This is a genomic window from Pseudarthrobacter sp. GA104 (genome assembly GCF_009741265.1).
Classification (GTDB): Bacteria; Actinomycetota; Actinomycetes; order Actinomycetales; family Micrococcaceae; genus Arthrobacter.
The window spans coordinates 4,527,422-4,584,039 of sequence record NZ_WOWL01000001.1; the positions used below are offsets into that span (position 1 = coordinate 4,527,422).

56 protein-coding genes and 1 tRNA gene (2 of these 57 running past the window's edge) are annotated in these 56,618 nt (G+C 65.9%); 27 read left to right on the forward strand and 30 right to left on the reverse strand.

Annotated elements, in window-relative coordinates; all coding sequences use genetic code 11:
• Positions 1-190, forward strand: the 3' portion of a protein-coding gene (locus GK109_RS20775; RefSeq protein WP_157242318.1) for an aldo/keto reductase. The gene continues 746 nt to the left of window position 1, outside the view; the window shows 190 of its 936 coding nt (coding positions 747-936); its start codon lies beyond the left edge, outside the window; the stop codon is at positions 188-190.
• A gap of 10 nt (positions 191-200) precedes the next feature.
• Here the strand turns inward: GK109_RS20775 and GK109_RS20780 are convergent, their stop codons facing one another.
• Positions 201-467, reverse strand: a complete 267-nt coding sequence (locus GK109_RS20780) for a hypothetical protein (RefSeq protein ID WP_157242319.1) — start codon at positions 465-467, stop codon at positions 201-203.
• Between the two features lie 40 nt (positions 468-507).
• Between GK109_RS20780 and GK109_RS20785 the strand changes: the two genes are divergently transcribed.
• Complete coding sequence (locus tag GK109_RS20785; protein ID WP_157242320.1) at positions 508-741, forward strand: DUF5703 family protein; 234 nt, start codon at positions 508-510, stop codon at positions 739-741.
• Position 742: 1 nt separating this feature from the next.
• Here GK109_RS20785 and GK109_RS20790 read toward each other — a convergent pair whose 3' ends face one another.
• Together GK109_RS20790 and GK109_RS20795 are read right to left on the reverse strand one after the other, a co-directional pair.
• On the reverse strand, positions 743-1,903 hold the full coding sequence (locus tag GK109_RS20790) for an acyl-CoA dehydrogenase family protein (RefSeq protein WP_157242321.1): 1,161 nt from the start codon (positions 1,901-1,903) through the stop codon (positions 743-745).
• Between the two features lie 11 nt (positions 1,904-1,914).
• Complete coding sequence (locus GK109_RS20795) at positions 1,915-3,219, reverse strand: M20/M25/M40 family metallo-hydrolase (protein WP_157242322.1); 1,305 nt, start codon at positions 3,217-3,219, stop codon at positions 1,915-1,917.
• A gap of 169 nt (positions 3,220-3,388) precedes the next feature.
• Between GK109_RS20795 and GK109_RS20800 the strand changes: the two genes are divergently transcribed.
• Positions 3,389-3,471 (forward strand) — tRNA-Leu (locus GK109_RS20800).
• A gap of 101 nt (positions 3,472-3,572) precedes the next feature.
• Positions 3,573-3,893, forward strand: coding sequence for a hypothetical protein (locus tag GK109_RS20805; RefSeq protein WP_157242323.1), 321 nt, complete (start codon positions 3,573-3,575; stop codon positions 3,891-3,893).
• A gap of 73 nt (positions 3,894-3,966) precedes the next feature.
• Here the strand turns inward: GK109_RS20805 and GK109_RS20810 are convergent, their stop codons facing one another.
• The gene (locus GK109_RS20810; protein ID WP_323057159.1) at positions 3,967-4,491 is read right to left on the reverse strand and encodes an HNH endonuclease family protein; all 525 of its coding nucleotides are present in this window, start codon (positions 4,489-4,491) and stop codon (positions 3,967-3,969) included.
• Between the two features lie 358 nt (positions 4,492-4,849).
• Here GK109_RS20810 and GK109_RS20815 point away from each other — a divergent pair, with 358 nt between their 5' ends.
• Positions 4,850-5,506, forward strand: a complete 657-nt coding sequence (locus tag GK109_RS20815) for an SGNH/GDSL hydrolase family protein (protein WP_157243200.1) — start codon at positions 4,850-4,852, stop codon at positions 5,504-5,506.
• 338 nt (positions 5,507-5,844) lie between these two features.
• On the opposite strand, the gene GK109_RS20820 is transcribed toward GK109_RS20815, so the two are convergent.
• Complete coding sequence (locus tag GK109_RS20820; protein WP_157242325.1) at positions 5,845-6,816, reverse strand: glycosyltransferase family 9 protein; 972 nt, start codon at positions 6,814-6,816, stop codon at positions 5,845-5,847.
• Positions 6,813-7,958, reverse strand: a complete 1,146-nt coding sequence (locus GK109_RS20825) for a glycosyltransferase family 9 protein (RefSeq protein ID WP_370460732.1) — start codon at positions 7,956-7,958, stop codon at positions 6,813-6,815. The genes GK109_RS20820 and GK109_RS20825 overlap by 4 nt, the downstream gene beginning before the upstream one ends.
• Before the next feature lie 207 nt (positions 7,959-8,165).
• Between GK109_RS20825 and GK109_RS20830 the strand changes: the two genes are divergently transcribed.
• The 5 genes from GK109_RS20830 (at position 8,166) to GK109_RS20850 (ending at position 12,824) form a co-directional block, all read left to right on the forward strand.
• Complete coding sequence (locus GK109_RS20830) at positions 8,166-8,468, forward strand: DUF4193 domain-containing protein (protein WP_066275770.1); 303 nt, start codon at positions 8,166-8,168, stop codon at positions 8,466-8,468.
• Positions 8,469-8,627: 159 nt separating this feature from the next.
• The gene (locus GK109_RS20835; RefSeq protein WP_157242326.1) at positions 8,628-9,380 is read left to right on the forward strand and encodes a M50 family metallopeptidase; all 753 of its coding nucleotides are present in this window, start codon (positions 8,628-8,630) and stop codon (positions 9,378-9,380) included.
• Complete coding sequence (locus tag GK109_RS20840) at positions 9,377-10,489, forward strand: glutathione S-transferase family protein (protein ID WP_157242327.1); 1,113 nt, start codon at positions 9,377-9,379, stop codon at positions 10,487-10,489. Before GK109_RS20835 ends, GK109_RS20840 begins: the two co-directional genes overlap by 4 nt.
• A 25-nt stretch (positions 10,490-10,514) precedes the next feature.
• Positions 10,515-11,624 carry a serine hydrolase domain-containing protein gene (locus tag GK109_RS20845; RefSeq protein ID WP_157242328.1) on the forward strand — a complete coding sequence of 370 codons (1,110 nt, stop codon included), beginning with the start codon at positions 10,515-10,517 and terminating at the stop codon, positions 11,622-11,624.
• Positions 11,625-11,771: 147 nt separating this feature from the next.
• On the forward strand, positions 11,772-12,824 hold the full coding sequence (locus GK109_RS20850; protein WP_323057211.1) for an FUSC family protein: 1,053 nt from the start codon (positions 11,772-11,774) through the stop codon (positions 12,822-12,824).
• Here the strand turns inward: GK109_RS20850 and GK109_RS20855 are convergent.
• The 3 genes from GK109_RS20855 to GK109_RS20865 are packed head-to-tail and all read right to left on the reverse strand — an operon-like array spanning position 12,821 to position 16,440.
• Entirely contained in the window at positions 12,821-13,732 is a 912-nt protein-coding gene (locus GK109_RS20855) for a MaoC/PaaZ C-terminal domain-containing protein (protein WP_157242329.1), read from the reverse strand. The two genes, GK109_RS20850 and GK109_RS20855, sit on opposite strands and share 4 nt — an antisense overlap.
• Positions 13,729-15,069, reverse strand: a complete 1,341-nt coding sequence (locus GK109_RS20860; protein ID WP_370460733.1) for a 3-oxoacyl-ACP reductase — start codon at positions 15,067-15,069, stop codon at positions 13,729-13,731. The genes GK109_RS20855 and GK109_RS20860 overlap by 4 nt, the downstream gene beginning before the upstream one ends.
• A gap of 9 nt (positions 15,070-15,078) precedes the next feature.
• Positions 15,079-16,440 (reverse strand): acetyl-CoA C-acetyltransferase, encoded by a 1,362-nt coding sequence (locus GK109_RS20865; protein WP_157242330.1) that lies wholly within the window; start codon positions 16,438-16,440, stop codon positions 15,079-15,081.
• Between the two features lie 60 nt (positions 16,441-16,500).
• Between GK109_RS20865 and GK109_RS20870 the strand changes: the two genes are divergently transcribed.
• Both GK109_RS20870 and GK109_RS20875 read left to right on the forward strand, forming a co-directional pair.
• Entirely contained in the window at positions 16,501-17,187 is a 687-nt protein-coding gene (locus tag GK109_RS20870; protein WP_370460734.1) for a TetR/AcrR family transcriptional regulator, read from the forward strand.
• A 54-nt stretch (positions 17,188-17,241) separates the two neighbouring features.
• Complete coding sequence (locus tag GK109_RS20875) at positions 17,242-19,359, forward strand: acyl-CoA dehydrogenase (RefSeq protein ID WP_157242331.1); 2,118 nt, start codon at positions 17,242-17,244, stop codon at positions 19,357-19,359.
• Between the two features lie 78 nt (positions 19,360-19,437).
• On the opposite strand, the gene glgA is transcribed toward GK109_RS20875, so the two are convergent.
• The gene (gene glgA, locus GK109_RS20880) at positions 19,438-20,643 is read right to left on the reverse strand and encodes a glycogen synthase (RefSeq protein ID WP_370460735.1); all 1,206 of its coding nucleotides are present in this window, start codon (positions 20,641-20,643) and stop codon (positions 19,438-19,440) included.
• A 102-nt stretch (positions 20,644-20,745) separates the two neighbouring features.
• Between glgA and glgC the strand changes: the two genes are divergently transcribed.
• From glgC to GK109_RS20895, 3 genes are all read left to right on the forward strand, one after another.
• Positions 20,746-22,155: a glucose-1-phosphate adenylyltransferase gene (glgC, locus tag GK109_RS20885; protein WP_157242333.1), complete on the forward strand. Its 1,410-nt coding sequence runs from the start codon at positions 20,746-20,748 to the stop codon at positions 22,153-22,155.
• 72 nt (positions 22,156-22,227) lie between these two features.
• Complete coding sequence (locus GK109_RS20890) at positions 22,228-23,679, forward strand: SDR family NAD(P)-dependent oxidoreductase (RefSeq protein WP_370460736.1); 1,452 nt, start codon at positions 22,228-22,230, stop codon at positions 23,677-23,679.
• A 15-nt stretch (positions 23,680-23,694) separates the two neighbouring features.
• Positions 23,695-24,162, forward strand: a complete 468-nt coding sequence (locus tag GK109_RS20895) for a pyridoxamine 5'-phosphate oxidase family protein (RefSeq protein WP_157242334.1) — start codon at positions 23,695-23,697, stop codon at positions 24,160-24,162.
• Between the two features lie 15 nt (positions 24,163-24,177).
• On the opposite strand, the gene GK109_RS20900 is transcribed toward GK109_RS20895, so the two are convergent.
• Genes GK109_RS20900 through GK109_RS20910 form a run of 3 tightly spaced genes read right to left on the reverse strand, consistent with a single transcriptional unit; the run spans position 24,178 to position 27,569 of the window.
• Positions 24,178-25,029, reverse strand: coding sequence for a transglutaminase family protein (locus GK109_RS20900; protein WP_157242335.1), 852 nt, complete (start codon positions 25,027-25,029; stop codon positions 24,178-24,180).
• Entirely contained in the window at positions 25,026-25,952 is a 927-nt protein-coding gene (locus tag GK109_RS20905; RefSeq protein WP_013600945.1) for an alpha-E domain-containing protein, read from the reverse strand. The genes GK109_RS20900 and GK109_RS20905 overlap by 4 nt, the downstream gene beginning before the upstream one ends.
• A 60-nt stretch (positions 25,953-26,012) precedes the next feature.
• Positions 26,013-27,569, reverse strand: coding sequence for a circularly permuted type 2 ATP-grasp protein (locus GK109_RS20910; RefSeq protein ID WP_157242336.1), 1,557 nt, complete (start codon positions 27,567-27,569; stop codon positions 26,013-26,015).
• Between the two features lie 113 nt (positions 27,570-27,682).
• Between GK109_RS20910 and GK109_RS20915 the strand changes: the two genes are divergently transcribed.
• Positions 27,683-28,738, forward strand: coding sequence for a YeiH family protein (locus GK109_RS20915; protein WP_370460737.1), 1,056 nt, complete (start codon positions 27,683-27,685; stop codon positions 28,736-28,738).
• 33 nt (positions 28,739-28,771) lie between these two features.
• Positions 28,772-31,411 (forward strand): aminopeptidase N, encoded by a 2,640-nt coding sequence (pepN, locus tag GK109_RS20920; RefSeq protein ID WP_370460738.1) that lies wholly within the window; start codon positions 28,772-28,774, stop codon positions 31,409-31,411.
• A gap of 102 nt (positions 31,412-31,513) precedes the next feature.
• Here pepN and GK109_RS20925 read toward each other — a convergent pair whose 3' ends face one another.
• The 6 genes from GK109_RS20925 to map form a co-directional block, all read right to left on the reverse strand.
• Positions 31,514-32,605, reverse strand: coding sequence for a biotin/lipoate A/B protein ligase family protein (locus tag GK109_RS20925; RefSeq protein WP_157242337.1), 1,092 nt, complete (start codon positions 32,603-32,605; stop codon positions 31,514-31,516).
• A 110-nt stretch (positions 32,606-32,715) separates the two neighbouring features.
• Positions 32,716-32,973 (reverse strand): type B 50S ribosomal protein L31, encoded by a 258-nt coding sequence (locus GK109_RS20930; RefSeq protein WP_066275740.1) that lies wholly within the window; start codon positions 32,971-32,973, stop codon positions 32,716-32,718.
• A gap of 99 nt (positions 32,974-33,072) precedes the next feature.
• The gene (locus GK109_RS20935; RefSeq protein WP_370460739.1) at positions 33,073-33,924 is read right to left on the reverse strand and encodes a TrmH family RNA methyltransferase; all 852 of its coding nucleotides are present in this window, start codon (positions 33,922-33,924) and stop codon (positions 33,073-33,075) included.
• Between the two features lie 7 nt (positions 33,925-33,931).
• A complete protein-coding gene (locus tag GK109_RS20940; protein WP_157242338.1) occupies positions 33,932-34,717 on the reverse strand; it encodes a sulfite exporter TauE/SafE family protein in 786 nt (261 codons plus the stop codon).
• 17 nt (positions 34,718-34,734) lie between these two features.
• Positions 34,735-35,520, reverse strand: coding sequence for an ABC transporter ATP-binding protein (locus GK109_RS20945; protein WP_157242339.1), 786 nt, complete (start codon positions 35,518-35,520; stop codon positions 34,735-34,737).
• A gap of 90 nt (positions 35,521-35,610) precedes the next feature.
• Positions 35,611-36,381: a type I methionyl aminopeptidase gene (gene map, locus GK109_RS20950; protein WP_157242340.1), complete on the reverse strand. Its 771-nt coding sequence runs from the start codon at positions 36,379-36,381 to the stop codon at positions 35,611-35,613.
• 102 nt (positions 36,382-36,483) lie between these two features.
• Here map and serB point away from each other — a divergent pair, with 102 nt between their 5' ends.
• Positions 36,484-37,377: a phosphoserine phosphatase SerB gene (gene serB / locus GK109_RS20955; protein WP_157242341.1), complete on the forward strand. Its 894-nt coding sequence runs from the start codon at positions 36,484-36,486 to the stop codon at positions 37,375-37,377.
• A gap of 70 nt (positions 37,378-37,447) precedes the next feature.
• Here the strand turns inward: serB and GK109_RS20960 are convergent, their stop codons facing one another.
• Together GK109_RS20960 and GK109_RS20965 are read right to left on the reverse strand one after the other, a co-directional pair.
• Positions 37,448-38,212: an SDR family oxidoreductase gene (locus GK109_RS20960; protein WP_157242342.1), complete on the reverse strand. Its 765-nt coding sequence runs from the start codon at positions 38,210-38,212 to the stop codon at positions 37,448-37,450.
• A 126-nt stretch (positions 38,213-38,338) separates the two neighbouring features.
• A complete protein-coding gene (locus GK109_RS20965) occupies positions 38,339-39,064 on the reverse strand; it encodes a beta-ketoacyl-ACP reductase (RefSeq protein WP_157242343.1) in 726 nt (241 codons plus the stop codon).
• A 153-nt stretch (positions 39,065-39,217) separates the two neighbouring features.
• Here GK109_RS20965 and GK109_RS20970 point away from each other — a divergent pair, with 153 nt between their 5' ends.
• The 4 genes from GK109_RS20970 to GK109_RS20985 are packed head-to-tail and all read left to right on the forward strand — an operon-like array spanning position 39,218 to position 41,274.
• Positions 39,218-39,652 (forward strand): DUF3099 domain-containing protein, encoded by a 435-nt coding sequence (locus GK109_RS20970; protein WP_370460740.1) that lies wholly within the window; start codon positions 39,218-39,220, stop codon positions 39,650-39,652.
• The gene (locus GK109_RS20975; protein WP_157242344.1) at positions 39,649-39,918 is read left to right on the forward strand and encodes a hypothetical protein; all 270 of its coding nucleotides are present in this window, start codon (positions 39,649-39,651) and stop codon (positions 39,916-39,918) included. Before GK109_RS20970 ends, GK109_RS20975 begins: the two co-directional genes overlap by 4 nt.
• The gene (locus GK109_RS20980; protein ID WP_157242345.1) at positions 39,919-40,794 is read left to right on the forward strand and encodes an SURF1 family protein; all 876 of its coding nucleotides are present in this window, start codon (positions 39,919-39,921) and stop codon (positions 40,792-40,794) included.
• A gap of 3 nt (positions 40,795-40,797) precedes the next feature.
• Complete coding sequence (locus GK109_RS20985) at positions 40,798-41,274, forward strand: YbaK/EbsC family protein (protein ID WP_157242346.1); 477 nt, start codon at positions 40,798-40,800, stop codon at positions 41,272-41,274.
• Positions 41,275-41,401: 127 nt separating this feature from the next.
• On the opposite strand, the gene GK109_RS20995 is transcribed toward GK109_RS20985, so the two are convergent.
• The gene (locus GK109_RS20995; RefSeq protein WP_321216198.1) at positions 41,402-43,000 is read right to left on the reverse strand and encodes an ABC-F family ATP-binding cassette domain-containing protein; all 1,599 of its coding nucleotides are present in this window, start codon (positions 42,998-43,000) and stop codon (positions 41,402-41,404) included.
• Positions 43,001-43,237: 237 nt separating this feature from the next.
• Positions 43,238-44,350 carry a DNRLRE domain-containing protein gene (locus tag GK109_RS21000; RefSeq protein WP_157242347.1) on the reverse strand — a complete coding sequence of 371 codons (1,113 nt, stop codon included), beginning with the start codon at positions 44,348-44,350 and terminating at the stop codon, positions 43,238-43,240.
• Between the two features lie 476 nt (positions 44,351-44,826).
• On the opposite strand from GK109_RS21000, the gene GK109_RS21005 reads away from it, so the two are divergent.
• From GK109_RS21005 to GK109_RS21020, 4 genes are all read left to right on the forward strand, one after another.
• Positions 44,827-47,604 carry a phytase gene (locus GK109_RS21005; RefSeq protein ID WP_197432523.1) on the forward strand — a complete coding sequence of 926 codons (2,778 nt, stop codon included), beginning with the start codon at positions 44,827-44,829 and terminating at the stop codon, positions 47,602-47,604.
• Positions 47,605-47,805: 201 nt separating this feature from the next.
• Entirely contained in the window at positions 47,806-48,450 is a 645-nt protein-coding gene (locus GK109_RS21010; RefSeq protein ID WP_157242349.1) for a biotin transporter BioY, read from the forward strand.
• An 11-nt stretch (positions 48,451-48,461) separates the two neighbouring features.
• Entirely contained in the window at positions 48,462-49,193 is a 732-nt protein-coding gene (locus GK109_RS21015) for an energy-coupling factor ABC transporter ATP-binding protein (RefSeq protein ID WP_157242350.1), read from the forward strand.
• Positions 49,190-49,813 (forward strand): energy-coupling factor transporter transmembrane protein EcfT, encoded by a 624-nt coding sequence (locus GK109_RS21020; protein WP_157242351.1) that lies wholly within the window; start codon positions 49,190-49,192, stop codon positions 49,811-49,813. The genes GK109_RS21015 and GK109_RS21020 overlap by 4 nt, the downstream gene beginning before the upstream one ends.
• Before the next feature lie 14 nt (positions 49,814-49,827).
• Here GK109_RS21020 and GK109_RS21025 read toward each other — a convergent pair whose 3' ends face one another.
• Positions 49,828-51,006, reverse strand: a complete 1,179-nt coding sequence (locus GK109_RS21025; RefSeq protein ID WP_157242352.1) for a thiolase family protein — start codon at positions 51,004-51,006, stop codon at positions 49,828-49,830.
• On the reverse strand, positions 50,996-52,402 hold the full coding sequence (locus GK109_RS21030; RefSeq protein ID WP_157242353.1) for a class I adenylate-forming enzyme family protein: 1,407 nt from the start codon (positions 52,400-52,402) through the stop codon (positions 50,996-50,998). Before GK109_RS21030 ends, GK109_RS21025 begins: the two co-directional genes overlap by 11 nt.
• 59 nt (positions 52,403-52,461) lie before the next feature.
• Between GK109_RS21030 and GK109_RS21035 the strand changes: the two genes are divergently transcribed.
• Entirely contained in the window at positions 52,462-53,340 is an 879-nt protein-coding gene (locus GK109_RS21035) for a neutral zinc metallopeptidase (protein WP_157242354.1), read from the forward strand.
• A gap of 159 nt (positions 53,341-53,499) precedes the next feature.
• On the opposite strand, the gene GK109_RS21040 is transcribed toward GK109_RS21035, so the two are convergent.
• From GK109_RS21040 to sufB, 5 genes are all read right to left on the reverse strand, one after another.
• Positions 53,500-53,832, reverse strand: a complete 333-nt coding sequence (locus GK109_RS21040; protein WP_157242355.1) for a metal-sulfur cluster assembly factor — start codon at positions 53,830-53,832, stop codon at positions 53,500-53,502.
• Positions 53,833-53,847: 15 nt separating this feature from the next.
• Complete coding sequence (sufC, locus tag GK109_RS21045; protein ID WP_104997919.1) at positions 53,848-54,642, reverse strand: Fe-S cluster assembly ATPase SufC; 795 nt, start codon at positions 54,640-54,642, stop codon at positions 53,848-53,850.
• Positions 54,643-54,721: 79 nt separating this feature from the next.
• Complete coding sequence (locus tag GK109_RS21050) at positions 54,722-55,081, reverse strand: non-heme iron oxygenase ferredoxin subunit (RefSeq protein ID WP_157242356.1); 360 nt, start codon at positions 55,079-55,081, stop codon at positions 54,722-54,724.
• 23 nt (positions 55,082-55,104) lie between these two features.
• Entirely contained in the window at positions 55,105-56,388 is a 1,284-nt protein-coding gene (gene sufD, locus GK109_RS21055; protein ID WP_157242357.1) for a Fe-S cluster assembly protein SufD, read from the reverse strand.
• A gap of 2 nt (positions 56,389-56,390) precedes the next feature.
• Positions 56,391-56,618, reverse strand: partial view of a Fe-S cluster assembly protein SufB gene (gene sufB, locus GK109_RS21060; RefSeq protein ID WP_104997916.1) — the end only. It continues 1,236 nt past the right edge of the window; the window shows 228 of its 1,464 coding nt (coding positions 1,237-1,464); the start codon falls outside the window, past its right edge; its stop codon occupies positions 56,391-56,393.

The following is a 56,618-nucleotide window of genomic DNA, read 5'->3' on the forward strand; positions in this document are numbered from 1 at the left end:
GGCAGCCAAAGGCCTGGGCCGGACTCCGCAGGACGTTGCCCTCAGTTGGCTTCTGTCGCAGCACGGCGTAGCAACCGCCATTGTGGGCCCGCGGACGCCGGCCCAGCTGAAGGAACTGGTGGATGCCCAGCTCTCGCCGCTGCCGCCGGAAATTGCCCGGGCCCTGGAGGATGTGTCAGCCCCGCACTAGGTCCGCGGTCCTACTCCTGGACGATTTCCAGGTCCTCGTCGTCGTCCACGTCGCTTTCCTCGTCCTCTTCGTCCTCGTCATCAAAGACCTGGAGCGGCGTGACCTCGTTGTAGGCCTCATAGAGTGCGTCTTCGTAAACTTCGAAGGCGTCTGCAACTGCAAAGAATGCCGCCTCCACGGAGGGATCACCGTCTCCGCGGCGGTTGGATGCTGCTATAAGGTGTTCTTCCAAAGCGGTGGTCAAGGACTGAAGCGCGACACGCGGATCGATGCTCATGACTTCACGTTAGCCGGAAAAGGACGAGAATGGAGGGCAAATGAAGGAACAATTTCTCACCAGTTCGGTCCAGCGGGAACGGGACTATTTGAGGCAGTACGAGTACCTCGTACTGACGGTCAGCCCTGTCGATTCCCTGCATGAGGCACGGCGCCGCCTGGTGGAACACTCCGAGTACGGCAAGTGGGAGCTGGAGCGCAGCAAGCTGTACGTGGGCGGAGGACGGCGCTTTTGGCTGCGCCGCCGGGTGCTGCAGGTTCAAAGGACCGTTTAGGTCAATCCTCCAGCGGACCCAGCCAGGCGTTGGCCACGGTGTTGTGGGCAGATTCGTCATCGGACGGATGGAACATGCCGGCAAGGACGTCCCGGTAGAGCCGCTCCAGTTCCGATCCCCGGAAATAGCTGGATCCCCCGCTGACGCGGATGGCCAGGTCCACTACGCGCCGCGCCGTTTCCGTCGCGTTCACTTTCAACCCCACCAGCTTGGGGAACCACTGCTGGCCATGATCCACCAGGGAATCAACGTCGGCTGCGACGGCCCGCAGCTGCGGGTAGAGGTTATCCATGGCCATTGCCGCCTCGGCAACCTTCCAGCGGATGTCGGGGTCCTGCGCGTAGCTGCGTCCGCCGTTCTTGAAGGAGGTGCGGCGCTTGGCGTTCTCCACGCCCAGGGCCAGGGCCCGCTCCCCCAGCCCGGTGTAGACGGCGGCGAGCAGCGTCTCGAAACAGGCAAAGATCGCGAAAACCAGGGGATCGCGGCTGGGGCCGACGGGGATCCTGCGGAAGATGCGCTCCGGCGGAACGCCGGCGCCGTCCAGGACGGTGGTGCAGGACTGGCTGGCCCGCATCCCAAGCGCGTCCCAGTCGTCGAGGATGCGGTAGCCGGGCGTTTGGCGCGTGATGAAGCCGTGGACCAGCTCCCCCTCGCCGTCCCGGCCGGAAGGGTCCTTCCCGAAGATTCCCAGCCTCGTCCACGCCGGTGAGAGGCTGGTGAAGATCTTGGTTCCCGTGAAGGAGTAGCCGCCGTCCGGCAGCGGTGCGGCCGTGGTCCGGGAGTCGAACAGGACCGAGTCGTTGCCGGCTTCCGAGTTGCCGAACGCGAAGATCTCGCCGTTGGCCGCTTCCTTGAGCACAAAGTCCAGGGATCCGTCGCCTCGGGCGCCGAGGACATGCGCGACGCCGGTCCACACCAGGTGCATGTTGACGGCCAGCGCGGTGGCCGGGGCGGCCGTTGCCAGCCTCCGCTGGCACTGCGCCGTCGCCTCAAGGCCAAGCCCTGCCCCGCCGTCGGCCCCTGGAACGAACAGCTTCAGGTAGCCGGCCGCCGCGAGGTCCTTAAGGTCCTCATGGAAGAAGGCGTTGTCCCTGTCATACCCGGCGGCGCGGCCGCGGATCTGCTCCAGCAGCTCCTCCGGCAGGATCTCTTCCGGCGTCATGGCAGCCTGGCTCAGTAATTGGTGAGGAGGGTGTTGAGCACCCTGGCGCCGAACTTGAGGGAGTCGGCAGGTACGCGCTCGTCCACGCCGTGGAACATGCCGGTGAAGTCCAAGTCATCGGGCAGCATCAGGGGCGCAAAGCCGTAGCCTGTGATGCCGAGCCGGCTCAGCGACTTGTTGTCCGTGCCGCCGGAGAGAGTGTAGGGCAGCACCTTGGCGCCCGGGTCTTCGGAGTGCAGGGCATCGATCATGGAATCCACCAGGTTCCCGGCGAAAGGGACCTCAAGGGAAACGTCCTTGTGCACGTAACTGACGTCAACGCCGGCGCCCGCGAGGTCCCGAACGATCTCCAGGACGTGGTCCTGCTGGCCCGGAAGTGTCCGGCAGTCGATCAGGGCCTCGGCGGATTCGGGGATGACGTTGTGCTTGTAGCCGCCCTTGAGCAGGGTGGGGTTTGTGGTGTTCTGCAAGGTGGCGCCCACAAAGCGGGCCACCGTGCCCAACTGGCTCAGCAGGATGTCCGGATTGTCGGCATCGAACTCTACGCCGGTGAGTTCGGTCACACCGTCCAGGAACTGCCGGGTGGTGGGGGTGAGCTCGATGGGCCACTTGTACTCGCCGATGCGCGTCACGGCTGCGGCGAGCCGCGTTACGGCGTTGTCGGTGCTGATCTGCGAGCCGTGGCCCGCCCTGCCGTGGGCCACGAGGCGGAGCCAGGAGATGCCCTTCTCCGCTGTCTGCAGCAGGTACGTGCGCTGCCCGCCGATGGTGGCCGAGAAGCCGCCCACCTCGGAGATGGCTTCCGTGGCGCCCTCGAACAGTTCCGGGCGCTTGTCCACGGCGTAGCGGGCTCCGTATGCGCCGCCCGCCTCCTCATCCGCGAAGAAGGCGAAAATGATGTCGCGTTTCGGCTTTGTGCCGGACCTGGCAAAGCTGCGCAGGACGGAGAGGATCATGGCGTCCATGTCCTTCATGTCGACGGCGCCGCGGCCCCAGATCAGCCCGTCCTTCAGTTCGGCTCCGAACGGGTCTACGGACCACTGGTCCCGCAGCGCAGGCACGACGTCCAGGTGGCCGTGCACCACCAAGGCGCTGGCGGAGGGATCCTCACCGGCCATGCGCGTCACCACATTGGCGCGGCCCGGTGCGGACTCGAAGATTTCCGCCGCAAGGCCCACTTCCTCAATCAGCCCCGCGGCGTATTCAGCCGCAGCCCGCTCGCCCGGCCCCGAACCGTCACCGTAGTTTGACGTGTCTATCCGGATGAGTTCCTGGCAGATCCGGACAACTTCATCCTCGGGCAGGACGTCAGGCATGGAAAGCTCCTCACTGGATTGGCGGGTTGGAACGGTGCTGAATCGTTGCCCCTCAGCCTACCCACTGGGGCCGATTCCATGTTTCCCGAAAGTTCGTGTTAGAGTTTTTCTCGCTGCTTCGGAGAAACGCGAAACGCTGAAAGGCGGAAACGTTCCCCGAATACCACCTGCGCGGGTGGCGGAATGGCAGACGCGCTAGCTTGAGGTGCTAGTCCTCGAAAGGGGGTGGGGGTTCAAGTCCCCCTCCGCGCACACAGGGAAAACCCCGGATTCCATCCCAGGAATCCGGGGTTTTTTGTGTCTCCAGCCAGGCCTTCACCACGAACCGCTTTTTGTCGTTCATGATTGGCGGCATGGGGAAGGGATTTTCCGGACGGGCCACGTTCTTAGCCGCGCTCATAGGAGTGGCGGGAGTCGCTGGCGGGGTCTGGTTACTCTGGGCCAACTTTTGCCTCTGGACCTGCACCATATTCCAGAGCACCGCCTTCGACTGGGGCCTGGCCCTGACGGTGCTCTCCTTTCTGCTGCTGGTGGCTTCCCAGGTTTTCGCGGTGGGTGCGATCCGCAGACGCGACGGGAAGCCGTGGGCGGTCGCGGCCCTCTGCCTGGCCGGCGCACCTGTGGCATGTGGGCTGGTGGGGGCTCCGTTGGCCTACTTCGCCCTTGGATTCTGATGGCCTATGCCGGTTGCCTTCAAGGAAGCGGCTCTGACGCCTTCTTCTGTCCGTCCCAACGCTTGGGCAGGACTCAGTGACGGCAGCCGGCCAGGATGCCGGCGAGGGCGTCGTGCTCGGCCTGGGTGACCCACAGCTGGTACTTGGCCTTGACGGCGGTTTGACGCACTACGTACTCACAGCGGAAGGCCTTGTTTGGCGGCAGCCACGAGGCAGCATCCTTGTCTCCCTTCGCACCGTTGGTGCCGCCGTCCGACGCCATCAGGTTAAGGGGGTCGTTGGCGAACTGCTTCCGCTGTTCCGTTCCAAGCTGCCGGGCCCCCTTCTGCCAGGCGTCGCTCAGCGGAACGAGGTGGTCGATCTGGACGGCGGAGCTGGTCCCGTCGCCACGGACGAAGTTTATGGTGGTTCCGGTGTACTTATCGGCCAGAACGCCTGAGGCCACCACACAGTCGTGCGTTCCGGGCTTGAACGTCTCAGCTTCAAGGTCGCGGGCGAGGATGTCGTTGCGGGTGTCGCAGCCGTTTCGGTCGACGTCGGCCCACGCCGGACCGAACTCTTCCCGGGTGTATCCCGTCCTCGGTGCGCGGCCTTTCACCGGAATCGTTTCCAGCTGCGAGAGCGCAGCAGCGGCTGCATCCCCCTCGTAAGCCGGATCGGCTCCAGGACCTCCGGGAGGTTCAGCAGCGGCTTCCGGACTTCCTGCCAGGACTTCGGCAATTTCGCTTCCTGCCCGTGCTGCCGCTTCACAGCCGGCGAGCGCGCCTGCCAGCAGGAGGCCGGTGAGGACGGCAGATGTGGTGGCGGCGGACCTGTTGATCGTTGTTTCCTTCGAATAATTGGGGTTCCCTCCACGCTACCCGGACTGTCATACGGCCCAGGGCAGGCTTGGGCATTGTGCCGGTCACACCGCCCTGCCCATGGCAGGGCAGGTGGGAACGGTGCAGTATGAGCTCATGGAGGAACGTCCGACGGCGGTCGCCGGCAATGGCCACATCGTCCTGCTGGGCGATTCCATCTTTGACAACGGCGCCTATGTCGGTGGCGGGCCTGCAGTCATCGCCCAGCTGAGGCAGGAACTTCAGGGATGGCAGTGCACGCTCCTGGCGGTCGACGGCGACGTGCTTCCCGGCGTTTCCCGGCAACTGGCTGCACTGCCGTCCGACGCAACCCATCTGGTGGTAAGTGCGGGCGGCAACGACGCCCTGGGCTATGCGCCACTGCTGCAGGAGCGTGCGCCCTCCGTCGGTGATGCGCTCGCGTTGCTTGGTAAAGCCCGGGAAAGATTTGCAGCGGACTATGAGGAAATGGTGGATCAGGTCGAAGCGGCCGGCCTGCCGTATGCGGTATGCACTATTTATGACACTCCCCCGTCAGCGCCCGGCAGGAATGTCATCGAGGCGGCACTGTGCCTCTTCAACGATGCCATCGCCAGGACCGCGTTTTCCCGCGGTGCTGCCCTTATCGACCTCCGGCTCATCTGCAGCGAGGACGCGGACTACGCAAATGCGATCGAACCGTCATCACACGGCGGACGGAAGATCGCCCGGGCCATCGCATCCTTCACGGCGGCAGCGAATCGGGAGGCCGCCTCAATCGTGATCGTGCGCTGAGAGCGGCGGCCGGCCTGCCCCGCGCCTGGGTGTCCGCCGTCAGTGCACCCGCAGCCTGCGGGGCCTGTGGCGCCTGGTCCGTTCCTCCGGCCGGGAGTCGTGCACGGCCGGGCGGTACCTGACCCACCGTTTCCCTGACCGCCTGGCTCTCCGCTCCTGACGCCGGGCCTTCCGTTCCGGGCGGTCTATCCGGGACAGGATCGCGAACGTTCCCGTCATCCAGAGGAACGCCACTGCAAGAACCAACGCAATCTCGATGTCAGCGCCCATAACCCATCTTAGGACTTTGCCGCCCCGTGGAGGAGCCCCAAACGGACCGGTTCACCTGCCCGCCAGCGCTACAGCAGACCCAGCCCGCCGACCGCGGCAAGGACATCCGGCACAGTGACTCCCAGCAGTGCAGGGTCGGGCTGGTCGGCAAAAGTGTCCCCCCGCCGCAGCTCCGCACGGGTCAGGACAACGTGCGGTCCTGGCGGTGGCCCCCAGATCTCGGGCGGGGCTGGTCCAAAAAGCACCACCGACGGCGTGCCATAAGCCGACGCGAGATGTGCAGCGCCGGTGTCAGCTGAGATCACCAGGCGCGCGGCAGCGATGGTTGCAGCGAACTCCCCCAGTCCAAGCCGCCCGGCCAGCACCGCTCCATCCGGGAGGCCCGCACGCCGGCAGACGTCAACCGCCCTGTCCCGTTCCCCGCTGCCCCCGGTGAAGACAACGTTGTGTCCTGCCGCATCCAGCGCTGCGGCAACAGCAGCGAAGCGATCAGCGGGCCAGAGCCGGCTGCCATAGGCGGCGCCGACATGAAGGACCGTCGCATCGGGAACCGGGCTGGGTACATGCGGTGTGTTCAAGCCCACGTCCAAGGGGTCGGCGTCGATCCCGTGCCATTCCAGGAGCCGTACCCACCGTTCCCGCTCGTGCAGTTCTGCACGCCAGGGCGGCCCGTCCCTGTGCCCGCTGCGGTGGCCGATGGTCTGCCGCGCCTTGAGGGCTTCGATGCGCCCTTGGCTTTCCGGGCCGCTGCCGTGCAGGTTCACTGCCACGTCAACGACGCCCGCTTCCAGGGCCAGCGGCTCGTCCAGGCCGTGGGTGGGCAGCAGCTCGTAGCCGCCGACCAGCCCCAGGGCCTCCGAGAGCCAGCCCTGGGCCGCGTACCGCAGCCGGTGTCGGGGGAACGTGCGGCGAAGGGCCTTCAGGGCAGGCACCGCAACCAGCAAGTCCCCGAGCTTCAAGGCCCGCAGGACAAGAAGCTCCGGCTTCCTGTCTACGCGGATGTCCGGGCCCGTCTCCGTGGAAACGTCCGTGCCGCTCATGCGTCCACTTTCGTCAACTCGGTGGCTGCCAGGCTGCGTACATCCTCGTGCACCTCCCGCACCGCAACACCGGCCACCGCCGAGTCATCGTGCGGGCACCGCGGCGCCGTCCAGCCAACCTGGGTGATGTCTATCCCGCAAGTGGGGCAGGCGGTCACCCAGGAGGCGTGGATGCGGTGGAGGCTCCTGCCCAGCGCTCCGGCATTTATGACGTTGCCCGCCCAGAAGATCCCCACCGTCGGAACCCCAAGCGCCTGGGCAAGGTGCCGCGGTCCGCTGTCATTCCCCACCACTACGGCGGCGCGGACCATCAGTGCCACGAGCCCGCCCATGTCAAGGTCCCCGGCGAATGAATGGACGTGGGCGGCGGCTGCCTGCTCCACAACCTGTTCGGCAAGGGCGCGTTCGCTCTCATCCCCGATGACCGCAACACGGAAGCCATCCGCGGCGCATGCTGCCGCAAGTTCAGCGAACCGGCCGGCGGGCCAGCGCCGTCGGGGATCAGTGGCGCCGGGATGCAGCACCACCCAAGGGCCGGCGCCGTCGTCGCGCATTACGGCGGCGGCGGAAGCGCCGCTGTCCGCCGGCGCCAGGCGGGCCTCCAGGTCAACGGGGAAAGCACCGGCCATGCCGGCCACCTCCAGCGCCCTGAGTGGTTCGTGCTGGTAGTAGACATAGGGAACGGTCCGCTCGAGACTGGCAGCGTCCGACGTCCGCGTGCCTACCGTGTGCCGGGCCCCCAGCCGAAGCAGGAACGGATTTGAGTACCGGCCACCGCCATGGAGCTGGACGGCCAGGTCGTACCGGCGTCCGCGCATGTCATCAAAGAACGCGTCCAGCTCCGCCGGGTCCTCCTCTCCCGGGCGGACGCCTTCAGCGTGTGGCAGCATGCACACCTCATCCACCGGGCTCTTGGTTGCGGCAAACAGCGCTTGGTGCACCGGAGTTCCCAGCAAGGTAAGGGTTGCGGCGGGGTAGGCTGCCTTGAGCGCGGCCATGGCGGGTATGGCGAAGATCACGTCGCCGAGCCCTCCGCCCCGCAACACTGCGATCCTTGACACGGACTCGAATTTCTCCAGGACAGGACCAACACCGGTACCCACCCGCGCCGAACCACCGAATTCCGCAGTGAGCTGCTCCACGTGCACCCCTTACCAGTAGTGCGGACTGCACCGTTTGCGGCGCCATCCGCTGCCATGCAGCCCCATTTCGCCGCTAACACCGCAGGCTGCCTCCTTTGAACCATTACCCAGGGGACGGTCAATATACTCCGGCTATTGGGGAATACCCGCATGATGCTGTACGTTTCATACGCGACAGGCGAACCAAAGAAAAGAGAAGCACCTAAAGTGGCAACCGATTACGATGAACTGCGCTCCGACGTCAAGGAATCGCAGGACAACTCTCTCGAGCAGCTCCAGTCAGCAAATGCTCCCGACGCACGCAGCGTTGTGCTGGAACTGGATGAGGCTGACGGGCTTGACGGCGCCGGCGTGCCCGGAGGCGAGTTCGTGGCCGAAGAGCTCGTGGTACAGGTCATCCCGCAGGCTGAAGACGAATTCACCTGCTACTCCTGCTTCCTGGTCCGTCACCGGTCCCAGATTGCGCGCCAGAAGGATGGCCACAGCTACTGCACCGAGTGCGAAGGCTAGTTAATACAGCCGACGTGGGGCTGCGGGAACGTCCGCAGTCCCGTCGATCCTGAGGCACGCCCGGCAGTCGGCGTGCCTTTCGGTTTTAAGCCTGCACCCAGCCAGCCCGGGTACCGTGGCGGCTATGGCTCACCACGACCCTGCCGGCGAGAGGCCCTGATGACGATGCCCGGAGACCCCTGGGATACATTACTGGCAGCATTCAGCCGCGCAGATCCTCCCAACGTGACACTGACGGAACTGGCACTGGCGGTGATGACAGCTGCCGCCTTGTCAGTGCCCCGCCGCTCCTGGCGGTACTTCGGCCTGCTGGCCACGGCCACGCACGAGATGGGGCACGCTGTTGCTGCGGTGCTGAGCGGCCAGCGGCTGGCCGGGATCCGGCTCCTCCTTGACCACTCAGGCACCACCACCACGTACAGCCGCAGCAGGCTCGCCACCGCCTGGTCATGTTTTTGGGGGTACCCCGTACCGGCACTGGTGGGGGCGGCGTTCGTGTGGTGCGGCTTCAACGGGTGGGGACCGGCGGCAATCGCAGGCGGCGCCGTGGCCCTGGCTGCCTCGCTGGTGTTCCTCCGGAACCTCGCCGGCGTCCTTATCACTTCGGCCGCAATTGCCATCACCCTGGCCCTGATCCTCTTTGTGCCGGCTGCCTTTGTTGGCCACGTGGCTGTCATCCTGGGCCTGGCACTGCTGGTGGCTGCCGTGCGCGACCTCATCAAGCTCGCCCATGTGCACCTGCGCCGCCGGGACCGGCTGGCCAGTTCCGACGCATACCTGCTCTGGCGTGCCACGTCCGTTCCCTCCGGCGTCTGGATCCTTCTGTTCGCGGCCCTGGTTGCCGGCTCGTGGCTGTGGGCCTGGCAGCCGATCTCCACTGTCCTGCCCGCGGAGCATAGGGTGTTCCCATGACCCAGGAAACGGACACCACGCAGCAGGCGGAAAAGGCACATGCTTTGGGAAAGAGCGCAGAACACAGCACCCGCGGCGCCTACGTCACAGGTGGAGCGGAGTTCAACCGCGACACCAACTACATTGAGGACCGCATCACGAGGGACGCAACTCCGGGTCCGAACGGCGAACCGGGCTGGCCGGTGGAAGCTGGACGCTACCGGCTGATCGCGGCGCGTGCCTGCCCCTGGGCCAACAGGACCGTCATCGTCAGGCGCCTGCTTGGCCTCGAAGACGCCATTTCACTGGGACAGCCGGGTCCCACCCACGATGCCCGTTCGTGGACCTTTGACCTCGATCCAGGCGGGACGGACCCCGTCCTCGGTATCGAACGGATCCAGGACGCCTACTTCAAGAGGTTCCCGGACTATCCCCGCGGCATCACCGTTCCCGCGATCGTGGACGTTGCCAGCGGTGCGGTGGTGACCAACAACTTTCCGCAGATCACGCTGGATTTTTCCACCGAGTGGACCGAGTTTCACCGCGCAGGGGCGCCGGACCTGTACCCGGAGCATCTTCGCGAAGAAATCGACCAGGTCAATAAACGCGTCTTCACCGAGGTCAACAACGGTGTTTACCGCTGCGGTTTCGCGGGATCCCAGCAAGCCTACGACTCCGCCTACGCCCGGCTGTGGACAGCCCTGGACTGGCTCGAAGACCGGCTCTCGGGGCAGCGCTACCTGGTGGGTGACACCATCACTGAAGCCGACGTGCGGCTGTTCACCACACTTGCCCGGTTCGATCCCGTCTATCACGGCCACTTCAAGTGCAACCGGCAAAAACTCAGCGAGATGCCAGCCCTGTGGGGCTACGCACGGGACCTGTTCCAGACTCCCGGCTTCGGCGACACCATCGATTTTGTCCAGATCAAGCAGCACTATTACATCGTCCATGAGGACATCAACCCCACGGGCATAGTCCCCGCAGGGCCGGATCTGAGGGGCTGGCTGGAGCCCCATGGCCGGGAAGCGCTGGGGGGCCGCCCCTTCGGGGACGGGACACCGCCCGGGCCTGTAAGGACAGGGGAAGAGGTCATCCCCGGGCACGGGGCGGACGCCGAAGGGCAGTAAGCGTTTTCTGGATAAGCTGGGTGCCATGCATAGACATCACGGCTTCGTAGCGTCCGGTTTCAACAACGTCCTGGAACTGTTCAATACATTCCTGCGCGAGGATCCGCAGTACAGCGCACAGCTGGCCGTCTACAGGGACGGGGTCCCGGTCGTGGAACTGTCGGGCGGGCCGGACATGGCGCCGGACACCTTGACGGGGGCGTACTCCTGTTCGAAGGGAGTGGCTGCCATGGTCATTGCGCTACTGGTTCAGGACGGTCTGCTCGACCTCGACCGGACCGTAGCGCACTACTGGCCGGAATTCGGCGTGCATGGCAAGGAGCGCCTCCTGGTCCGAGAGGCTTTGTCGCACCAGGCCGGGCTCATGGGCATCGAGGGCGGCTTCGGGCTGGACGAGTTCACCACCCCTGCCGCCGCGGCCCGGCTGGCGCGGGCTGTTCCAACCTGGCAGCCCGGCCGGCAGTTTGGCTACCACGCGCTCACCATCGGGATCATCATGGAAGAGCTGTGCCGGCGCACAGCCGGGGAAACCCTGCAGGAGATCTATGAAGGGCGAATCAGGAGCCCGTACGGTATCGACTTTTTCCTTGGGCTGCCTGAGGAACAGGAGTACCGTTACCGCGACGTCCTCTATGCGGCCGGACCGGTGGAGCCCTGGCTCGATCCGCTCAGCCTCGAGGGCCTGAACAGCAACGCCCCGGTCAGCACCATCATGGAGCTTCCCAATATCCGGCCGGTCCGGGCCTCGGGGATGTCCGCGGCAGGCGGCGTGGGAGCAGCCTCGGGCCTGGCCCGCCTCTACGCGGCAGCCACCACCGGAATCCAGGGCGGCGAACCGTTCCTCACCGCAGCCACCGTCGAGCAGATGTCGCAGGAACAGGTGTGGGGCCTTGACCGGTCCTCAGGCCTGGACAACGCGTTCGCCGTCGTGTTCATGAAGCCGCACCCGTCGCGGAACTTCGGGAGCCATCGCGCGTTCGGGCACGAGGGCGCCAACGCGGCGCTCGGGTTCGCGGATCCTGCCTACGGCCTGGGCTTCGGTTACATTCCGCGGCGGCAGGAGGACGGAAGAACGCCCGGCCGTGCCCACCGGCTGGCGGCAGAGGTGCGCCGTTCAGCGGCAGATCTGTCCTGAACCACACCCCGGGCACACTGTGCCCGCCTCCCTGACCAGCACCTTTGTAGGCAGCCGCCGGGGCGCCGTAGGGTGGTACGAATGCGCCAGTCTCAAGCACGCCCGGATGCCAGGTGGGCCAGGGGGACCCTTTTTCTCAAACAGGCGGTGTCCGGCCTGTCGTCGGCCTTTGCCGCGCAGCGGCTGCAACTGGCGGCCAAGGCGGCTTTTGCAGCCGGACTGGCCTTCGCCATCGCCCCGCATCTGCCCGGAGCTGCTGCGAACTATCCCTACTATGCCCCCCTGGGTGCGCTGGTGGCGATGTACCACAACGTTGCCGGCTCGGTACGGCAGGGCCTCGAGGCCCTTGCCGGACTCGCAGTGGGCATCGGCCTGGCGTATGTGCTGGTTACCGTCACGGATCCGTCGCCGCTCGCCGTCGCGCTGATCATGGGAATAGGCGTCCTGCTTGGGGGCCTGCCGGGAATCGGTTCGGGCAGTGACTGGATTCCGACGGCGGCGCTGCTGGTTTTGCTCGTGGGCGGCAGTAATCCGGACGACTTTTCGTTCGGTTACCTCCTGCAGATGGGCTTTGGAGTCGCCGTTGGGATCGGCGTCAACTTCCTGATCTTTCCGCCGCTGCACCTGAACGCCGCCGCGGCCAGCCTGGATGAGCTCCGCCAAGCCCTTGGCCGCCAGCTCACCGACATGGGGGCGGCCCTAAAGGAAGAATGGCCGCCCAAACACGAGGACTGGTCAAGCCGTTCAGACGAACTGGCGGCGGCGGCCCGCTCAGTCCGGCACCTGGTCAAGGAGGCTGACGCAAGCCGGCGGGCCAATCCGAGGCGCAAACTGCACCCCCGCGACGTCGATCTTGATTACCGGAACCTGCGCGAACTGGAGAGGGTGACCTTCCACATCCAGGACATCACCGACGTGCTTTCGGACGTGATCTGGGAGAGCGAGGCACCCTACAGCGTTCCCCTGCAGGACACCGGCCCGCTGGCCGATGCTTTGTCAGCCACCGGCAACCTTCTCCGCTCGTTCAGCGACGACGACACCTCCGCGCAGGACGGCCATTTCGGGGCGGCAAAGGAGGCGGTGGAAGCCTGCATGGCTGCCACCGCCGGAAGGGATGCGGAGCAGGGAATGGTCCCCGCGTCCGAATCGGTCCTGCTGAGCCTCCACCGCATCCTGCGCGCTGTCCGGACACGCGACTAGAGGGCGCTGACCGAACCGCTGAAGTGGCGGCGCCCCGACCTGGGATTCCATGCCACGAAACTGGAACGCGTCCGCGCGCCGGAGTCCCCTTCTTCGGTATTGATCTCTAGGGCAACCATGCCGGGAAGAAACACCGGGGAGTCAAAATCCACATCCCACGTGAAGGAATCGCCACGGGACGGGCCGACGTCGGCGAGCGCCCTGGCCGCCAGGTACATGCCGTGGGCTATGGACCGCCGCATCCCCAAAGCCCTGGCGGAAAGCACGCTTAGGTGTATGGGATTGAAGTCACCCGATACCGCCGCGTAAGCCCGGCCGGTGTCAACACCAAGCTGCCAGATAGCGGTGGGGTTCGGCGCCTTGAATTCCGCCCGGGCGGAGGCCGGGGACGGTTTGTCGATCCCCGGCAGGAAGACTCCCTTGGCCAGGTAGGTGGACACCCCCCGCCAGGAGGCCTCGGGTGCCCCTGACAACCGCACATCCGCCACCACATCCACCACCGTCCCCGCACGGTGACCCCGGAGATTTTCCACCCTGGCGGAGACGTCCAGGCTGTCGGTGAAGAGTACCGGGGAACGCTGTTGCACGCTGTTCCGAAGGTGGATCATGCCGAGCAGGGGCAAAGGGAAGTCGTCCCTGTTCAGCACGCTCATGGCCAGCGGAAAGGCGAGTGCGTGGATGAACCCGGCAGGCAGCACGTCGCTGGCCGTCTCGCCGATCAGGTGCTGGTACGCGGTGAGCGTGGCAACGTCCACGCTGACCCCGCGCACTTCATGGCTTTCGGCCGGCAGGACGGATCCATCCTGGCTGCCCAGCAGCCGGCGGCGTGCGGCCTGGGCAGCGGCGTTGACGTAGAGCTTGGACAGCGAGGGCATCTCCCCCAGGATGACCGGCTGGGCGGGCATCATGCCCCCACCATGTTCTGCCCGCAGACCCGGAGCACCTCGCCGTTGATGCCGGCCGCTGCATCACTGGCAAGGAAGGACACGGCTTCGGCAACATCCAATGGCAGGCCGCCCTGCTGCAGGGAGTTCAGCCGCCGGCCGATCTCGCGGAGGGCAAACGGGATCCTGGCGGTCATCTCGGTTTCTATGAACCCCGGGGCCACCGCATTGATGCTGCCGCCGAGCGCGGCCATGTGCGGAGCGGTGGCCCTGACCATTCCCATCACCCCGGCCTTGGACGCCGCATAGTTGGTTTGCCCCCGGTTGCCGGCAATGCCGCTGGTTGAAGCAACTGACACTATGCGCGGCGATTCCCGGAAGTGCTTTGAGGAAAGGAGAGCCTCGTTGATGCGGAGTTGCGCGGCTATGTTGATGCTGATGACCGAGTTCCACCGGGGCTGGTCCATGTTGGCCAGCAGTTTGTCCCGGGTGATCCCGGCGTTGTGGACCATGATGTCCAGGCGTCCGTGGCGCTGCGCGGCGTGCTCAACAATGCGTTGTCCAGCGTCCTCCCTGCTGATGTCCAGTTGGAGCGCGGTCCCCCGCACCTCGTTCGCAACCGCCGCCAGCTGGTCGCCGGCCGCGGGGACGTCCACGAGGACCAGGGTTGCGCCGTCGCGGTGCAGGGTGCGGGCGATAGCCGCTCCGATGCCGCGTGCCGCTCCGGTCACCACCGCGATCTTGCCGGCCAGCGGCTTGTCCGGGTCCCCGGCAAGTTCTCCGGACGTGCCGGACACGGTCACAAACTGCCCGTCCACGAATGCCGAACGGCCGGAGAGGAAGAATCGGAGGGCTGCCAGGGCGCTGGGGCTGGTCGGCTCGATACCGTCCCTCAGGATGATGCCGTTGCCCGTGGCGCCGCCCCGGAGTTCCTTGGCCAGCGAGCGGAGGAACCCGTCAACCCCCTGCCTGGCAGCGGCAGCTGCAGGCGAATCGGCGTCCGACGCCGGCCGGGAGACCGTGACGACGCGTCCGCCGGCGGCAAGGTCCCGCAGGGAAGCCGCTGCCGGGAGAATCGGCTTCTCGAGGTCCTCGGGGTGCGCCACTTCATCCAGCACCAGGATGATGGCACCGAGTTTTTCGCGCGGTACGGCGTGCCGCCGGACATCAAGGTCCCAGGAAAGCAGTTCCGCGGACAGGGCATCGGCACCCGCCGTGCTTCCCTGGACCAGGATGGGGCCGTTGATCAAGGGCTGCCCGGGCTCGTAGCGGCGAAGGACCGCGGGCTGGGGCAGGCCGAGCTTCTTGGCCACATTCCTGCCCGGGCCCTGGTTAACCAGTTGTGCGTACTTGTCTGTCACCGGAACCTCCTACAGTGATTCGAGAACAGCGACGACGCCCATGCCGCCGGCCGCGCAGACCGAGACCAGTCCGCGCGCGGGCCGGCCGGCGGTGCTGCCCGTGGCATGCAGCTGCTTGGCCAACGAAGCCACGATCCGGCCGCCGGTGGCGGCGAAGGGATGGCCGGCAGCCAGCGAAGACCCGTTTACGTTCAGGCGCGACCGGTCAATGCTGCCGAAGGCGCCCTGCAAGCCAAGGCGGGTACGGCCGAACTCCTCGTCCTCCCAGGCCGCCAGGGTGCCGAGGACCGTGGCTGCGAATGCCTCGTGGATTTCGAAGAAGTCAATGTCCGCCAGTGTGAGGCCCTGGCGGGCCAGCAGCCGGGGCACGGCGAACACGGGGGCCATCAGCAGGCCGTCCTTGCCATGGACAAAGTCCACGGCCGCGGCTTCCGCATCCACCACGGCAGCGAGCTTGGGCAGGTCGCGGGCGTCTGCCCAGGCCTCGGAAGCCAGCAGGACCGTGGACGCCCCGTCGGTGAGGGGCGTGGAGTTGCCGGCAGTCATGGTGGCCGCAGCACCGAGGTTCTTGCCGAAGACCGGCTTCAGGGTAGAGAGCTTTTCGAGCGAGGTGTCTGCACGGAGGTTGCCGTCCCGCACCAGTCCCCGGTAGGGCGTGACAAGGTCATCGAAGAACCCTGACTCGTAGGCGGCGGCGAGGTTCCTGTGGCTGTTGTAGGCCAGTTCGTCCTGGGACTCGCGGGAGATCTTCCACTGCGCCGTGGTCAGGGCCTGGTGCTCGCCCATCGAAAGTCCGGTCCGGGGCTCGGCAGTGCCGGGTGCCAGCGGGGCGAGATCCTTCGGCCGCAGCCGCCCGAGTACCTGCAGGCGCTGCGTAAGGGTCTTGGCCCGGTTGAGGTCCAGGATCACCTCGCGGAGGCCCTCGCTGACCACGATCGGAGCATCGGACGCCGAATCCACCCCGCCGGCGATGGCGGAATCGATCTGGCCCAGCTTGATCTTGTTGGCCAGGCCCACCACGGTCTCCAGCCCGGTGGCGCACGCCTGCTGCAGGTCATAGGCAGGGGTCTCGGCGGAGAGGGCGGAACCCAGGACCGCTTCGCGGGTGAGGTTGAAATCCCGGGAGTGCTTGAGGACGGCGCCTGCGGCCACTTCGCCGATGCGCTCGTCCTGGAGGCCGAAGCGGGCGATCAGGCCGTCAAGGGCGGCGGTCAGCATGTCCAGGTTGGAGGATTTTGCATAGGACCCGCCGGCGCGGGCAAACGGGATCCGGTTCCCGCCGACGATCACGGCCCGGCGCGTGGCAGGGGTGCCTGCCGTGCGGGTGTTTGGGTCTTCGGGTCCGGTGCTGGACTGTCCGTCAATGGACATGGGTTCTCCTCGGGTCACGTTCGGTTACCGATACCCAGCGTACCTGATACGCTGGGTATCGTGAACATCACCCACACGGACCCCCCGGATGCCTCTGTGCCAGGCAGCCCCGACGGACGTTCTTCGCGCTGGCAGAGCCACCGGGAGGAGCGCCGGAGGGAGCTGATCAAGTCGGCACGGCGGGCGGTGCACCTGCTGGGAAGTGACGCCTCCATGGAGGAGATTGCCGCTGCTGCAGGAACCTCAAAGTCCGTGTTCTACCGCTACTTTGGCGATAAGGCCGGGCTCCAGCAGGCAGTGGGTGAAGTGGTCTTAAGCCAGATGCAGCGCAGGATCAAGGAAGCCGCGCAGAGCGCCCATACCCCCCGCGAAGGGCTCCTGGCCATGGTCTCGGCCTACCTGCAAATGGCGGAGACCAGCCCCAACGTCTATACGTTTGTCACCCGGCATGGCAGCGGCGACCCGGAGGGTTCATCGGGAGCTGTCTCCGGGGCGCTGGGGCACTTCTTCGACGCCATCGCGGAGATGATCGCTACGCCCATGCGGTCCCACCTGGGGGACGGCAAGCACGCCGTGATCGGCTACTGGCCGAAGGCCGCGATTGGACTGGTACGGAATGCCGGCGAGCAATGGCTCAGCACGCCGGACTCCCCCGCCAAACCTGACCAGGAAGCAATGGCACGCCAAATCACGGCCTGGCTCTGCGTCGGCATAGCTCCCGAGCTCACCCCGGCCGCGCGGGAATGACCTAACTCCAATGCAAACCACCAAACACTGTCAGCACCAACGAAGGACATTGACATGACTGAAGTAGTGGACCGTCCCACCGGCAAGGGGAAGCGCCCGGAAGCACCGCAAAAAGCGGTCCCCGGCACCGCCGCCCGGCCCCAGCCCGCCGTCGACGTCGAAACGCTGGGCAAGCAGCTGCTCGGCAAGTGGGCGGCCGTCCGGCTCCAGGCCCGGGACCTTGCCGCACGCCCCGAGCTTCACAAGATTGAAGGCCTGACCCACACCGAGCACCGGACCAGGGTGTTCGGACAGCTGAGGTACCTTGTGGACAATGGGGCGGTGCACCGCGCCTTCCCGGCAGCCTTGGGCGGCGCCGACGACCACGGCGGAAACATCGCCGGCTTCGAGGAACTTGTGGTGGCCGATCCCTCGCTGCAGATCAAGGCCGGCGTGCAGTGGGGCCTGTTCGGCTCCGCCGTCATGCACCTTGGCACCGCCGTACACCATGCGAAATGGCTTCCCGGCATCATGAACCTGGATATCCCGGGCTGCTTCGCCATGACCGAGACGGGACACGGCTCCGACGTGGCCAGCATCGCGACCACGGCCACGTACGATCCGTCCACTGAAGAATTCGTGGTGCACACGCCGTTCCGCGCCGCCTGGAAGGACTACATCGGGAACGCGGCCAACGACGGACTGGGCGCCGTGGTGTTCGCCCAGCTTGTCACCCGCGGCGTCAACCACGGCGTACATGCCCTCTACGTGGACCTGCGGGACCCGGAAACCAAGGAGTTCCTGCCCGGCATCGGCGGCGAGGACGACGGCATCAAGGGTGGACTCAACGGAATCGACAACGGGCGGCTGCACTTCACCAACGTCCGGATCCCCCGGACGAACCTCCTGAACCGCTACGGCGACGTAGCCCCGGACGGCACATACACCTCCCCCATCGCCAGCCCGGGCCGGCGGTTCTTCACCATGCTGGGAACCCTTGTCCAGGGCCGGGTGTCGCTGGACGGCGCCGCCGTGGCTGCGTCCAGGGTGGCCCTGACGGCGGCCATCCGATACGCAACCGAGCGCCGCCAGTTCAACGCCTCCTCCCATACGGACGAAGAAGTCCTGCTTGACTACCAGCGCCACCAGCGCCGGCTGTTCACCCGGCTCGCCACTACCTACGCAGCGGGGTTCGCCCATGAGCAGCTCCTGGAGAAGTTCGACGACGTCTTTTCCGGCGCCCACGACACCGACGCCGACCGCCAGGACCTGGAAACACTCGCCGCCGCACTGAAGGCCCTGAGCACTTGGCATGCGCTGGACACCCTGCAGGAATGCCGCGAAGCCTGCGGCGGTGCCGGCTTCCTGATCGAGAACCGCTTTGCGTCGCTGCGGGCCGATCTTGACGTCTACGCCACGTTCGAGGGCGACAACACCGTGCTGCTGCAGCTGGTGGCCAAGCGCCTCCTGGCCGACTACGCCAAGGAGTTCCGGAACGTGGACTTCGGGGTACTGGCCCGCTATGTGGTGGGCCAGGCAACCGGCGCTGCAATCCACCGGACAGGACTGCGGCAGGTGGCCCAGTTCATGGCGGACACCGGCTCGGTGCAGAAAGCCGCCATCGCCCTCCGTGACGAGGAGGGCCAGCGTGCCCTCCTTACGGACAGGGTGCAGACCATGGTGGCGGAAGCGGCAACAGCCCTTAAAGGCAGCAACCGGCTTTCCCAGGAAAAGGGCGCGGCACTGTTCAACCGTCACCAGAACGAACTCATCGATGCCGCCCAGGCGCACGCCGAACTGCTGCAATGGGAGGCCTTCACCGACGCGCTTCGCGAGGTGGAGGACCCAGGCACCAGGACGGTGCTGACGTGGCTGCGTGACCTCTTCGGCCTGTCGCTGATTGAAAAGAACCTGTCCTGGTACCTCATGAACGGCCGCCTTTCCATGCAGCGGGCCAGAACGGTGGGTGAATACATCAACAGGCTGCTGGTGAAGATCCGCCCGCATGCGCTGGACCTCGTGGACGCCTTTGGCTACGGCGGCGACCACGTGCGCGCCGCAATCGCGACCGGTGCGGAGAAGAAGCGGCAGGATGAGGCGCGGGCATACTTCCGCAGCCAGCGGGCAAGCGGCCAGTCCCCGGTGGATGAGAAGGTCCTGCTGGCCAGGACCGCTGCGGCGAAACGGAACTGACGGCCAACGGCCTAATGAACGACGGCGCCGCCCCCTCGTGAGGGGAGCGGCGCCGTCGTAATTAATAGCGAGGGGTCGTTAGCCGTGGGACGGCAGCACCGAGCGGTACACGTCCAGGGTGGTCTCGGTGATGGACTCCCAGGAGAAGTGTTTCTCGGCGCGCAGCCGGCCGGCCTGGCCCATGGCGCGTGCCCGCTCCGGATCAGACACAACCTCGGTGAGGGCGGCCGCGAATTCGGTGACGAACTTCTCCGGATCAAGGGGGGTCCCGGTGCCGTCGGTGACCTGCTCAAGGTCCACGAGGAGGCCGGTCTGGCCGTGCTCCACCACCTCCGGGATGCCGCCGGTGGCGCTGGCCACCACTGCGGCGCCGCAGGCCATTGCTTCCAGGTTCACGATGCCGAGGGGTTCGTAGATCGAGGGACAGGCGAACGCGGTGGCGTGGCTGAGGACCTGGATGAGCTCGTGCCGGGGCAACATGCGCTCAATGAGCACCACGCCGGTTCGCTGGCTCTGCAGGTCCTCGATCAGGCGGGCAGTCTCGGCAGCGAGCTCGGGGGTATCCGCTGCGCCCAGGCACAGGACCAGTTGAACATCGGCGGGCAGCTTCGCGGCAGCCCGCAGCAGGTAGGGAACGCCTTTTTGGCGGGTGTTCCTGCCCACGAAAACCACGCTGGGTTTGGCCGGATCAATGCCCAGGGCGCGGACGGCGTCGTCATTCTCGTCGCGCTGCCACAGCTCGACGTCAATGCCGTTGTGGACCACCTTGACCTTCGCGGGATCAACATCCGGGTAGCTGCGCAGGATGTCCTGCCGCATACCCTCGGAAACAGCGATGATGGCTGCCGCAGCCTCATAAGCCGTCTTCTCCACCCAGGAAGAGAGCGCGTACCCGCCGCCGAGCTGCTCCGCCTTCCAGGGGCGCAGCGGCTCCAGGCTGTGGGCGCTGAGGACATGCGGGATGCCGTGCAGCAGGGATGCCAGGTGCCCTGCCATGTTGGCGTACCAGGTATGCGAATGGACCAGGTCCGCGCCTTCCACGTCCGGGACGATCCGGAGGTCCACCCCGAGGGTCTGCACCGCGGCGTTGGCCCCGCCAAGGTCCTCAGGCACCTGGTAGGACGTCACGGTGGCGCCATAATAGTCGGTATCGCGGGGAGCGCCAAAAGCACGAACCTGCAGGTCAACATGCTTACTAAGCACCCTGCTCAATTCGGCTACGTGGACTCCGGCGCCACCGTAGATCTCCGGCGGGAACTCTTTAGTCACAATGTCTATTCGCACAAGACCCAAGGTAGTCCTTCACGCTTAACTGTTCTAGTGTGAAGGAGTCCGGGCATGCCGGACTGTCTTGGGGAGATACGAAGGCGTACAGGAGCGACCATTATGCCGTTGAACAAAAGAGTCCTGGCCATTGTCCTCGCAGGGGGCGAGGGAAACAGGCTGATGCCGCTGACGGCGGACCGGGCCAAACCCGCGGTCCCCTTCGCCGGGAGTTACCGCCTGATCGACTTTGCGCTGTCCAACCTGGTGAACTCCCGCTACCTGCAGATCGTGGTGCTGACGCAGTACAAGTCGCACAGCCTGGACCGCCACATCTCCGAGACCTGGCGCATGTCCACCCAGCTGGGCAACTACGTGGCTTCGGTTCCGGCCCAGCAGCGCGTGGGCAAGAGCTGGTTCCTGGGCAGCGCCAACGCCATCTACCAGTCCCTGAACCTGATCCACGACGCCAACCCGGACATTGTTGTGGTGGTCGGCGCGGACCATGTCTACCGCATGGACTTCGCCCAGATGGTGGCCCAGCACGTCCACAGCGGCGCAAAGGCAACAGTGGCCGCTGTTCGGCAGCCACTGCACATGGCCAACCAGTTCGGCGTGATCGAAGTGGACCAGAACGATCCCCAAAAGATTGCCGCGTTCGTGGAAAAGCCTGCCACCACCCCCGGACTGGCCGCGGACCCGTCGCAGTTCCTGGCCTCCATGGGCAACTACGTCTTTGACGCCGATGCCCTGGTAGCGGCGCTGCACGTGGACGCCGAGCGGCTGGACACCAAGCACGACATGGGCGGGGACATCATCCCCTACTTCGTGAACCAGGGCGAGGCCGGCGTGTACGACTTCACGCTCAATGACATTCCCGGCTCCACCGAACGCGACCGCACGTACTGGCGCGACGTCGGCACCATCGACTCCTTCTACGACGCCCACATGGACCTGATCTCCCCGCTCCCGGTCTTCAACCTCTACAACTCGGAATGGCCCATCTACACCCGGCAGAGCATCTCGCCGCCCGCCAAGTTCGTCCGCGGCCAGAACAACACGGTGGGCACGGCCCTGGACTCGATCGTCTCCAGCGGCGTCGTGATCTCCGGCGGCATCGTGGAGGGCTCCGTCCTGTCCAACGACGTCTACGTGGCCACCGGCAGCCGTGTCATCGACTCGGTCCTGATGGACAAAGTGCAGGTGGGCGAGGGCGCGGTGATCAACCGGGCCATCATCGACAAGAACGTCAAGGTTCCGGCAGGCGCGGCAATTGGCCTGGACGCGGACCTGGACCGGGCCCGCGGCTTCAAGGTCACCGACTCGGGCATCACGGTGCTCGCCAAGGGACAGAACGTTCCCGAGCCCGGCGAGGAGGAACGGACGCTCGCTGCCAGGAACCTGCACCGTGTCCCGAACGCCGTGAAGGCGGCTGCAGACCTCCACCCCGAAGTGCGGGAGTCCGTGGACAGGGTCGCCCAGAACCACGCAGCGGCTGCTGCAGACTCCGCGCAGGGGGCGCGGATTTCCTGACATCGTTTAGCGGGCCGGCCGCACCCCCCAAGGGGTGCGGCCGGCTGGATCCCAGGCTGTAAAATCGATACGGTGAGCTCCCCCGATCTGACCCCTGAGGAAATCCAGGCCTGCCTCAAGGTCCTGAATACCATCCATGCCTATGACGAGGAGCACCCGGACTATGTTTCGGTGCGGCGCGCCACGGGGAAAATGTTCAAGGCCGTCAAGCGGCACCGAAGGGTCACAAAGCGCGACCTGATCTCCGAGGCGGACCGGACAGTCATAGCCCGGACGGCAACCGCCGCGCCGGACCGGATCGACGACGAGACCCGCGGGAACAAGCTGGCCACCTCGGCCACCGGCAAAGTTGCCGGGCACCTGATCCGCTCGCGCCCCTGCTACATCTGCAAACAGCACTACACCCAGGTTGACGCCTTCTACCATCAGCTGTGCCCGGACTGCGCTGCCTTCAGCCACAGCAAGCGGGACGCCCGCACCGACCTGACCGGCCGCCGCGCCCTGCTGACCGGGGGGCGGGCCAAAATCGGGATGTACATCGCGCTTCGACTGCTCCGCGACGGTGCCCACACCACCATCACCACCCGCTTCCCCAAGGACGCCGCCCGCCGGTTCGCCGCCATGGAGGACAGCGGCGAATGGCTGCACCGGCTCCGGATCGTGGGCATCGACCTCCGCGACCCCGCCCAGGTCATGGCCCTCACGGACTCGCTCAATGAGGCAGGCCCGCTGGACATCATCATCAACAACGCGGCGCAGACGGTCCGCCGTTCCGGCAATGCCTACAAGCCGTTGGTGGACGCCGAGGATGAACCGCTTCCGGCCGCGCTGGAGCAGGCCAACGGCGGTCCGGAACTGGTGACCTTCGGCCACGCCCATGACAAGCACCCCCTGGCGCTGGCCAGCAGCGTGACGGAACACCCGGTCCTGGCCGGGGACGCCATCACGTCGCTGGCGCTGTCCACCGGATCGGCCTCGCTGGAGCGCATTGCGTCAGGAACGGCCATCGACGCGGGCGGGCTGGTACCGGACCTGGCCACCATCAACAGCTGGACCCAGGTGGTGGACGAGGTGGATCCGCTCGAGATGCTCGAGGTGCAGCTCTGCAACGTAACCGCGCCCTTCCTGCTGGTGAGCCGGCTGCGGGGAGCCATGAAGCGATCCACCGCCCGCCGGAAATACATCGTCAACGTCTCGGCGATGGAAGGCCAGTTCTCCCGCGCCTACAAGGGTCCGGGCCACCCGCACACCAACATGGCAAAGGCAGCGCTCAACATGATGACGCGCACCAGCGCCCAGGAGATGCTGGACAGTGACGGCATCCTGATGACTGCCGTGGACACCGGCTGGATTACCGACGAGCGTCCCCACTACACCAAGGTCAGGCTCATGGAGGAAGGCTTCCACGCGCCCCTGGACCTCGTTGATGGTGCCGCCCGCGTCTACGATCCCATCGTCATGGGTGAGAACGGCGAGGACCAGTACGGCGTGTTCCTCAAGGACTACAAACCCAGCCCCTGGTGAGGGTAAGCTCGCCGCATGAGTGCCGAACCCGTATCTGAAGTGCAGAATCTTGAACACCATGAGTGCTGGGCCGTGCTCCGCACCGTGTCCGTCGGCCGGCTGGCGGTGCTGGTGGCGGGACGCCCGGACATCTTCCCCATAAACTACACGGTTGACCGCGGCACCCTGGTGTTCCGCACCAGCGAGGGCACCAAGCTTTCCGGCGCTTCGGAGGACGCCCCGGTGGCGCTGGAGGCGGACGGGGTGGACCCCAATACCGGACTGGCCTGGAGCGTGGTAGTGAAGGGCACGGCCGCCGTCGTCACCGGCACGGAGCAGGTCCTGGAAACCACCCAGCTCTTCCTCTTTCCCTGGCAGGCAGGCAAAAAGGACATCTTCGTCCGGATCACGCCGGACTCCATCACCGGCCGCCGCTTCAAGGTGACGGAACCCATGACCTGGTGGACCCAGCTCAGCGGCGCTGTGAGGACCGCGCAGGAGTAAAAGCCCGCGGGCCCGTCAGGCGAGCTGGGTGATTTCCACGCTGACGCTCAGGGCTGAACCGCCCCCGCCGGAAAGAATGCCCTTCAGCGGCGGCACGTCGCGGTAGTCCCTGCCCCGGGCCACCGTCACGTGGAAGTCGCCGGCCGGCTTGTGGTTGGTGGGGTCCCAGCTGCGCCAGTCGCCGTCCCACCACTCCAGCCATGCATGGGATTGGCCGGCCACGGTTTCGCCGATTCCGGCGCTGGAACGGGGGTGCAGGTAACCGGAGACGTAACGCGCCGGGATGCCGCAGCTGCGCAGCGCACCGATGGCCAGGTGCGCGAGGTCCTGGCACACGCCCTGGCGCTGCCCCCAGGCCTCTTCCGCGTTGGTGGTGACCGCGGTGGAACCGGACATGTAGGTCATTTCGCCGCGCATCCACTCGAACACTGCCATGGCGGCCTCGTGCGGGTTCTTCCCGGCCACGACGCCCGGGATGATGCCCAGGACTTCGTCTCCTGGCCCGCTCAGCCTGGACTGCGGAAGCCAGTCGCTGAAGGTGTTGAGCGTCTCGGGCGAGGCCAGGACGTCCCAGCCGGCAATGTCCGACTCCGACGGGATCTTCTCGGCCCGGTGGACCTCCACCGTGATGTTGGAAACAACTTCAAGGTGATCGTGCGGCATCTGCATGTCGAAGGCAGTAACCCTGGTGCCCCAGTAGTCCCGGTAGGTGCTCACGGCAGCCTGCGACGGCGAAACCTTGACCACGGACTCCAGCACCACCTGCTGGGAATCCGTCAGCGGCGTCATGCGGGCCTCGTTGTAGGACAGCGTGACCCTCTTGTTGTACTTGTAGGCCGTCTTGTGGACGATGCTCAGCCGGGTCATGAAACTTCTCCCACCCAGGCCAGTTCATCCGCCTGATTGAAGTACTTACGGGAAATGGCGTCCGAGGCCTGTGAGACGGCTTTCTGCACCCGCTCCATGTGTTCGGGCAACTCGGACATGAGATCGTCCGTCCGGTGGAACTCGAGGAACGTCCGCGCCTGCCCCACAATCCGTCGCGCATCATTGATGAAACCCACCCGCTGGGCGGAAGGATCAAGTTTTGCAAGGCATTCATCGGCATCCCGCAGGGCATAGACGATGGACCGCGGGAAGAGGCGGTCCAGTAGCAGGAACTCGGCAGCGTGCTGGTCTCCAAAGGCGGCACGCCGGGTACGCAGGAAGGACTCGTACGCCCCGGCGCACCGCAGCATGTTGACCCATGACATGCCGGCGGACAGCACGTCCCGGGTGGAGAGCATGCGGGCCGTCATGTCCGCCCGTTCCAGGGAGCGGCCCAGCACCAGGAAGAGCCAGCTTTCGTCGTGGCTGACGGTGGTGTCCGCCAGGCCGCTGACCATGGCCGTCCGTTCAAGGGTCCAGTTGCAGAACCGGTACGTGCCCACAACGTCCTTCCGGTGCTGGCTCAGCCCGTAATACGTGGTGTTCAGGCTCTCCCAGAGACCGGAAGAGACAGTCTCCCGGGCGCGCCGGGCGTTCTCCCGCGCCGCCCCGAGGGAACCGGCAATGGAGGTGGCGCTGGTTTTGTCATAGGCAAGTGCGTGGAGCAGTTCGGGCAGCCCGAAATCCTCGCTCTGCGGCCTGGCTCCCATGACCGCCAGGAGCTCCTGCGCCACGCTCTTGCGTTCCTCCATGGGGAGGTGGTTCAGGCGCTCCAGGTGGACGTCAAGGATCCGGGCGGTGCCGTCCGCCCGCTCCACATAGCGGCCGATCCAGAAAAGGGACTCGGCAATACGGCTAAGCATTCGCGGCTACCTCCTGCGTGCCCGAAACTGGAAAAGAAACTGTCCGGCCTACGGCCCGGCTCACTGCTGCTGCTCCGACTGGCGGTCCCGCCAGTTGCTCTCCACCGGCCACACGGAAACGCGCTCCCGGACGGAGATGGAAGGCCGCGGCACGGTCTCCACCGGCACCTGGGGGGAATCGGCCAGGACCCAGGTGTCCTTGGATCCGCCGCCCTGGCTGGAGTTCACGATCAGCGAGCCCTCCTTGAGTGCCACGCGGGTCAGGCCGCCCGGGAGCACCCAGACGTTCTCGCCGTCGTTCACCGCGAAGGGGCGCAGGTCCACGTGGCGGGGGCCGAACTTGTCCCCGCTCAGCGTCGGGACCGTGGAGAGCTGCAGCACCGGCTGGGCGATCCAGCCGCGGGGGTCCGCGATGATCCGCTGGCGGAGGGCGTCCAGTTCGTCCTTGGAGGCATCCGGCCCGATAACCAGGCCCTTGCCGCCGGAACCGTCCACGGGCTTGACCACCAGTTCGGCCAGGTTGTCCAGGGTGTACTCGCGGGATTCCTTCTCCTCCAGGCGGTATGTGTCCACGTTGGCGATGATGGGTTCCTCGCTGAGGTAGTAGCGGATGAGGTCAGGGACGTAACTGTAGACCAGTTTGTCGTCCGCGACGCCGTTGCCCACGGCGTTGGCAATGGTGACCCCGCCGGCCCTGGCCGCGTTGACCAGCCCGGGGCAGCCGAGCATGGAGTCGGCGCGGAACTGCAGGGGGTCAAGGAAATCGTCGTCGATCCGCTTGTAGATGACATCCACGCGCTGCTCGCCCGCCGTGGTGCGCATGTATACGCGGTTGCCGCGGCAGATGAGGTCGCGGCCCTCCACCAGCTCAACGCCCATCAGTCCGGCCAGCAGGGTGTGCTCGAAGTAGGCGCTGTTGAACACGCCGGGGGTCAGGACGACGACGGTGGGATCGTCCACGCCGGACGGCGCGGTCTTCCGCAGGGCAGAGAGCAGGCGCCGCGGGTACTCCTCGACCGGCCGGATGAGCTGCTGGCCGAAAGCCTCCGGCAGGCCCTTGGCCATGGCCCGGCGGTTCTCCAGGACGTAGCTCACGCCGGAGGGAACGCGGACGTTGTCCTCCAGCACGCGGAACGTTCCGGCGGCATCACGGACAACGTCGATGCCGGAGATGTGGACCCGCACGCCGCCGGCCGGTTCGAAGCCATGGACCTGCCGGTGGAAGTGCGCGCTGGTGGTTACCAGCTGCCGCGGGATCACGCCGTCTGCCACCACGGTCATCTTGTCGTACACGTCGTTGAGGAACGCCTCGAGGGCGCGTACCCGCTGGGCTACCCCGCGCTCCAGTACATCCCACTCACCGGCCGGAATGACGCGGGGAACGATGTCCAGCGGGAACGGGCGCTCCTCCCCCGCGAAATCGAACGTCACGCCGCGGTCCAGGAACGTGCGCGCCATTGAGTCGGCGCGCGCACTGACATCGGCCAGGGAGAGCTTGCGAAGGGCGTCCGCCACCTGCCCGTACGAGTCACGGGCCTGTTGCCCGGGGGCGAACATCTCGTCATAGGCTCCGGACCGGCCGGCGGCCACGGAGTAATCCTGGAATAGGTCTGACATGTCCAATAGCCAACCATCTTTTTGTTTCGAATTCATTACTGCCATCCATTGTGGCGTGTTGGCGGAGGTCCCCCTATTCGTGGATTCCGCCCCTTTTCCGGCACAGTAGGTGAGTGCCCGTCAGCAGATCCTTCCGCAACCCCGGTCCGGACCTGCCCGGACGGCCGGAGAGGCTCCTCCCGGGCCTGGCTTCAGCGGCAGTTGCGCTGGCCGCCGCGTTCCTGGTCCATTGGCTGGTGCCCGCGCTGCCGGCCATGACACTGGCAGTGGCCCTGGGCGTCCTTGCCGCGAACCTGCCGGCGGCCGGGGCATGGACAGCCGGCAGGGCCCGGCCCGGACTGGACTTCGCCGGGAAACATCTTATGCGCGGCGGAATCGTCCTGCTCGGGCTAAAGGTCAGCATCACCGACGTTCTGGGACTGGGCTGGCTGTCCCTGGTCCTGATCGTTGGCGTCGTGGCGGCGAGCTTCGGCGGGACATACGCCATCTCCCGGCTCTTCCGGCTCCCGCCGGTGACGTCGCTCCTGGTGGCCACCGGGTTCTCAATCTGCGGTGCTTCGGCCATCGGCGCCATGGCGGCCGTGCGCCGGATCCGGCATGTGGACACCGTCCTGCCGGTGGCCCTCGTGACGCTCTGCGGAACCCTTGCCATCGGCGTCCTTCCCCTGCTGGTTCATCCCCTCCGGCTCAGCGCGCCGGTCTTTGGCGCCTGGACAGGCGCATCGGTGCACGACGTCGGCCAGGTGGTGGCCACGGCGCAAACGGCGGGGACTGCGGCGCTGGGCATCGCCGTCGTGGTTAAGCTCACCCGGGTGCTCCTGCTGGCGCCGGTCTCAGCAATAGCCGGCGCGCACCACCGTATCGCCCCCGGGCGGGCAGTTCCCGGGGACGGCGGGAACGCCAAACTGCCGCCGGTGGTGCCGCTTTTCGTCCTGGGTTTCGTCGCCATGGTGGGGCTCCGTTCCACCGGCTGGCTGGCCCCGGAATGGCTGGAGGCAGGTGGCGCACTGCAGGACATCCTGCTCGGCGCCGCGCTGTTCGGGCTGGGGTCCGCTGTCCGGATGCGCACGCTCCTGCACACCGGCGGGCGGGCACTTCTGGCGGCCCTCGCCTCATGGTTCCTGATTGCCGTCCTGGGACTGGCGGCTGCCCTGCTGATCGCCGCATGATTCCGGTCACCCATCCCGTGATTAGATAGCTGGGTGTCACATGAGAATCTGCAGCGCGACGAAGCCGCTGAACGCTCAGTCCTGATCAGCACCACCAGCTACGACGTTTCGCTGGACGTCCGGCAGGCTGCGGACCCGGACGCCGCCGGCTATCCAACCCGCAGCATCATCACCTTCACCGCCGCCGAGTCCGGGGCAGCAACGTTCCTGGACTTCATCGGGGAGGTCCACAGCGTTGTCCTGAACGGCAGGGAACTCCGCGTTGAGGACGTGGCGGACGGCGCCAGGATCAGGCTGGACAACCTGCAGCCCCACAACCAGGTGGCAGTGGCCGGGACTGCCCTGTACAGCCGCTCCGGCGAAGGCATGCACCGGTTCGTTGATCCTGCCGACGGGCAGTGCTACCTCTACACGCAGTACGAGCCCGCGGACGCACGCCGGGTCTTCGCCAACTTCGAGCAGCCCGACCTTAAAGCCACGTACACCTTCCACGTGACGGCCCCCGCCGGCTGGCACGTCGCCTCCAACGGGGCAGAGGTTGACCGGACCGTCCTTCCCGACGACCCCGCCTCGGCACGCTGGGACTTCGCGGCCACGGAACCGATGTCCACGTACATCACCACCGTGCTGGCCGGCCCCTACTTCAAGGCGCAGGACCGCTGGCAGGCAACGCTCGACGACGGGACCTCCCTGGACGTGCCGCTCGCCCTCTACTGCCGCGCCTCCATGGCGCACTCCTTCGACACGGACAAACTCTTCCGGCTCACCAAAGACGGCCTGGACTTCTTCAACCGGCTCTTCGACTACCCCTACCCCTGGGGCAAGTACGACCAGGCCTTCGTGCCGGAGTACAACCTCGGCGCCATGGAGAACCCGGGCCTGGTCACGTTCACCGAAAGCTACGTCTTCACCTCGCGCGCCACCGACTCCCAGTACCAGGGGCGGGCCAACACCCTGATGCACGAGATGGCGCACATGTGGTTCGGCGACCTGGTGACCATGCAGTGGTGGGATGACCTGTGGCTCAAGGAATCCTTTGCCGACTACATGGGAACCCTGGGCGTGGACCAGGCCTCTGACTGGGACACCGCCTGGGTGAACTTCGCCAACAAGCGCAAGGCGTGGGCCTACCTCCAGGACCAGCTGCCCACCACGCACCCGATCGTGGCGGACATCCCGGACCTCGAGGCCGCCAAGCAGAACTTCGACGGCATCACCTACGCCAAGGGCGCCTCGGTGCTGAAGCAGCTGGTGGCCTACGTAGGGTTCGAGGCGTTCATTGAGGGCTCCCGTGCCTACTTCCGTAAGCACGCCTACGGCAACACAACGCTTGACGACCTGCTGGCCGCGTTGAGTGCCTCCTCCGGGCGGGACTTGGCCGGCTGGGCACAGCAGTGGCTGCAAACCTCGGGCATCTCCACGCTGTCCCTGGACATCGCAGCAGATGCAGCGGGCGACGACGGCCGGCTGGGCACAGCGGCCATCGTCCAGGAAGCGGTGGACCCGGTCACCGGACGCGAGGAGCTGCGCCCGCACCGGCTCCGCGTCGGCTCCTACAACTTCGACGCCCACGGGGCCCTGGTGCGGACCGGGACGTTCGAGACGGACGTGGCGGGCGCGCGGACCGAACTCCCCCAGCTGTCCGGCCGGCCGCGGCCCGCGCTCCTGCTCGTTAATGACGAGGACCTCACGTACGCCAAAGTCCGGCTCGATCCGGCGTCCGAAGCCACGGTCCTTTCCTCCCTGGACCGGCTCGCCGACCCCATGGCCCGGGCGCTGTGCTGGACGGCGCTCTGGAATTCAGCCCGCGACGGGGAAAGCCCGGCATCACGGTACGTCGAGGCTGTCGCAGCGTTCGCACCTGCCGAAACCGGCATCGGCGTACTGCTGAATGTCCTTGAGAACGCCGGCACCGCCGTCGAACGCTACACGCCCGCCTCCGTCCGGAGCGCCGTACGGTCCTCCTTCCTGGCTGCCGCAGCCGGCGAACTGGACGCAGCCAGGCCCGGCTCGGACCAGCAGCTGGCATGGGCGAGGACCCTGGCCACCCTCAGCCGGCATGATGACGCCATGGTGCCCCGGCTGCGCGGCCTCCTGGACGGCACCGCCGAGGTGGCCGGGCTGGCAGTGGATGCCGAACTGCGCTGGCACTTCTGGCATGCCCTGGCAGCACATGGCCAGGCCACGGTGGAAGAACTGGACGCCGAACTCGCCCGGGACACCACGGCCTCCGGACGCGCCGGGCATGCCACAGCGATGGCCGCCCGTCCTGACACGGACGTGAAGGCAGCGGCCTGGACGGCGGCGGTGCACGGGCATGATCTCTCCAACCAGCTCCTGAGCGCCACCATCAGCGGTTTCATGACGTCCCCCGCGAAGCTGCTGGAGCCTTATGTTGAACCTTATTTCGAGTGCCTGCGCAGCGTATGGGAGAGCCGCAGCATCGAGATCGCCGGCCGGATCGTCCGGGGCCTCTATCCCCTGGCGCAGGACGTGGCGGAGGGCTCGGCACCGGCGGAGCATCCGGTCATCCTGCGCACTGACAAGTGGCTGGCGGACAACGGAGACGCTCCCCGCGCCCTGCGGCGCATCATCGTGGAGCAGCGCAGCCACCTGCTGCGGGCACTGACTGCGCAGGCCGCCGTCGTGAATTCACCATCGATTGCTCCCTAAGTGCCGTTTCGAACCCCCAAAACGACAGTAGGTGGGCCCATGCCGGCAGGGTTCCCTGGCCGAACTTGTGAGGTTAGGGGCCGGCAGGGACAACGGATGGGCTCACGGGACGCGGTGCAGCCAGTCTGCCGTGCCGAACTTGCTGCCGACGCGTTCCCGGGCCGTGCCAAGTTCGGCTTCGGTCAGCTGTGAGGGAATTGCGCCGTACCTGCCGGTGAATACCTCGCTCATGGCGGCAATGATGGCGGTGCGTGCCAGGCCGGTCTGGCGCCGGAGCGGGTCCACCCGCTTCTTGGCGCTACGGGTGCCCTTGTCCGAGAGCTTCTCCTTGCCAATCCGCAGCACTTCGACCATTTTGTCGGCGTCGATGTCGTAGCTCATGGTCACGTGGTGCAGCATGCCGCCGTTGGCGAGGCGTTTCTGCGCTGCCCCGCCGATTTTTCCCTGGTCCGTGGCGATGTCGTTCAGCGGTACGTAGAAGGCGTTGATGCCGAGATTTTCCAGTGCCGCCATGACCCAGGCATCCAGGAAGGGATAGGAGTCGGCGAAACTGATGCCGTCAACGAGGGTCTGCGGCAGGTAGAGGGAGTAGGTGATGCAGTTGCCCGCCTCCATGAACATTGCTCCCCCGCCGCTGATGCGCCGGACCACCGTGATGCCGTGCTTCTCCACGCCGGCCGGGTCCACCTCGTTGCGGACCGACTGGAAGCTGCCGATGACCACGGACGGCTCCTGCCAGTCCCAGAAGCGGAGCGTCGGGTTGCGCCGGCCCTCGCCGACTTCCTCTGTGAGGACCTCGTCGAGGGCAACATTGATTTCTGTCGGCAGGACGGTGGGTGCGATGACGTTCCACTGGTGGTCCGCCCACGAGGTCGCCTTCGCGAGGGCACGGCGGACGGTGACCGCGACGGCGTCCGCGGAGAAGCCGAACAGGGCTGCCCCGGCCGGCAGCGAAGACGAGACGGCGGCGGCAAGCTCGGCCGCCGTCGTCGTGTCAGGCAGTCCGGTCAAGCCACGGTTGATGTCCAGGAGTGCCTCGTCCGGCTCCAGGAAGAAATCGCCGCTGACGCTCACATTGGCGAGCCGGCCGCCGATGACGTCCAGGTCAACCACCACGAGCTTGCCGCCGGGTACCTTATATTCACCGTGCAGGCGGGCGGCGGAAGGATGCTCTGGAACAGGTGTGCCGGTCATGCTTCCATCCTGCCCCAGAAGCGGCGCACCCAAGTAATACGGTGCCGGAACGCAGAAAGCCCGCACCGGTTGCCGGTGCGGGCTTTCCCAAAGAACCTTGCGGAAGTATGTTACTTCTTGCCGCCGAAGCCCTTGAAGCGGGCGTTGAAGCGCTCGACGCGGCCTGCGGAGTCCATGATGCGCTGCTTGCCCGTGTAGAACGGGTGGGACTCAGAGGAGATTTCGACGTCGATGACCGGGTAGGTGTTGCCGTCTTCCCACTCGATGGTCTTCGAGGAGGAAACGGTGGACTTGGTCAGGAACTTCGTGCCGGAAGCCAGGTCGTTGAAAACAACAGCTTCGTACTTCGGGTGGATATCAGACTTCATAATGGGACCTTTGTTCGCACAACTGGATTTTGCCAGCTGCCAGGTATGAATGGGATGGCCGCGTTCTGTGCGGTGAAGCGCAGGGCAGCCAGCTATCAATCATAGCGGATAACCATGGTGCCCGCGAACGGGGTGCCCGGCCTGGTCCCGGGGGCGCAGCTCCCAGAACGCCACCGCCGATGCGGCCGCAACATTCAGGGAATCCACGCCGTTGCGCATGGGTATCTTGACGGCGAGGTCGACGGCGGCGAGGGTCTCAGGGCTCATTCCGGCACCTTCGGTGCCAAGCACCAGGGCGAGTTTTTCCGGGTTCCGGGCAGCCACCGCGTCCACGTCCTCCGCGTCCTTGGTGAGCTCCAGCGCCGCCACCGTGAAGCCGTGGTCCTTGAGCAGGAGGAGGTCCTGCGGCCAGCCGGTCAGCCGGGCCCACGGCACCTGGAAGACCGTGCCCATGCTCACCCGGACGCTCCGCCGGTAAAGCGGATCGCCGCAGCGGGGTGAGACCAGGACGGCGTCGATGTCCAAGGCGGCTGCCGACCGGAAGATGGCACCCACGTTGGTGTGGTCCACGATGTCCTCGAGGACGGCCACCCTGCGTGCACCGGCCAGCAGCTCCGGCAGCGGGACCGGAGCCGGGCGCTGCATCGCCGCCATGGCCCCGCGGTGGAGGTGGAAACCGGTGATCTCCTCCAGCAGGGCGGCGCTGCCAATGAAGGCGGGGACCTGCGGGTGGGCGGCCAGGATGTCCTGGAGGTCGTCCAGCCACTTTTCCGCCAGGAAAAAGGACCGCGGCTGGTGTCCGGCGGCCAGCGCCCGGCGCAGCACGCGGGAAGACTCGGCAATGTACATCCCCTCAGCCGGCTCCCGGAGCTTGCGCAGGTGCACGTCAGTGAGCTGCGTGTAGTCGGAGACCCGGGGGTCCGCGGCCGATTCAAGATAGTGGATTGTCACCGGGTGATTATTTCAGCAGATTGGCGATCATGAATCCGAGGGCCACCAGGCCCAGGACAAGGATCACGGCCCGCAGCACCGTGGGTGGGAGCCGGCGGCCCACTTTGGCCCCGATGAGACCCCCGATGCTGGAGCTCACGGCAATCAGCAGCACCACAAGCCAGTTGATCCGGTCGAACGCGAAAAGCACGTAGGACACCGCGGCCACCAGGTTCACGCCCAAAACCAGGATGTTCTTCATGGCGTTGGCGTTCTGGATGGTGCCCGTCAGGAAGACACCCAAAATGCCCACCAGCAGGATTCCCTGGGCCGCAACGAAGTAGCCGCCGTACACGCCGGCGAGGTAGACCAGCACCACCAGGAGGATGCCGTGCCCCTTGTCCCGCACGGCGTGTTCCGGGTTCGCCTCCCGGGTGCGCACCCAGGCCTGCAGGCGGGGCTGGAAGACCACCATCAGGAGGGCCAGGACAATGAGGACGGGCGCAACGTAGTGGAATACCTCTTCGGGGAGGTGCAGGAGGAGCCAGGCGCCGGAGATGCCGCCCAGGAGCGAGGCCGGAAGGAGCCTCATCAGCTGCCGTCCGCGGCCTTTCAGCTCGCGCCGGTAACCGAACGCTCCCGCTGCCGTACCGAAGACTAGGCCCATGGCATTGCTCATGGAGGCCACCACAGGGGCGACCCCCAAGGCGATCAGGACTGGGAATGTCACCAGGGTGCCGGAGCCCACGACGGCGTTGATGGTGCCGGCCCAGAGGCCGGCGATGGTCACAAAGATGCTGCTGAGAAGATCCAAGGTGCTGCAGTGCCGCCTTAGCGGCGGGCGACGGCGGTGTACCGGCCGGCGTTGACGCTCACGTCCAGGTCCAGCCCGAAAGTCTTGCTGAGGTTTTCCGCTGTCAGGACATCCGTGATCACACCCGCGGCGACCACGCCGCCGTCACGCAGCAGCATGGCGTGCGTGAAGCCCGGCGGGACTTCCTCCAGGTGGTGCGTCACCAGGACCATGGCCGGCGCGGCCTCGTCCTGTGCGAGTTCCCCAAGCTTGTGGACGAGTTCCTCGCGGCCACCAAGGTCCAGGCCGGCCGCCGGTTCATCAAGCAGCAACAGCTCGGGATCGGTCATGAGGGCACGGGCGATCTGGACACGCTTGCGCTCCCCCTCCGACAGGGTGGCGAAGGTCCTGTTGAGGAGCGGGCCCATCCCCCAGTCGTTGAGCAGCCGGAAAGCCCGCCGCTCGTCGTCGCGCTCGTAGCCCTCGCGCCAGCGGCCGGTGACACCGTAGGCGGCGGTAACCACGACGTTGAGGACCTTCTCCTGTTCAGGAATCTGGGTGGCCAGCGCGGCGGAGGAAAGCCCGATCCGGGGGCGGAGCTCGAAGACGTCCGTGCGCCCGAGGATTTCGTCAAGGATGCCGGCCTTACCGCTGCTGGGGTGGAGCCGGGCTGCAGCGATCTGCAGGAGCGTCGTCTTGCCGGCGCCGTTGGGTCCGAGGATCACCCAGCGTTCGCCTTCATTGACCTCCCAATCGACTTTGTCCAGCAGGGTCTTTTTGCCGCGGACAACGCTGACGGAAGCCAATTCCAGAACATCACTCATAGGAGTAGACACTAGGACAAAAAAGAGGCCGACTGATAACCGGCGCAGGTAACAGCGAAACCCTGGATGGGCAGCTTCCCCGCATGCCCGTCATGCCAGTTGAGTGAGGACCAGCGGACCGGATCCGGTGACGGCTATCGTGTGCTCCGAGTGCGCGGTCCGGCGGCCGTTGGAACTGCGCAGCGTCCACCCGTCCGGATCGGTAACGAGCTTGCTGGTGCCGTCCATGACCCAAGGTTCTATGGCCAACAGCAGTCCCGGGCGAAGCACGTATCCGCGCCCGGGTTTACCGGTATTGGGGATGTGCGGGTCCTGATGCATGGTGCTCCCGACGCCGTGCCCGCCGAACTGGGTATTGACCTGGAATTGTGCCGCTTCAAGCACCGAGCCGATCGCGTGGGACATGTCTCCGATCCTGGCTCCCGGCTGCGCTGCGCCGATGCCGGCCAGGAGGGCCTTCTCGGTGGTTTCGATCATGTGCCGGTCTTCGGGCGCGGACGAATTCCCTACGACGAAGCTGATTGCCGAGTCCGTCACCCAACCGTTGACACTCGCGGCGAAATCGAGCGTCAGCAGGTCCCCGTCGATCAGCACGTAGTCATGGGGCAGCCCGTGCAGGACGGCGTCGTTCACGGACGTGCAGATGACTTTCCCAAAGGGGCCGCGCCCAAATGAGGGGGCGTAGTCGACGTAGCAGGAGCGCGCGCCCGCGGCCTGGATCATGGAGGCAGCCCAGTCGTTTATTTCCAGGAGGTTCGTTCCCGGCCCGACTCTCTCCCTCAACGCCGCCAAGGTCTTCGCCACGAACTGGCCCGAAACACGGGCCTCGTCAACCTCGCGGGGCGTGAGCAGCTCAATCATGGGTTCCTCCAGGTGCGACCGTTTTTGCTGTCCGCTTGCCACCTTTCAGCAGCCGTGAAATGAATTCAAGGGACCCCTCCCCCGCTGGCTAAGATTGCAGGCATGACTTCGAACGTGACTGCGGTCAGCTACGGCCTGAATGTAACCACAACCGGGCTGGAGCAGCTCCGTTCCATTTTCACCGCGCACGGCGCCGCCATTCTGTCAGAGGCAAGCCTTGGCGACGAGCGGTACCAGGTCCACGTCGCGGACCTGGCGCTCCCGGATGCGACGGCCGCCGGACTTGCCGCCCTTCGCCATGCCCTGGCCGGGGCCTCCATCGGCGGGTTGGACACCGCCCTGGTCCCTGCCGGCCTGCGGTCAGCCGAACGCAAACTCCTGATCATGGACGTGGACTCCACCCTGATCCAGCAGGAGGTCATCGAACTCCTGGCCGCCTACGCCGGGAAACGCGAAGAAGTGGCCGCTGTCACCGAAGCCGCAATGCGCGGGGAACTGGATTTCGCCCAAAGCCTCCACGCACGGGTGGCAGTCCTCGCGGGGCTTCCGGCCGACGTCGTCCACTCCGTCCGCCAGGAAGTGAAGCTGAGCCTGGGAGCCGGGGAACTGGTTTCCGCCTTCAAGGCTGCCGGCCACGTGGTTGCAGTTGTGTCGGGCGGCTTCAACCAGATCCTGGAGCCGATCGCCGATGAGCTGGGCCTGGACTACTGGCAGGCGAACGAGCTGGAGATTGTCGACGGCGCGCTGACGGGCAAGGTGCTCGGCGCCGTGGTGGACCGGGCAGCCAAGGAAAAATACCTGCGTGAATGGGCAGCAGCGGAGGGCATCGCGCTGGAGCACACGGTGGCCGTGGGTGACGGCGCCAATGACCTGGACATGCTCGGTGCGGCCGGCATTGGCATCGCTTTCAACGCCAAACCCGCCGTGCGCGCCGTGGCTGACGCCGCCGTCAACATGCCGTACCTCGACGCCGTCCGGTACGTCGCCGGCGTCTGAGCGGCGCCTCCCCTTAAACGCCGGATGGCACGTCGCGCCGCAACGTGCCATCCGGCGTTTTGGCTGGGGCCTAGCTCGTGGCCTGGCCGGCGCCCTTGCCGAAGTAGTCTGCCCCGCCGGCGTATTCGGTGTGGCCGGATTCGACGTCGGCGGTGACCATGCTGGCCACCACTTCGGCAAACTCCTCCACGGAGTACAGCTTTCCGGCTTCAGCGCGGCGGGCCTCGATGGCACCAGGCGTGGAGCGGTCCAGGAGCGTTGCGGTGACGGTGCCCTCGATCATGTCGCCGGACACAACCACCAGGGTGATGCCTTTCTCGGCGAGGCCGGGAATGAGTTCGCGCAGGGCGTCCTCCCCGGCGCGCTTGCTGCGGGCAACGGGCTCGTAGGCTTCCATCGTGGGCACGGTGTTGATGAAGTGGGCCTGGTGGCTGGTCACGAACACCACGCGGGAGCCTTCCTGCATCAGGGGCACGGCGGCGTTGAGCATGTTGATTTGGGCGTCGCGGTTCAGCTTGAGCGCGTAGTCCTCGCCCATGCCGGTTTCCATGCCGCCGGAAGCGTTCAGCACCAGGATGTCCAGGGATCCGAAGTTCTCCATGGCGGCGCTGGCCAGGGCCTGCACGCCCTCCTGGCTGGTGAGGTCGGCGCCCACGGCCACGGCGCGGCCGCCGGCGGCCTCGATGCCCTGCACCACCTTGTTGGCGCGCGGTGCCTTCTGGCGGTAGTTCACCACGACGGCGGCGCCCTCGCGGGCAAGGTTCTTGGCTACCTCCGCCCCAATTCCGCGCGAGGATCCGGTCACGATGGCAGTCTTGTTATCCAGCAGTCCCATGCGGGCTCCTTTGTCTGAAACGTCTAAATTGCTGATGGCCTGCAGTCCATCATGCCAGCGCCCCCGGCCAATTCCCTTGTGTGACCTACACAAAGAAGCGCCGGGCTGCTAGTTCGCCGGCGCCGGTCAGTGCCCCATGCCCAGGCCGCCGTCGACGGGGATGACAGCTCCGGAGATGTAGGCGGCCTCGTCGCTGGAGATCCAGCGGACCACGTTGGCTACCTCGGAGGCCTCGGCAAAGCGGCCCGCCGGGATGCTGGAAAGGTAGTCCTTCCGGGTGGCGTCGGGGAGTTCGGCAGTCATGTCCGTGTTGATGAAGCCCGGGGCGACGACGTTGGCCGTGATCCCCCGCGATCCAAGCTCACGCGTCAGGGAACGGGCGATGCCCACAAGGCCTGCCTTCGACGCCGAGTAGTTGATCTGGCCGGGAGCCCCGTACAGGCCGGACACGGAGGAGATCAGGACAACGCGGCCCTTGCGTAGCCGGATCATGCCCTTGGAGGCGCGCTTGATGACGCGGAACGCGCCGGTGAGGTTGGTGTCGATGACGGACGTGAAGTCGTCCTCGCTCATGCGCAGCAGCAGGGTGTCCTTGGTGATGCCCGCGTTGGCCACCAGGACCTCCACGGGACCGTGCGCCGCTTCCACTTCCTTGAAGGCGGCATCCACCGAGGCCTCGTCCGTGACGTCGGCCTTGACCCCAAGGATCCCCTCCGGGAGTTTCGATTCGCTGCGGTAGGTGACGGCCACCTTGTCGCCGTTGGCCAGGAACGCCTCGGCGATGGCCAGGCCGATGCCGCGGTTGCCGCCGGTGATGAGGACGCTGCGGGGGGCGGTGGCTGCTTCAGTCATGGAGGGGCTCCGGTATTCTGCGGCGCGCTGGGGCCGCGGTAGGTAGGGGTAATTTGGCTGACTTCGATCTTAGCGTCCGGCCCGGCCCGGGTTTGGGTGCCACTGCCGATGGTGAGAGAATTGAGCTAAGCCTTTGGAGCGTGATGAATCACCGTGACCCTTGAAAACCATGCGGGACAATCCGCGACTGGAGAACCCGGCCGGTTCTCCGGCGATGCGGAAGTCCATAGCATCACGGATGCTGCGGCGGCCCATTCCGAGGATATGCGCCAGCGCATGATCAAGTACGCGCTGGCCATGGGTATCCGCATGGTGTGCCTGATCCTGATCTTCGTGGTGGACGGCTGGTTCAAGATTATCGCGGTGGCCGGAGCCGTGTTCCTGCCGTGGATTGCGGTGGTCATAGCGAACGGCAGCGACAAGGCGGAGGGGCACAGTGACCTGCTGCTGGACTCCGCGCCGCTGGCGGAACTCGAGAGTCCCCCCGCACGCTCGGCCAATGACGAACACGTCAACGAGGTCCTTCAGGGCGAACTCATCAATGACGACGACGAAACAACAACCGGGCAGGAGCGGAGGGCATCATGAGTATTTTCGACTTCGCGGCGGGATCCGATCCCGCGCTCGCGGAATCCGCTGCCATCTGCTCACGCAAGGCCTGCCGCTCCGAGGCCTCCTGGCAGCTCCTGTGGAACAACCCTAAAATCCACACCCCCGAGCGGCGCAAGACCTGGCTCGCCTGTGCGGACCACCGGGAATGGCTGGAAGACTACCTCCAGACGAGGGGGCTGTGGAAGGAAACCCTGCCGCTTGAGGACTACCGGATCTTTGGTGCCCCGGAGCAGGACAGCTGAATGTACCGTTTCCTCTTTTCCAGCAAGTGGCTGGGTTATCTCCTGCTGGCCGCAATCTTCGCCACCGCCTGCGTGTTCCTGGGCCGCTGGCAGATGGACCGCCGCGCCGAGACCCTCGCCGAGATCAACCGGGTGGTGACCAATTACTCTGCGGCGCCCATTCCGTTCGAGGACGCCAAAGGACAATTCAGCCGGCTGGATTCCGCCTTGGAGTGGACGCAGGTGGAGCTGCGGGGCACCTATCTTGTTGACGGCCAGCGCGTGGTTCGGAACCGTCCGCTCAATGGCCAGCCTGGCTACGAAGTGGTGGTCCCGTTCCGGCTGACCACGGGTGAAACCGTCGTGATCGACCGTGGGTGGCTGCCCATCGGCAACAGGAATCCCGGCAGCCCCGACTCCGTGCCGGCGCCCCCTCCAGGTGAGGTGACCGCCGTCGTCCGCTTGAAGCATCCCGAGCCTGAACTCAAGCGCGGCGCCCCCGACGGCCAGCTGGCGTCCATCGACCTTCCCGCCTACTCCGCCCAGCTTGGGTACCCGCTGCTGACCGGAGCCTACGGGCAGCTCGCCTCCGAGACTCCCCCGGCCGCCGAGATGCCCATGGCGTTCCCCAAGCCTTCCACAGAGGAGGGCACGCACCTTTCCTACTCGCTGCAGTGGTTCGCGTTCGGCGTCCTGATGTTTGTCGGTTTCGGTTACGCCGCCCGCCAGCAGGCGCGTAACGCGGCCATTGACGCAGAGGACGACGATGCGTTTGCGGACGGCACGCCCCGCGCGGCGGCCGGGGCACCACGCCGTCGTCCGTCACCTCCCAGGAAGCGGAAGAAGGCGACATCCGAGGAAGAGGAAGACGCACTCCTCGACGCCCAGGGGTACTGACGGATGACGGAGCACGACGGCGGCCCGGTGGTCCTGGTGCGCGCGGCCCTGGTGGCTGCCGGAGTTGGGGACACCGTGCGGACTTTTCCGGCGGGCGTTCCGACGGCGTCCGCGGCAGCTGAGGCGCTCGGCTGCGACCTCGCGGCGATCACGAACAGCCTGATCTTCGACCTCAATGGGGAGCCCCTGCTGATCCTTGCCAGTGGGGCGGCACGGGTGGACACAAGGCTGGTGGCCGGGCAGCTGGGTGAAGGCAGAATCCGCCGCGCCTCCCCCGAGTTCGTCCTGCAGCATACCGGCCAGGCGGTAGGCGGAGTGGCCCCGGTGGGCCACCCGGAAAAGATCAGGGCCCTCTTGGACAGCTCCCTCAAGAAACAGGAACTCCTCTGGGCCGGAGCAGGAGACCACAACTCAATGTTCAGCATCACCTACGGGCAGTTGCAGAGAATTACCGGAGCCTTGGAGCTTAACGTCCGCTGACCCAAGGTGACAGGCCCACAAGCGCAGCGGCGTCGGTGATTTATTTAGCGTGCGTCAAAGGCGACGAAGGAGCCAGCACGCTGGAAATCACCGGCGTCGCGCAGCGAACGCAAGCAAAACCGACAGCCTAAGCCAGCGTAATCAGGTCCAAATAGTCTTCATTCCAGTGATCCTCGATACCGTCCGGCAGCAGGACGACGCGCTCAGGGTTGAGGGCCTCGACAGCCCCCTCGTCGTGGCTGACCAGGACGACGGCTCCGCTGTAGTTCTTGAGGGCCCCGAGGATTTCGGCACGGCTGGCGGGGTCGAGGTTGTTGGTGGGCTCGTCGAGGAGGAGCACGTTGGCACTGGAGGCCACGATGGTGGCCAGGGCGAGGCGCGTCTTCTCGCCGCCGGAGAGGACGCCGGCAGGCTTGTCGACGTCGTCGCCGGAGAACAGGAACGAGCCCAGGATGCCGCGCACCTCCGCGTCCTTCATGTCCGGTGCAGCGGAGCGCATGTTCTCCAGGACGGTGCGCTCGACGTCGAGGGTCTCGTGCTCCTGCGCGTAGTAGCCCACCTTCAGGCCGTGCCCGGCAATCACGTCACCGGTGTCGGGCTTGTCCACGCCCGCGAGCATCCGCAGCAGGGTAGTTTTGCCGGCACCGTTGAGTCCCAGGATGACCACTTTGGAGCCGCGGTCGATGGCCAGGTCCACGTCAGTGAAGATCTCCAGGGAACCGTAGGACTTGCTGAGGCCCTCGGCGGTAAGCGGGGTCCGGCCGCACGGCGAGGGATCCGGGAAGCGCAGCGCTGCCACCCGGTCCTGCTCGCGGACAGCCTCCAGGCCGCTCAACAGGCGCTCGGCGCGCTTGGCCATGTTCTGGGCGGCAACGGCCTTGGTGGCCTTTGCCCGCATCTTGTTAGCCTGGTCGAACAGCACCTGGGCCTTCTTCTCGGCATTGGCCCGCTCGCGCTTGCGCGCACGTTCGTCGGTTTCGCGCTGCGTGAGGTAGCGCTTCCAGTCCATGTTGTAGAAGTCGATCTGCGCACGGTTGGCATCCAGCAGGAACACCTTATTAACCGTGGCTTCGAGGAGTTCAGTGTCGTGGCTGATCACGATGAGCCCGCCCTGGTGGTTTTTCAGGAAGTCACGGAGCCACGCGATGGAGTCGGCATCGAGGTGGTTGGTGGGCTCGTCGAGGAGCATGGTCTCCGCATCCGAGTACAGGATGCGCGCCAGTTCCACGCGGCGCCGCTGGCCACCGGAAAGGGTCTTGAGCGGCTGGTTCAGCAGCCGGTCCGGCAGGGCGAGGTTGGAGCAGATAGCTGCGGCCTCGGCTTCAGCGGCGTAACCGCCGGCCGCCAGGAACTCGGACTCGAGCCGGTCGTAGCGGTTCATTGCCTTGCGCTGCACGGCAGCATCCTCGCTGGCCATCTCTTCGTGCGCCAAGCGGAGCTTGCCGACGGCGATGTCCAGGCCCCGGACGGACAGGATCCGGTCCCGCGCGAGCTGCTCCATGTCCGGCGTGCGCGGATCCTGGGGAAGGTAGCCGATTTCACCGGTGCGGGTAACTTTGCCGGCTGCCGGAAGCCCTTCGCCCGCGAGCACGCGGGTGAGCGTCGTCTTCCCGGCGCCGTTCCGGCCCACCAGCCCGATCTTGTCTCCCTTGTCGATGCGGAAGCTCACCTGATCCATCAGGAGCCGGGCGCCGGCACGCAGTTCGAGGTCCTGGACAGTAATCACAGCAGGTAAAGCCTTTCACAGCAGGGATAAGCCGCAGCCCCAAGTATCTGTGATGGGCGTGGGCGGCAATGGCCGGAGAACGGCCCATCCAAGTCTACCGTTCAACGCGCCGGGGAGGGCTACTTCGAGACGGGTCTCACGGACTGGAGTACCCGGACCATGGCTGGCGCGTTCGAAGGCACGACGGGAACCGGTATGTCCACCAGGAATTGTCCGGCGTTGCTTGCGCTTGGATGTTCACCCTGCCGCGTACACGCGGACCCAGTCAACCCGCATCTCGCCGGCTCCGTCGGCACTGGCGTCAGGGAACCAGTCCAGTTGTAAGGTCTGATGCATCGGACCGGGAGGCTGATGTGCAGGGTCGGTGTCTTCGAACCACTTTATGCCATCGACATAGCCGACGATCCCGCGCGACGACCAGTCGACCGCGTAGTTATGAAACTGCGTCACATCCAGGGGCTTGGACGCCGCGGTCTGTAAGTTCGAGCATCCATAGTGGTGGAAGAACTGGATGACGTTCCAGTCGCCGGTCGTCTCCGCATAGTCAATCTCGCCGTCACACGGCCAATTTTCACTGTCGGGCCACAGGATGGACACCAGGTGGTATTCGTTATCACCGGACCCGGCCGCCCGGACTTCCCACCGCCCGTACTTCTGGTTAGCAAACTTGGCGCCCATCCCGGCAGTCGTGCCATCCGGAGTTCCGGTCATGACCATTGTGGACCCGTTCACGGTTACCTGCTGAGGACTCCGGAGACCGTTTCCTGCGTGGCCGGCACTGTTGTAGACATTCCACTTCGCGGCATCGGGCGCGCCGGAATAATTGAACTCGTCCCCGGCCACGCTCGCGCCCCACCCCTGGACTACGGCCGCCTCGGTGGAGGTCACCGTGTCAGGCGCTGTCGTCACCACAAGTTTTGGGCGCAGGGCGGAGTTCGACGATTCCCTGGACTTAAACCCGATCCACTTCTGCGCGTTGCTTTCCAGCTTGAAGTTTTGCTCGCCGCCCTTCGGATTGACGCCCTTGGTTACATCCCATTCAACCCAGGAGCCGCTGGCGAATCCGCCGGCCTTCCCGAGCCATGTCCCGCGTGCCGGCGCGTTATTCCAGGTGACGCCCCTCTCGGTCCAGCCGCCAGATGTAGTAAAGGCGTCAACGAACTGAGTGGAATTTGCAGATGCCTCGGAATACGCCCGAAGTTTGGCTGATACGACATGTTCTCCTGCGGGCACCAGCACGGAGAACCGTAGGAGCGAGTTCCGCCAGATATACGCCCGGCCTTCCGTAGATAAACGGATGCTGTTCCCAAAGTTCGAATTCGCTTTGTCGGCCTGCACGTAAGTATCCATGACTAACGAGGTTGTCGCTGCCGCGCTTGCGGTTGTCGGAGTGATAATTGCGAACATAATCAGAATGGACGAAGCAACCGCTGCGCATTTACGCCGGAACTCAATGCCACGCCGGTTCTGCTGAGTTTGCAGCGCTTGAACGCTCGTAGCCTTCATGGTCGTCGCTGTTTCTACTAGGGATTTTGATGTACCGGCTGCCCGCGCCAGTGTCGACCCCAGAAACAACGACGGCTAAATGCGAGTTATCTCAAAGCGTAAGCCTGGAACAATAACGGAGCAATCGATCCCCTATACCCAAGTTTTTGGGACTGACAAAACACCTATACCTAATGAGTGAAATGGGTGATCGCCCTTATTCTTGCCTGGTCCGGCCGCGCGTAGGCTTCCCCTACGACGCTGAATGCTGCTGGGGCCTGGGGCGTCCGTATCGGACATCCGGTGCATTTATGCAGCACCGGCCAACGGATAGGAAGTCCATGGCTCACACGGTTGCTGCTCGACGCACGCGGGCCGCTGGCGGATCCTTGCGCCACGCTCCCACGCTGCTCCGGATCCTGCTTGTTGCGGTTTTAGCCGCCGCCCTCGCAGGCCTCAACGTACTCATCGCCCCGCGAGCGCATGCGGCGGACGTCCTCGTGGTTCCGTCGGGAGAGACAACACCCGTTCCGAGCTCCAGTGACGCGGCAGACGACACCGCGGTCTGGATACACCCCACGGATCCGTCGCAGAGCGTGGTGATCGGCACAGACAAGTTAAGTACCGGAGGAGTGGGGGTCTACGACCTGTCCGGGCGCCAGCTGCATTTCTACCTGCACGGCAGCATGAACAACGTCGATCTCCGGTACAACTTTCCGTTGGGCAGTGAGCGCGTCGCCCTCGTCGGCGTGACGGAGAGGAATGTGGAGTCGACCGGCGTTCGGTTCTACAAGGTGAACGTCGCGGACCGGTCCCTGACAGAGGTGGGGCGCATCAGCACTCCAGGCAGGCCCCGTGGCTTTGGAATGTATCACTCCCCGGCGTCGGGGAAGTACTACGCCTTTGTGCATGACTTCAATACGAATGTGATTACCCAGTTCGAGTTGGATGGCGCCAACGGATCGGTTCGCGGGACAGCGGTGCGTTCTTTCGACAACGGCGACAGCTCCGAGGGTATTTCCGCAGATGATGAGCTGCAACGTCTATACGTGTCCGAGGAGAAAGTCGGCCTCTGGCGCTACGGAGCTGAGCCGGGGGACGGCTCAACCCGGTCGCTCGTGGACCGCACGGTGGCGACCGGCGGACGAATAGTGGAGAACGTCAAAAACTCCGCCATTTACTATGGCCGGCAGGGGACCGGGTATCTGATTGTGTCGAGCCAGGGCGGATCCAACTTCGTTGTCTACAACCGCGGTGACAACGCGTTCGTCGGCTCCTTCAAGATCGTCGCCGGAGGCGGCGTCGACGGTGTCAATGGCCAAGACGGGATTGATGTCACCAATTTCCCACTTGGACCCTCCTATCCCGCTGGCCTTTTCACGAGCCAGGACCACAACAACACGGACGCGGGCAACGGTAACAGCGGTAACCAAAACCACAAGCTTGTCTCCTGGCAGCAGATTGCCGATGCGTTCAGCCCCCGCCTGCTTGTGGACACTACTTTTGACCCGCGACAAATAGGAGCAGAGGGCGGAGGCGGAGACCCCGTGCCGGACACCACCCCGCCCGATACATCGATTACAGGTGGTCCGTCAGGGACCAGTGGCAGCACTTCGGCCGAGTTCACCTTCACTGCCACGGAGCCCGGGACCTTCGAGTGTGCCTTGGATGGAGGTGCCTTCGAGGGATGTACCTCGCCGAAGAGATACGCTGATCTCGCGGTTGGCTCGCACGTCTTCACGGTGCGGGCGACCGACGCGGCCGGCAACGCGGACCCGACTCCCGCGGAGCGAACGTGGCTGATCGACACCACGGCGCCGCAAACGGAGATCTTGACCACCACAGCGGACGCTTATGTTTCCAGCGGGGCGGCGACGGCGAATTACGGGACGGCGCCGAAGCTCTCTGTGGACAACAGCCCGGTGGAGAATGCCTACCTGAAGTTTGATATGTCGGCACTCGCAGGAAGAACGATCGTGAGCGCGAAGCTCCAGATTCGGGCAACGACCAGCGGCTCAGTGGGAACCCAGAACGTCAGGCTGGTTACGGACGACACCTGGACTGAGAGCGGCCTCACGTACAGCACAAGGCCGGCGCTGGGCACCAGCATCCTGGGCACCGCCGGACCCGTCTCGTCGAACACCAGCTATGAAGTGCCACTGACTGCGTCAGCTCTGCAGGGCGAGCTCGGCGGCATCCTCTCGCTTGGCATCAACACCACCAGCAACGACGGGGCCGACTTCGGCTCAAGAGAGACAACCACCCCACCCAGGCTGGTCCTCCAGCTGGGATCAGGCACGGGGACCCCGCCCGGAGATACCACCGCACCTACGGTGACCTCGGTGACTCCTGCAGAAAATGCAGCAGACGCAGCGGTCACCGGCAATGTCACGGCTACGTTTTCGGAGGCAATGAACTCGACGACGGTCAACAACACGACGTTCACGCTTGCCGAGGGAACTTCAACCACTCCTGTGAATGCGGTCGTGACCCTCAGCAACAACACCGCCACGCTGGATCCCACCGCCAGTTTGAATCCTGGTACGCAGTACACCGCGAGGGTCACCGGGGCGAAAGATTCCTCCGGAAATGCAGTCATTGCCAAGACGTGGACTTTCACGACAGCCGCGGCTACGACGCCCCCGGAGACGGTGACGGTGACGTTGACGGCCACAGCGGACGCTTATGTTTCCAGCGGGGCGGCGACGGCGAATTACGGGACGGCGCCGAAGCTCGCGGTGGACAACAGTCCGGTGGACAATGCCTACCTGAAGTTTGATGTGTCGGCGCTCGCAGGAAAGACGATCGTGAGCGCGAAGCTCCAACTGCGGGCGACGACCAGCGGCTCAGTGGGTATGCAGAACGTCAGGCTGGTTACGGACGACACCTGGACTGAGAGCGGCCTCACGTACAGCACAAGGCCGGCCCTGGGCAGCAGTGTGCTGGGCAGTCTCGGACCCGTCGCGTCGAACACCAGCTATGAAGTGACGCTGAGTGCGTCAGCTTTGCAGCTCGGCGGAATCCTCTCGCTTGGCATCAACGCCACCAGCAGCGACGGGGCCGACTTCGGCTCAAGGGAGACAAGCACCCCGCCAAAGCTGGTGCTTCAGCTGCAATAACCGTAGGAGCTCACAGCTCACAGAACCCATCGCGGCCCCCAGGAACCAGACCCGTTACTGGCATGAACGGTGGGCCAGTTGTGCCCAGCCCTCATCCGCCGGGGCCTGCTTTAGTAGGGCCCCTACAAAATACCTCCTGCCCTGCCCCGGTAACGTCGGGACTACACCAGATCCCGCTTGTACTACCCCGACAGGACCACCATGAGCAACACCGACACTGCCGTCAGCAATACCGGCAAGACCAAGCGCCACCGCTGGAACGCCACCGACCTGGGCCTGATCGCCGTCTTCGCCGCCCTCGTGGCCGGCGCGGCCCTCGTTCCCGGCCTGGCCGTGAACGGCTTCGGCGTCCCCATCACTTTCCAGACCCTTGCCGTGATGCTCACCGGCCTGGTGCTCGGCCCCGGAAGGGGCTTCGCCGCCGTCGGCCTGTACACCCTGCTGGGCCTCGCCGGCCTTCCGATCTTCAGCCAGGGCCGCAGCGGACTGGGCATCCTCGCCGGTCCGTCCGCCGGCTACATCATCGCCTTCCCCATCGCAGCTTTGGTCGTGGGCTGGCTCGCCACCTTGGTGATCCGCCGCACCACCAAAGTCCGTGCCCTCTGGCTCTTCCTGACCGCCATGGCCACCAGCGTGCTGGTGGTGCACTCGCTCGGCGTCGCCGGCATTGCCCTGAACACCAAGGCAACCCTGGCGCAGGCATTCGTAAGCGATCTGGTCTTCTACCCCGGAGACATCGTCAAGAACATCCTCGCCGCCATCATCGCCGTCGCCCTCCACCGCGCATTCCCGGACATCCTGGTCCGCCGCGTCCGCCGCAGCACCGTCCAGACCACCGAAGCCTAGGAACAACCGCCATGCCTTCCGTGACCTTTGACAAGGCAACAGTCGCCGTCGAAACGGACCACTCCCCTGAGCCCAAGGTCCTCCTCGCCGACGTCAACCTCGAACTCACGGAACGGCGCGTGGGCGTCATCGGCGCCAACGGCTCCGGGAAGTCCACGCTGCTGCGGCTGGTCAACGGCCTCATCCAGCCGACAGCGGGCAGCGTTGCGGTCGACGGCGACGACACAGTACGTGCCGTCCGGAAAGTCCGGCGGAACGTCGGCTTCGTCTTCACCGATCCCCTCTCCCAACTGGTGATGCCCACCGGCCGGGAGGACGTGGAGCTTTCGCTGCGCCGCTCGGTGAAGAACGGCACCGAGCGGCGCAGCAAGGCCGAAGCGTCCCTCGAGCGGATGGGACTGCTGCATCTGGCGGACCAGAGCATCTACGAACTCTCCGGCGGCGAGCGGCAGCTGATGGCCCTCGCGGCCGTCCTGGCGGTGAGCCCCCAGGTCCTTGTGCTCGACGAACCCTCCACCCTCCTGGACCTTCGCAACCGGGAGCTTCTCCGCAGGACCCTGGCGGGGCTGGACCAGCAGGTCATCATGTCCACCCACGACCTTGACCTTGCACTGGAGATGGACCGCGTACTGGTCATCGACCAGGGAAAAGTCGCGTTCGACGGTGCCCCGGCGGAAGCGGTGGCAGCGTACCGCGCCCTGTGCATGGAAGGCCTCCGTGCCACGGAGCCGGGCGTCCTATGAGGGGGCACGGCTTCCTCCTGGCCAACTACGTACCGGGGAATTCACTGCTCCACCGGTCACCGCTCGCGCTGAAGTTCCTCCTGGTGTTCGGCTGCGGCCTGGCCTCGTTCATCATCCAGGACTGGCTCATCTCGGCGGCGGTACTTGGCGGACTCTGCGGCCTCTTCCTGCTCACCGGTGCGGGCCTGAAACGGCTCTGGGGAGCAATCCGCCCGCTCGCCGCCGTCCTGCTGGTCATCGGGCTGTTCCAGTGGTGGCAGCTGGGAGCCCCGACTGCGGCCAGGATCGTCCTGAACATCGTCATCTGCGTTGTGGCGGCCTCGCTGCTCACAGCCACTACCCCGGTGCAGCAGCTCCTGGATGGAGTAGTCAGGGCAGCCACGCCCTTCAGGAGGTTTGGTGCCGATCCCGAGCGGTTCGCCCTCACCATCGGCATCATGCTGCGCAGCATCCCCTACATCGCCGGCACCTTTGCCGACGTCCGGGATTCCGCCCGCGCCCGGGGCCTGGAACGAAATCCGAGGGCCCTGATCCTGCCCGTCTTCATCACCTCGGTGGCTTTCGCCCGCCAGACGGGCGAGGCGCTTGCCGCCCGCGGCCTGGGCGAAGCGGAGGACTGAAGCCCGGGAACTTCCTAGAGGCGCTCGTACTGCAGCAACGCTGCCGTACCCATGCCTCCGGCGCTGCTGATCATGGCCAGTGCCAGGCTTCCCGGCGCCGTGTTCCTGCGCGCCTGGGCGAGAAGCCGCGTCACCAGGACAGCGCCGGACGCACCGTACGCATGGCCCAAGGCCAGCGCCCCGCCGTCGAGGTTTACCCGCTCACCGTCAATCCCCAGCAGATCCAGGCAGGCAAGCGTCTGTGAGGCGAAGGCTTCGTTGAACTCCACCAGGTCCAGCTCTCCGGCGCCCACCTGCGCGGCACCGAGCACGTTCTTCGCCGCGGCGGCGGCACCGACGCCCAGCACCTCGGGGTCCACTCCTGCCGTCCCGGCGCCCAGCACCAGCAGCGCGTCCGCCGCGCCCAGTTCCCGCGCCCGCTGAAGGGATGTCAGGACGACGGCGGAGGCGGCGTCCGCGTCGAAGCATGAGTTCCCCGCGGTGACAGTTCCTCCCTCCACGAAGGCGGCCGGGAACCGGGACATCACCGCGGCGTTCAACCCCCGCCGTGGACCATCGTCAGCAGCAACAGTCCCGGCGCCGGTGTCCAACGGAACCAGCTCGCCGTCGAAATACCCTGCTTGAGAGGCGCCAAGCGCCAGCCGGTGGCTCCGGAGGGCGAAGGCGTCCTGCCGCTCCCGGCTGACACTGAACTTCTGCGCCACGGTTTCCGCGGCCACGCCCATGTCCGGGTCCCCGAAGGCCGCCGGCACAAACTGGGCCCGCCGGTAGAACTCCGGGCTGCCGTCGTCGTTCCTGTACGCGCGCAATGGCGCCGTACTGGTGCTCTCAACACCTCCGGCAAGGAACAGCGGACCACCGCCCGCTGCCACCAGCCGTGACGCGAGGACGATCGCGTCCAGCCCCGAACCGCACTGGCGGTCCACGGTGATGCCGGGAACACTGACGGGCATTCCGGCCTCGAGCAGGGCCAGGCGCGCCACATTTCCGCCGCCGCCCACGGCGTTGCCGATCACTACGTCGGCAACGGCACCGGGCTCAACCCCGACGCCGGCCAGAAGGCCGCGCAGGACAGGCGCCAGCAACTCGTGGGCGCGCAGTTTCCGGAGGGCGCCGTTGGTGCGGCTAACCGGCGTCCGCAGGGCCGCGATGATGACGGGCTGCCGGTCCGGAGGGAGCTGGTCAGCCGCCAAGGCTGCGCACCCTCGGGTCCCGGGACTCTATCCAGTCCAGCAGCAGACTCCTGCTGACCTTGCCGCGGTCCGTGGCGGGCAATTCGGCCAGCAGGTAGTACTGGAGCGGCCGCTTGTCCCGTGCCAGCAGCTCTTCGAGTCCCGCCCGGAGCTGCGTTGCCGTGACCGCCCCATGGGAGGGGACGACGCCGGCCACCACCCTTTGGCCGCGCAGGTCGTCGGGCATTCCGGCAGCCACGGCGGCGGAGACCCCGGGCACCGCTGACAGTGCCAGTTCAACCTCGTGCGGATAGACGTTCCTGCCGGCCGTGAGGATCATGTCCGCGCGGCGGCCCAGGATGTGCAGTTCCCCCTCGGCGAGATACCCCTGGTCCCCCACTGTGAACCAGCCGCCGAAGGACTTCAGGGCCTGGCCGTCGTCGCCCCAGAGGTAGCCGTTGCTGACCATCGGGCTCCGGACCCAGATGTTCCCGGCGTCACCGTCCGGGAGGGGCATGCCGGCGTCATCGAGGATCCGGACGTCCACGCCCGGGAAGGGCCGGCCAATTCCGGTGCCGCCGTGCACGGCAGGCTGGCGGGCCGGCAGCCCGGCCCCGGACACAAAGCTCAGCTCCGAGGCGCCGTAGTACTCGAAGATGGTGGCGTTCGGGGCCCAGCGGCGCGCGGCCTCCAGCGTCCGCGCGTCCAGCTTCGAGCCTGCACAGATGATGGTGCGGACCCCGGAAGCGTCCACGCATCCGGTCAGGCCGCGCTCGCTGAGCATCCTTAGCATGGTGGGCACCAGCACCAGCCTGGTGACGCGGTCATGCGCGATGGCGGTATGGACGTCCCCGACGTCGAAGGATTCGAGGGTCTGGAACTCGGACCCCGCATAAAGGCACTCTGCCAGGGCGTAGAGGTTGAGGCTCGCGGCGAGCGGCCCCGGCGCCAGCGTCACATCATCCTGGCGGAGCCCAAAGAACTCGATCGAGGCGTCGAAGGATTCCTGCCAGGACCGCCGGGAGCGCGTGAAGGCTTTGGGAACCGAGGTGGTGCCGGACGTCAGGCCGATGAGGAAGGTGCCCTCCGGCACGCCGTCCGCCAGCTCATCGTCCGGGGACACCGGTGCCGGAAGTGCGGATGCTTCGACGCGCCGCCTGATGTCCTCCTGCAGCTGGGCGGCCCACGCCGGGTCGAGGACGGCGCACTGGCGCCCGCCCGCCACCGCGGCGGCGAATTTGGTGGCGAAGTCAACCGAATTGGCCTCACAGAGGGCCGTGACGGACTTGGCGTGGGCTACCAGCGCGGCGGCGGAATCCCGGAACTCCAACCAGGAAAGGCGCCGTCCTGCAATCACGACGGCGGTGTCGTGCGGCCGTTCATCGGCCCAGCGCTGGATTCGGTTGAGGAAAGGCATCGCATCAACTTTACCGGCCGGCACGGATTGAGCCGCGGGCCCGCGGGTATTGTGACTTTATGAGTTTCAATGACAATGTGCAGCTGGACCCCTCGCAGGTCCAGGACCGGCGCGGCATGGGCCGCGGAGTCAAAGTGGGCGGCGGCATCGGCGGCGGGCTCATCCTGCTCATTGCCGCGCTGCTGGGCGTCAATCCCCAGCTGTTGGAGGGCCTGGCCGGTGCGGGCCAGGCACCGCAGAGCCAGGGCACGGCTCCTGCCTGCCAGACCGGGGCGGATGCGGACGCCCGCGTGGACTGCCGCATCACCGGCACAGTCAACAGCCTGAACGCTTTCTGGCCTGCCTACCTGCAGCAGTACAACGTGCAGTACCCGCAGCCGGAGACCGTGATCTTCGACCAGGCGGTCAGCACCGGCTGCGGCACGGCCTCCAGCGCGGTGGGACCGTTCTACTGCCCCACCGATACCACCGCCTACTTTGATCCCGGGTTCTTCCAGGAACTCGTGGACCGGTTCGGTTCCTCAGGCGGGCCGCTGGCGCAGGAGTATGTGGTGGCCCACGAGTTCGGACACCACATCCAGAACGTGCTGGGCAGCCTCGACCAAGCACAGCAGGATCCGCAGGGGCCGGAGTCCGGTGCAGTCCGGGTTGAACTGCAGGCTGACTGCTACGCCGGACTCTGGGCGAAACACGCATCCACCCAGCCGGGCCCCGACGGCCAGCCGTTCCTGGAAGCCCTCACGCAGCAGGACCTGAACGATGCACTGTCCGCCGCGTCTGCGGTTGGCGACGACCGGATCCAGGAGGCGGCCACCGGCCGTGTCACGCCCGAGGCCTGGACCCACGGATCCAGCGAGCAGCGCCAGCGCTGGTTCTACCGCGGCTACGAGACCGGGGACATCAACCAGTGCGACACGTTCTCGGCACCCTCGCTCTAACTCCGCCGAGCGCTCTGCAGCTCTAGCCCCATCGATTGCTCCGTACGTGTCGTTTTGAGGTCTGAAAACGGCATATACGGAGCACTCGATGAGGGTACGACGACGGCGGGTCACCTTTCCTGGGAAAGATGACCCGCCGTCGTCGTACTTGTGAAGCTCTCAGATGTTGAAGCCGAGTGCCCGCATCTGGTCCTTGCCGTCGTCCGTGATCCGCTCGGGACCCCATGGCGGCATCCAGACCCAGTTCAGGCGCCAGTCGTCAACAACGCCGTCCAGGGCCTTGCCCACCTGTTCCTCCAGGACGTCGGTGAGCGGGCAGGCCGCGGTGGTCAGGGTCATGTCGATCAGCAGCGCGCCGTCGTCATCGGAGTACTTCAAGCCGTACAGCAGGCCCAGGTCAACGATGTTGACGCCGAGTTCGGGGTCGATGACATCCTTCAGCGCCTCCTCGACGTCCTCAAGGCTCGTGCGTGCCGTGTTGATTTCGGTCATGGCAAGTGTCCTTTACTAGGCCTGTGCTGCGGCGGAGGCCGCGATGGTGGCCGCGCCGGCGCCCTTGGCGTAGCGGTCGTAGCCTTCTTCTTCCAGGCGGTCGGCCAGCTCCGGGCCGCCTTCCTCGACAACCTGGCCGTCCACGAACACGTGCACGAAGTCAGGCTTGATGTAGCGCAGGATGCGCGTGTAGTGCGTGATGAGCAGCGTGCCCATCTTGCCCTCGGCGTGGGCGCGGTTGACGCCCTCGGAGACGACCTTCAGCGCGTCGACGTCCAGGCCGGAGTCGGTCTCGTCCAGGACGGCGAACTTCGGCTTGAAGAGTTCCAGCTGCAGGATTTCCACACGCTTCTTTTCGCCGCCGGAGAAGCCTTCGTTCACGTTGCGCTGGGCGAAGTCGGCGTCGATCCGCAGCTTCTCCATGGCAGCCTTGACGTCCTTGGTCCAGGTGCGGAGCTTGGGCGCTTCGCCGTCGATGGCAGTTTTTGCGGTGCGCAGGAAGTTGGTCATGCTGACACCGGGGACCTCCACCGGGTACTGCATGGCCAGGAAGACGCCTGCACGGGCGCGCTCGTCAACACTCATCGCCAGGACGTCTTCGCCGTCGAGGGTGATGGAGCCGCTGGTGACGTTGTAGCGCGGGTGGCCCGCGATGGTGGAGGCCAGCGTGGACTTGCCGGAGCCGTTGGGGCCCATGATGGCGTGGGTCTCGCCGGTCCGGATGGTCAGGCTGACGCCCTTCAGGATTTCCTTGGTTCCCTGCTCCGTCTCAATGCTGACGTGCAGGTCCTTGATCTCAAGAGTAGACATGTGTCTTGTTCTCCTCTGCACCGTGCCTGCCGGCCGCGGTGCGCTCTCTGTCTGGAAGTTGGTTCGTAATTCTGTGGTGCTAGCTGAAGTTCGGAGCTTCGGCGCCGTTGAGGACAGTGGTGACGTCCACGTAGACCTCGTCCCCGCGGATGTCGACGGCGAAGACCGGGACGGGATCGTAGGCCGGCAGCTGCAGCGGCTGCCCGCTGCGCAGATCGAACTGGGACCCGTGGCCCCAGCACTCGATGGCGCAGCCTTCGACCTCGCCCTCGGAGAGCGAAATGTCCGCGTGCGAGCAGGTGTCGCCGATGGCGTGGATCTCCCCCATGGAGTCCTTGACGATGGCCACAGGGTAGTCGTCGATCAGGATCCGCAGCGCCTGCTTCAGCTGGATTTCATCCGCCTTGCAGACAAGCTCGCCCTTTGGCTGGTCAGTCATCTGTAAACCGTGCTCCGTGCTTCCTAGTTGTCCGTGAGGGCGAGCTCGTGCTCAACAGCCTCGGTCAGCCGCTCCTCGATGGAGGTGACCTTGATCTGCTGGATGATCTCGTTCAGGAAGCCGCGGACCACCAGGCGGCGGGCAACGTCCTCGGGGATGCCGCGAGCCATCAGGTAGAACAGGTGCTCGTCATCCATGCGGCCGGTGGCGCTGGCGTGGCCGGCACCCTCGATCAGGCCGGTCTCGATTTCGAGGTTGGGCACGGAGTCGGCGCGGGCACCGTCCGTCAGCAGCAGGTTGCGGTTGGCCTCGTAGGTATCGGTGCCTTCGGCTTCCTTGCGGATCAGGACGTCGCCAACCCAGACTGCGTGGGCGTTCCGGCCCTGCAGCGCGCCCTTGTACAGCACGTTGGACTTGCAGTTGGCCACGGCGTGGTCAACGAAGAGGCGCTGCTCCAGGTGCTGGCCGGCGTCGGCGAAGTACAGGCCGAACATCTCGGCTTCGCCGCCGGGGGCGGTGAAGCGGGCCGACGGCGTGACGCGGACGAGGTCGCCGCCGAGGCTCACCATGACGTGCTTGAGCTTGGCGTCGCGGCCGATCTTCGCCTGCTGGGAGGAGGCGTGGACGGCGTCGTCGTTCCATTCCTGGAGCGTGATCACGGTCAGGTTCGCGCCGTCTTCCACGATGATCTCGACGTTTTCCGAAACAACGGCGGAGCCCCTGTGGTTCAGGACAACCACCGCTTTGGAGAACTTCTCTGCGACTATCACGAGGTGCTGGGCGGCGGCTTCGAGGGACGTGCCTTCGATGTCCACGTTGATCTCCGACGTGGCTTCGAACTCGGACGGGATGGTTACCACCGTCGCGCCGGCGAAGTTCTCCCAGGCGTTGGCGGACACGCGGTCCTCGGGGATGCCGGCCGTACCGATGCGCTGGTCGTCACGGCCGACGCTCTCAACGATGACCTGCTCCGGACCGGTGACAACCACTGTGGGCGCCGCGCCGGAAAGGACCTCGGTGTGAAGGCCGCGGAGGCGCTTGAGCGGGGTGAACCGCCAGTCTTCCTCCATGCCGGTCAGCGGCTTGAAATCGGCAAGCCTGTAGGACGTCAGGCGGCCGGCGCGTGAGCTGTCCGGGACACCGACGCCGCCGCCGTGGGAGTGGCGCTTGGCGGGAGCGCCGGCAAGCGGTGCCTTGTTGCCGGCATTGATGGGAGAAAGGCTCTCGCCTTCCTCCGTGAAGCCGTCAATGAACGGCTGGGCTGAGGGCGCGCCGATGCGTGCCTTTTCAGTAGTGATTTCAGTCATCGTTATCCGACGGACCCTTCCATCTGCAGTTCAATCAGGCGGTTCAGCTCAAGTGCGTACTCCATGGGGAGCTCGCGGGCAATCGGCTCGATGAAGCCGCGGACGATCATCGCCATGGCTTCGTCTTCGCGCATGCCGCGGGACATGAGGTAGAAGAGCTGCTCTTCGCTGACCCGGGAAACAGTTGCCTCGTGGCCCATCACGACATCGTCCTCGCGGATGTCGATGTA

Coding starts and splice junctions, on each gene's coding strand:
- GK109_RS21010 (WP_157242349.1), top strand. CDS start 47,806: ATGAGCAACACCGACACTGCCGTCAGCAATACCGGCAAGACCAAGCGC.
- GK109_RS20985 (WP_157242346.1), top strand. CDS start 40,798: ATGACGGAGCACGACGGCGGCCCGGTGGTCCTGGTGCGCGCGGCCCTG.
- GK109_RS21020 (WP_157242351.1), top strand. CDS start 49,190: ATGAGGGGGCACGGCTTCCTCCTGGCCAACTACGTACCGGGGAATTCA.
- GK109_RS21050 (WP_157242356.1), bottom strand. CDS start 55,081: ATGACTGACCAGCCAAAGGGCGAGCTTGTCTGCAAGGCGGATGAAATC.
- GK109_RS20930 (WP_066275740.1), bottom strand. CDS start 32,973: ATGAAGTCTGATATCCACCCGAAGTACGAAGCTGTTGTTTTCAACGAC.
- map (WP_157242340.1), bottom strand. CDS start 36,381: ATGATTGAGCTGCTCACGCCCCGCGAGGTTGACGAGGCCCGTGTTTCG.
- GK109_RS21000 (WP_157242347.1), bottom strand. CDS start 44,350: ATGGATACTTACGTGCAGGCCGACAAAGCGAATTCGAACTTTGGGAAC.
- GK109_RS20925 (WP_157242337.1), bottom strand. CDS start 32,605: ATGACCGGCACACCTGTTCCAGAGCATCCTTCCGCCGCCCGCCTGCAC.
- GK109_RS20895 (WP_157242334.1), top strand. CDS start 23,695: ATGAGTGCCGAACCCGTATCTGAAGTGCAGAATCTTGAACACCATGAG.
- GK109_RS21015 (WP_157242350.1), top strand. CDS start 48,462: ATGCCTTCCGTGACCTTTGACAAGGCAACAGTCGCCGTCGAAACGGAC.
- GK109_RS20965 (WP_157242343.1), bottom strand. CDS start 39,064: ATGACTGAAGCAGCCACCGCCCCCCGCAGCGTCCTCATCACCGGCGGC.
- sufC (WP_104997919.1), bottom strand. CDS start 54,642: ATGTCTACTCTTGAGATCAAGGACCTGCACGTCAGCATTGAGACGGAG.
- GK109_RS20840 (WP_157242327.1), top strand. CDS start 9,377: ATGACCCAGGAAACGGACACCACGCAGCAGGCGGAAAAGGCACATGCT.
- GK109_RS20780 (WP_157242319.1), bottom strand. CDS start 467: ATGAGCATCGATCCGCGTGTCGCGCTTCAGTCCTTGACCACCGCTTTG.
- GK109_RS20855 (WP_157242329.1), bottom strand. CDS start 13,732: ATGATGCCCGCCCAGCCGGTCATCCTGGGGGAGATGCCCTCGCTGTCC.
- serB (WP_157242341.1), top strand. CDS start 36,484: ATGACTTCGAACGTGACTGCGGTCAGCTACGGCCTGAATGTAACCACA.
- GK109_RS21040 (WP_157242355.1), bottom strand. CDS start 53,832: ATGACCGAAATCAACACGGCACGCACGAGCCTTGAGGACGTCGAGGAG.
- GK109_RS20785 (WP_157242320.1), top strand. CDS start 508: ATGAAGGAACAATTTCTCACCAGTTCGGTCCAGCGGGAACGGGACTAT.
- GK109_RS20805 (WP_157242323.1), top strand. CDS start 3,573: ATGGGGAAGGGATTTTCCGGACGGGCCACGTTCTTAGCCGCGCTCATA.
- GK109_RS20960 (WP_157242342.1), bottom strand. CDS start 38,212: ATGGGACTGCTGGATAACAAGACTGCCATCGTGACCGGATCCTCGCGC.
- GK109_RS20815 (WP_157243200.1), top strand. CDS start 4,850: ATGGAGGAACGTCCGACGGCGGTCGCCGGCAATGGCCACATCGTCCTG.
- GK109_RS20820 (WP_157242325.1), bottom strand. CDS start 6,816: ATGAGCGGCACGGACGTTTCCACGGAGACGGGCCCGGACATCCGCGTA.
- GK109_RS20835 (WP_157242326.1), top strand. CDS start 8,628: ATGACGATGCCCGGAGACCCCTGGGATACATTACTGGCAGCATTCAGC.
- GK109_RS20790 (WP_157242321.1), bottom strand. CDS start 1,903: ATGACGCCGGAAGAGATCCTGCCGGAGGAGCTGCTGGAGCAGATCCGC.
- GK109_RS20845 (WP_157242328.1), top strand. CDS start 10,515: ATGCATAGACATCACGGCTTCGTAGCGTCCGGTTTCAACAACGTCCTG.
- GK109_RS20980 (WP_157242345.1), top strand. CDS start 39,919: ATGTACCGTTTCCTCTTTTCCAGCAAGTGGCTGGGTTATCTCCTGCTG.
- sufD (WP_157242357.1), bottom strand. CDS start 56,388: ATGACTGAAATCACTACTGAAAAGGCACGCATCGGCGCGCCCTCAGCC.
- GK109_RS20795 (WP_157242322.1), bottom strand. CDS start 3,219: ATGCCTGACGTCCTGCCCGAGGATGAAGTTGTCCGGATCTGCCAGGAA.
- GK109_RS21030 (WP_157242353.1), bottom strand. CDS start 52,402: ATGCCTTTCCTCAACCGAATCCAGCGCTGGGCCGATGAACGGCCGCAC.
- GK109_RS21005 (WP_197432523.1), top strand. CDS start 44,827: ATGGCTCACACGGTTGCTGCTCGACGCACGCGGGCCGCTGGCGGATCC.
- GK109_RS20910 (WP_157242336.1), bottom strand. CDS start 27,569: ATGTCAGACCTATTCCAGGATTACTCCGTGGCCGCCGGCCGGTCCGGA.
- GK109_RS21035 (WP_157242354.1), top strand. CDS start 52,462: ATGAGTTTCAATGACAATGTGCAGCTGGACCCCTCGCAGGTCCAGGAC.
- GK109_RS20945 (WP_157242339.1), bottom strand. CDS start 35,520: ATGAGTGATGTTCTGGAATTGGCTTCCGTCAGCGTTGTCCGCGGCAAA.
- GK109_RS20975 (WP_157242344.1), top strand. CDS start 39,649: ATGAGTATTTTCGACTTCGCGGCGGGATCCGATCCCGCGCTCGCGGAA.
- GK109_RS20905 (WP_013600945.1), bottom strand. CDS start 25,952: ATGCTTAGCCGTATTGCCGAGTCCCTTTTCTGGATCGGCCGCTATGTG.
- GK109_RS20900 (WP_157242335.1), bottom strand. CDS start 25,029: ATGACCCGGCTGAGCATCGTCCACAAGACGGCCTACAAGTACAACAAG.
- GK109_RS20875 (WP_157242331.1), top strand. CDS start 17,242: ATGACTGAAGTAGTGGACCGTCCCACCGGCAAGGGGAAGCGCCCGGAA.
- glgC (WP_157242333.1), top strand. CDS start 20,746: ATGCCGTTGAACAAAAGAGTCCTGGCCATTGTCCTCGCAGGGGGCGAG.
- GK109_RS20865 (WP_157242330.1), bottom strand. CDS start 16,440: ATGTCCATTGACGGACAGTCCAGCACCGGACCCGAAGACCCAAACACC.